48 protein-coding genes and 1 other RNA gene (2 of these 49 running past the window's edge) are annotated in these 57,671 nt (G+C 53.9%); 39 read left to right on the top strand and 10 right to left on the bottom strand.

All coding sequences use genetic code 11. The annotated features are described in order from the left end of the window. The 7 genes from AACY82_RS13230 to AACY82_RS13200 all read left to right on the top strand — a co-directional run. Window positions 1-1,226, top strand: partial view of an MFS transporter gene (locus tag AACY82_RS13230; RefSeq protein WP_339617306.1) — the 3' portion only. Its footprint begins 85 nt before the window's first position; 1,226 of the gene's 1,311 nt are visible here — the last part of the coding sequence; its start codon lies beyond the left edge, outside the window; it ends in the stop codon at window positions 1,224-1,226. Window positions 1,227-1,258: 32 nt separating this feature from the next. Next, window positions 1,259-1,954, top strand: coding sequence for an ABC transporter ATP-binding protein (locus AACY82_RS13225; RefSeq protein ID WP_339617305.1), 696 nt, complete (start codon window positions 1,259-1,261; stop codon window positions 1,952-1,954). Next, window positions 1,948-4,422: an FtsX-like permease family protein gene (locus tag AACY82_RS13220; RefSeq protein ID WP_339617304.1), complete on the top strand. Its 2,475-nt coding sequence runs from the start codon at window positions 1,948-1,950 to the stop codon at window positions 4,420-4,422. The genes AACY82_RS13225 and AACY82_RS13220 overlap by 7 nt, the downstream gene beginning before the upstream one ends. A gap of 405 nt (window positions 4,423-4,827) precedes the next feature. After that, complete coding sequence (locus AACY82_RS13215) at window positions 4,828-6,627, top strand: hypothetical protein (protein WP_339617303.1); 1,800 nt, start codon at window positions 4,828-4,830, stop codon at window positions 6,625-6,627. 1,006 nt (window positions 6,628-7,633) lie between these two features. After that, entirely contained in the window at window positions 7,634-8,215 is a 582-nt protein-coding gene (locus AACY82_RS13210) for a tail fiber protein (protein ID WP_339617302.1), read from the top strand. 228 nt (window positions 8,216-8,443) lie between these two features. After that, window positions 8,444-15,004, top strand: a complete 6,561-nt coding sequence (locus tag AACY82_RS13205; RefSeq protein WP_339617301.1) for a tandem-95 repeat protein — start codon at window positions 8,444-8,446, stop codon at window positions 15,002-15,004. A 59-nt stretch (window positions 15,005-15,063) separates the two neighbouring features. Then, a complete protein-coding gene (locus AACY82_RS13200; RefSeq protein WP_339617300.1) occupies window positions 15,064-16,443 on the top strand; it encodes a rhomboid family intramembrane serine protease in 1,380 nt (459 codons plus the stop codon). A gap of 20 nt (window positions 16,444-16,463) precedes the next feature. Here AACY82_RS13200 and AACY82_RS13195 read toward each other — a convergent pair whose 3' ends face one another. The 3 genes from AACY82_RS13195 to AACY82_RS13185 form a co-directional block, all read right to left on the bottom strand. Beyond that, complete coding sequence (locus AACY82_RS13195; protein ID WP_339617298.1) at window positions 16,464-17,888, bottom strand: DUF4013 domain-containing protein; 1,425 nt, start codon at window positions 17,886-17,888, stop codon at window positions 16,464-16,466. 140 nt (window positions 17,889-18,028) lie between these two features. Then, the gene (locus tag AACY82_RS13190) at window positions 18,029-18,994 is read right to left on the bottom strand and encodes a glycosyltransferase family 2 protein (RefSeq protein ID WP_339617297.1); all 966 of its coding nucleotides are present in this window, start codon (window positions 18,992-18,994) and stop codon (window positions 18,029-18,031) included. 4 nt (window positions 18,995-18,998) lie between these two features. After that, entirely contained in the window at window positions 18,999-19,415 is a 417-nt protein-coding gene (locus tag AACY82_RS13185; protein ID WP_339617295.1) for a GtrA family protein, read from the bottom strand. 208 nt (window positions 19,416-19,623) lie between these two features. On the opposite strand from AACY82_RS13185, the gene AACY82_RS13180 reads away from it, so the two are divergent. After that, on the top strand, window positions 19,624-19,890 hold the full coding sequence (locus AACY82_RS13180; protein WP_339617293.1) for a DUF4404 family protein: 267 nt from the start codon (window positions 19,624-19,626) through the stop codon (window positions 19,888-19,890). Between the two features lie 46 nt (window positions 19,891-19,936). Here the strand turns inward: AACY82_RS13180 and AACY82_RS13175 are convergent, their stop codons facing one another. Then, window positions 19,937-20,188 carry a 4-diphosphocytidyl-2C-methyl-D-erythritol kinase gene (locus tag AACY82_RS13175; RefSeq protein ID WP_339617292.1) on the bottom strand — a complete coding sequence of 84 codons (252 nt, stop codon included), beginning with the start codon at window positions 20,186-20,188 and terminating at the stop codon, window positions 19,937-19,939. A gap of 258 nt (window positions 20,189-20,446) precedes the next feature. Between AACY82_RS13175 and cueR the strand changes: the two genes are divergently transcribed. From cueR to AACY82_RS13140, 7 genes are all read left to right on the top strand, one after another. Then, a complete protein-coding gene (cueR, locus tag AACY82_RS13170) occupies window positions 20,447-20,875 on the top strand; it encodes a Cu(I)-responsive transcriptional regulator (RefSeq protein ID WP_339617290.1) in 429 nt (142 codons plus the stop codon). After that, window positions 20,868-21,959, top strand: coding sequence for a permease (locus tag AACY82_RS13165; RefSeq protein ID WP_339617289.1), 1,092 nt, complete (start codon window positions 20,868-20,870; stop codon window positions 21,957-21,959). Before cueR ends, AACY82_RS13165 begins: the two co-directional genes overlap by 8 nt. 82 nt (window positions 21,960-22,041) lie before the next feature. Beyond that, window positions 22,042-23,137, top strand: a protein-coding gene (gene prfB / locus AACY82_RS13160; protein WP_339617288.1) for a peptide chain release factor 2 whose coding sequence is annotated in 2 segments (ribosomal slippage) — window positions 22,042-22,113 and window positions 22,115-23,137 — 1,095 coding nt in all. Because the reading frame shifts where the segments join, the coding sequence is not laid out codon by codon here. 31 nt (window positions 23,138-23,168) lie between these two features. Further along, window positions 23,169-24,659, top strand: coding sequence for a lysine--tRNA ligase (lysS, locus tag AACY82_RS13155; RefSeq protein ID WP_339617287.1), 1,491 nt, complete (start codon window positions 23,169-23,171; stop codon window positions 24,657-24,659). Between the two features lie 3 nt (window positions 24,660-24,662). Further along, window positions 24,663-25,199 carry a YaeQ family protein gene (locus AACY82_RS13150; RefSeq protein WP_339617285.1) on the top strand — a complete coding sequence of 179 codons (537 nt, stop codon included), beginning with the start codon at window positions 24,663-24,665 and terminating at the stop codon, window positions 25,197-25,199. 28 nt (window positions 25,200-25,227) lie between these two features. After that, window positions 25,228-26,076, top strand: coding sequence for a thioredoxin (trxA, locus tag AACY82_RS13145; protein WP_339617284.1), 849 nt, complete (start codon window positions 25,228-25,230; stop codon window positions 26,074-26,076). Window positions 26,077-26,404: 328 nt separating this feature from the next. After that, window positions 26,405-27,361: a DUF4380 domain-containing protein gene (locus AACY82_RS13140; protein WP_339617282.1), complete on the top strand. Its 957-nt coding sequence runs from the start codon at window positions 26,405-26,407 to the stop codon at window positions 27,359-27,361. Window positions 27,362-27,449: 88 nt separating this feature from the next. On the opposite strand, the gene fucP is transcribed toward AACY82_RS13140, so the two are convergent. Next, on the bottom strand, window positions 27,450-28,766 hold the full coding sequence (fucP, locus tag AACY82_RS13135; protein WP_339617281.1) for an L-fucose:H+ symporter permease: 1,317 nt from the start codon (window positions 28,764-28,766) through the stop codon (window positions 27,450-27,452). 286 nt (window positions 28,767-29,052) lie between these two features. On the opposite strand from fucP, the gene AACY82_RS13130 reads away from it, so the two are divergent. Beyond that, window positions 29,053-30,069: a LacI family DNA-binding transcriptional regulator gene (locus tag AACY82_RS13130; RefSeq protein WP_339617280.1), complete on the top strand. Its 1,017-nt coding sequence runs from the start codon at window positions 29,053-29,055 to the stop codon at window positions 30,067-30,069. A gap of 305 nt (window positions 30,070-30,374) precedes the next feature. Here the strand turns inward: AACY82_RS13130 and AACY82_RS13125 are convergent, their stop codons facing one another. Then, the gene (locus AACY82_RS13125) at window positions 30,375-30,785 is read right to left on the bottom strand and encodes an MAPEG family protein (protein ID WP_339617279.1); all 411 of its coding nucleotides are present in this window, start codon (window positions 30,783-30,785) and stop codon (window positions 30,375-30,377) included. 164 nt (window positions 30,786-30,949) lie between these two features. On the opposite strand from AACY82_RS13125, the gene fabV reads away from it, so the two are divergent. The 3 genes from fabV to lpxL are packed head-to-tail and all read left to right on the top strand — an operon-like array spanning window position 30,950 to window position 33,975. Next, window positions 30,950-32,134 (top strand): enoyl-ACP reductase FabV, encoded by a 1,185-nt coding sequence (fabV, locus tag AACY82_RS13120; RefSeq protein ID WP_339617278.1) that lies wholly within the window; start codon window positions 30,950-30,952, stop codon window positions 32,132-32,134. An 11-nt stretch (window positions 32,135-32,145) separates the two neighbouring features. Then, window positions 32,146-33,048, top strand: a complete 903-nt coding sequence (locus AACY82_RS13115; RefSeq protein ID WP_339617277.1) for an acyltransferase — start codon at window positions 32,146-32,148, stop codon at window positions 33,046-33,048. A 6-nt stretch (window positions 33,049-33,054) separates the two neighbouring features. Further along, window positions 33,055-33,975: an LpxL/LpxP family Kdo(2)-lipid IV(A) lauroyl/palmitoleoyl acyltransferase gene (gene lpxL, locus AACY82_RS13110; RefSeq protein WP_339617276.1), complete on the top strand. Its 921-nt coding sequence runs from the start codon at window positions 33,055-33,057 to the stop codon at window positions 33,973-33,975. An 8-nt stretch (window positions 33,976-33,983) separates the two neighbouring features. On the opposite strand, the gene AACY82_RS13105 is transcribed toward lpxL, so the two are convergent. The 4 genes from AACY82_RS13105 to tpx form a co-directional block, all read right to left on the bottom strand. Beyond that, window positions 33,984-35,240 carry a serine hydrolase domain-containing protein gene (locus AACY82_RS13105; RefSeq protein ID WP_339617275.1) on the bottom strand — a complete coding sequence of 419 codons (1,257 nt, stop codon included), beginning with the start codon at window positions 35,238-35,240 and terminating at the stop codon, window positions 33,984-33,986. Window positions 35,241-35,311: 71 nt separating this feature from the next. Beyond that, window positions 35,312-36,355 (bottom strand): helix-turn-helix transcriptional regulator, encoded by a 1,044-nt coding sequence (locus AACY82_RS13100; RefSeq protein ID WP_339617274.1) that lies wholly within the window; start codon window positions 36,353-36,355, stop codon window positions 35,312-35,314. Between the two features lie 161 nt (window positions 36,356-36,516). Next, complete coding sequence (locus AACY82_RS13095; RefSeq protein WP_339617273.1) at window positions 36,517-37,371, bottom strand: 6-carboxytetrahydropterin synthase; 855 nt, start codon at window positions 37,369-37,371, stop codon at window positions 36,517-36,519. A gap of 90 nt (window positions 37,372-37,461) precedes the next feature. After that, on the bottom strand, window positions 37,462-37,956 hold the full coding sequence (gene tpx / locus AACY82_RS13090; protein ID WP_339617272.1) for a thiol peroxidase: 495 nt from the start codon (window positions 37,954-37,956) through the stop codon (window positions 37,462-37,464). Window positions 37,957-38,110: 154 nt separating this feature from the next. Between tpx and AACY82_RS13085 the strand changes: the two genes are divergently transcribed. The 20 genes from AACY82_RS13085 to AACY82_RS12990 form a co-directional block, all read left to right on the top strand. Further along, window positions 38,111-39,604, top strand: coding sequence for an AbgT family transporter (locus AACY82_RS13085; protein WP_339617271.1), 1,494 nt, complete (start codon window positions 38,111-38,113; stop codon window positions 39,602-39,604). A gap of 99 nt (window positions 39,605-39,703) precedes the next feature. Beyond that, window positions 39,704-39,800: signal recognition particle sRNA small type (gene ffs, locus AACY82_RS13080), an RNA gene on the top strand. Between the two features lie 119 nt (window positions 39,801-39,919). Beyond that, complete coding sequence (gene dnaX / locus AACY82_RS13075) at window positions 39,920-41,968, top strand: DNA polymerase III subunit gamma/tau (protein ID WP_339617270.1); 2,049 nt, start codon at window positions 39,920-39,922, stop codon at window positions 41,966-41,968. Window positions 41,969-41,989: 21 nt separating this feature from the next. After that, the gene (locus tag AACY82_RS13070; protein ID WP_339617269.1) at window positions 41,990-42,310 is read left to right on the top strand and encodes a YbaB/EbfC family nucleoid-associated protein; all 321 of its coding nucleotides are present in this window, start codon (window positions 41,990-41,992) and stop codon (window positions 42,308-42,310) included. Between the two features lie 17 nt (window positions 42,311-42,327). Next, window positions 42,328-42,921, top strand: a complete 594-nt coding sequence (recR, locus tag AACY82_RS13065; RefSeq protein WP_339617268.1) for a recombination mediator RecR — start codon at window positions 42,328-42,330, stop codon at window positions 42,919-42,921. Between the two features lie 47 nt (window positions 42,922-42,968). Beyond that, on the top strand, window positions 42,969-44,114 hold the full coding sequence (gene rnd, locus AACY82_RS13060) for a ribonuclease D (RefSeq protein WP_339617267.1): 1,146 nt from the start codon (window positions 42,969-42,971) through the stop codon (window positions 44,112-44,114). Continuing rightward, window positions 44,111-44,401, top strand: coding sequence for a YcgL domain-containing protein (locus AACY82_RS13055; protein ID WP_339617266.1), 291 nt, complete (start codon window positions 44,111-44,113; stop codon window positions 44,399-44,401). Before rnd ends, AACY82_RS13055 begins: the two co-directional genes overlap by 4 nt. Beyond that, the gene (locus tag AACY82_RS13050; protein ID WP_339617265.1) at window positions 44,401-44,844 is read left to right on the top strand and encodes a YcgN family cysteine cluster protein; all 444 of its coding nucleotides are present in this window, start codon (window positions 44,401-44,403) and stop codon (window positions 44,842-44,844) included. The genes AACY82_RS13055 and AACY82_RS13050 overlap by 1 nt, the downstream gene beginning before the upstream one ends. A gap of 38 nt (window positions 44,845-44,882) precedes the next feature. Beyond that, window positions 44,883-45,248: a hypothetical protein gene (locus tag AACY82_RS13045; RefSeq protein WP_339617264.1), complete on the top strand. Its 366-nt coding sequence runs from the start codon at window positions 44,883-44,885 to the stop codon at window positions 45,246-45,248. Window positions 45,249-45,296: 48 nt separating this feature from the next. Further along, window positions 45,297-47,510, top strand: coding sequence for a vWA domain-containing protein (locus AACY82_RS13040; RefSeq protein WP_339617263.1), 2,214 nt, complete (start codon window positions 45,297-45,299; stop codon window positions 47,508-47,510). Beyond that, window positions 47,510-47,974, top strand: coding sequence for a GNAT family N-acetyltransferase (locus tag AACY82_RS13035; RefSeq protein ID WP_339617262.1), 465 nt, complete (start codon window positions 47,510-47,512; stop codon window positions 47,972-47,974). Before AACY82_RS13040 ends, AACY82_RS13035 begins: the two co-directional genes overlap by 1 nt. A gap of 12 nt (window positions 47,975-47,986) precedes the next feature. Next, window positions 47,987-48,802, top strand: a complete 816-nt coding sequence (locus AACY82_RS13030) for a class II glutamine amidotransferase (RefSeq protein ID WP_339617261.1) — start codon at window positions 47,987-47,989, stop codon at window positions 48,800-48,802. Between the two features lie 136 nt (window positions 48,803-48,938). Continuing rightward, window positions 48,939-49,409 (top strand): Dps family protein, encoded by a 471-nt coding sequence (locus tag AACY82_RS13025; RefSeq protein WP_339617260.1) that lies wholly within the window; start codon window positions 48,939-48,941, stop codon window positions 49,407-49,409. Window positions 49,410-49,521: 112 nt separating this feature from the next. Further along, on the top strand, window positions 49,522-53,433 hold the full coding sequence (gene hrpA, locus AACY82_RS13020) for an ATP-dependent RNA helicase HrpA (protein WP_339617259.1): 3,912 nt from the start codon (window positions 49,522-49,524) through the stop codon (window positions 53,431-53,433). 209 nt (window positions 53,434-53,642) lie between these two features. Beyond that, window positions 53,643-54,038, top strand: coding sequence for a hypothetical protein (locus tag AACY82_RS13015; protein ID WP_339617258.1), 396 nt, complete (start codon window positions 53,643-53,645; stop codon window positions 54,036-54,038). Continuing rightward, entirely contained in the window at window positions 54,038-54,904 is an 867-nt protein-coding gene (locus AACY82_RS13010; protein WP_339617257.1) for a DUF692 domain-containing protein, read from the top strand. The genes AACY82_RS13015 and AACY82_RS13010 overlap by 1 nt, the downstream gene beginning before the upstream one ends. Beyond that, window positions 54,901-55,674 carry a putative DNA-binding domain-containing protein gene (locus AACY82_RS13005; RefSeq protein WP_339617256.1) on the top strand — a complete coding sequence of 258 codons (774 nt, stop codon included), beginning with the start codon at window positions 54,901-54,903 and terminating at the stop codon, window positions 55,672-55,674. The genes AACY82_RS13010 and AACY82_RS13005 overlap by 4 nt, the downstream gene beginning before the upstream one ends. A gap of 157 nt (window positions 55,675-55,831) precedes the next feature. Further along, window positions 55,832-56,740, top strand: a complete 909-nt coding sequence (locus tag AACY82_RS13000; protein WP_339617255.1) for a porin — start codon at window positions 55,832-55,834, stop codon at window positions 56,738-56,740. Between the two features lie 82 nt (window positions 56,741-56,822). Beyond that, window positions 56,823-57,188 (top strand): hypothetical protein, encoded by a 366-nt coding sequence (locus AACY82_RS12995; protein WP_339617254.1) that lies wholly within the window; start codon window positions 56,823-56,825, stop codon window positions 57,186-57,188. A gap of 132 nt (window positions 57,189-57,320) precedes the next feature. Next, window positions 57,321-57,671, top strand: partial view of a VacJ family lipoprotein gene (locus AACY82_RS12990; RefSeq protein ID WP_339617253.1) — the 5' portion only. 375 nt of this gene lie beyond the right edge of the window; only the first 351 of its 726 coding nucleotides appear in the window; it begins with the start codon at window positions 57,321-57,323; its stop codon lies off the right edge, out of view.

Below are 57,671 nucleotides of genomic sequence, written 5' to 3'. Positions count from 1 at the left end.
AGGCCTGCCAACAAGTGCCGGGTAACTTCTTTCGCCTTATTGTCAGCCACTTTTTGTCAAAGCTGGGCGACGCCTGCGCCAACCCCAAAATTGTATTGCCCTGGGTGCTTGAGTCGCTAAGTGCACCGGCCTATTTGTTGGGTTTTTTGGTGCCGATCCGCGAGTCGGGCTCTTTACTGCCACAGTTGGTTTTGGCCAGTTACATTAGGCGTTTGCCGATTCGTAAATACGCTTGGTCGTTAGGCGCGCTAGTGCAAGGCTTATGTGTGCTGGGCATGGCCGCAGTGGCCATGCTGTTAAGCGGCGCCTTGGCCGGTTTTAGTATTGTTGGGCTGCTGGTGCTGTTTTCTTTGGCGCGGGGGTTATCGTCTGTCGCAGCTAAAGATGTACTGGGTAAAACCATCCCCAAAACCCGTCGCGGCAGGGTGACCGGTTGGTCGGCCAGCGCGGCGGGCTCGGTTACTGTGGCGCTGGCTACCGGCGTTATTGTGTATCAGCCAGCCGATAACGTATTGGGCGCGGCTACGGTATTACTGTTGCTGGCCGGTGTGTTTTGGCCGCTAGCGGCGCTGTGTTTTATGGGGATTAAAGAGTACCCGGGTGAAGTCAGCGGTGGTGCTAACGCCTTAACCGAGGCCTGGCAGCGGCTGTCGATTTTAACCCGTGATGCGCCGTTTCGGCGCTTTGTCATCACTCGCGCATTGCTGTTGTGTTCGGCCTTAACGGCGCCTTATTACGTCGCGCTCGCCCAGCAGTACCTCGGGGCCCAAAGCAGTTTGTTGGGGTTTTTTATGCTGGCCAGCGGTTTGGCAAGTTTGTTGTCGGCGCCTTTTTGGGGGCGTTTTGCCGATGTGTCGAGCCGCCGGGTTATGATGTTTGCCGCTAGTATGAGTGCGGCGCTGGGGCTGGTGGTGTTTGCGTTAGACTATAGCAACATCGGGTTATCGCAGTTGTTTACTCTGCCGCTGCTTTACTTCTTACTGACTATCTCCCATCAAGGCGTTCGTGTGGGGCGTAAAACCTATGTGGTTGATCTGGCCGAGGGCAACCGCCGTACCGACTACGTGGCCGTGAGTAACAGCGTGATTGGCTTAGTGCTGTTGTTAATGGGCGCCAGTGGCGCATTGGCCAGTGCGTTTGGCTATGGTGTGGCTATTTTAGGGCTATCGTTGGCGGGAGTAGCCGGTGCTTTTATGGCTTTTCGTTTGCCAGAGGCCGGACAATAAACGTCGACTCATTCTTACCAAGAGAACAATCTATGCAAGACATTATCAGCGCCCAAGGGTTAAGCAAAACCGTGACTACGGCGGCCGGCGAGTTGACGATTTTACAGGATATTTCCCTCGCGGTAGCCCCCGGCGAGTCGCTGGCCATTACCGGTGCCTCGGGCTCGGGCAAGTCTACTTTGCTGGGGTTGTTGGCCGGCTTAGATGTGCCGAGTGCCGGCGTGGTGACCTTAGCGGGTAATAATTTGCCGGCGCTGGATGAAGAGGGCCGCGCCGCCGTGCGCGCGCGCCATGTGGGTTTTGTGTTTCAGTCGTTTCAGCTATTGCCGGGGCTAACCGCGCTTGAAAACGTCATGTTGCCATTAGAGTTGCGCGGCCAAAAGGGCGCCGAGGCGTCGGCTCGTGAATACCTTAAGCGGGTTGGTTTGGCGGAGCGCTTGGGGCATTACCCACCGCAACTGTCGGGCGGCGAGCAGCAGCGGGTAGCGATCGCGCGGGCCTTTGCCTGCGAGCCTGAGATTTTATTTGCCGATGAACCAACCGGCAACCTCGACAGTGCCACCGGCCAAACCATCAACGATTTACTGTTTGGTTTAAACGCCGATGCGGGCACCACCTTGGTGTTAATTACCCATGAGCAACGCCTGGCCGAGCGCTGCCAACGCCATATACAAATGGCCGGTGGCAAGCTGGTGAATGCCGCCGATACAGAGGTGGCATCGTGTTAGCTCTGCGGTTGTTGTGGCGCAATTGGCGCGCCGGTGAAATTAAATTATTGGCAACGGCTATTATGTTATCGGTGGCGGTGGTCAGTACCATCGCCATTTTTACCGATCGTTTGGAGTCGACTTTATTAGAGCAAAGCAATTCACTGCTGGGGGCCGATAAAATTGTCGCCAGTAACCAGTTGCCGCAACCTGCATGGCAGGCACAGGCAACAGCGGATGATATACAGCAAACCCGCGTCGCACATTTTGCCTCCATGGTGTTTGCTGGTGATGAAATGCATTTGGCCTCGATTAAAGCGGTTGAGCCGAACTACCCCCTGCGCGGTTACATCGACGTCAGCGGTACCGCCTTTGCTCTTGCCAGCCGCAATATTGAGCGCGCCACTGGTGTGCCCGCCGCCGGTGAGGTTTGGGTCGATTCGCGTTTGCTACCCCTGCTGGGCATTGAGCTAGGCGATACGTTGCAAGTGGGCGAGCGCTCGCTGCAAGCCACCCGCGTGATTATTGATGAGCCCGACGGCAGTGGGCCGTTTAGCTTGATGGGCGCGCGGGTCATGATGAACTGGGCCGATCTTGCCAGTACACAGGTGATTCAGCCCGGCAGCCGGGTCGAGTACCAATGGTTATTGGCTGCCGCCCCGGCGCAGCTGAGCGGTTTTATGGATTGGCTTGAGCCCGAACTGTCCGAGCACGAAGAGGTGATGGACATCGAAAATGCTCAACGCCGCCTGCAGGGGACGCTGCAAACCGGGCGGCGCTTTTTGGTGTTGGCGGCTATTATGGGGGTGTTGTTAGCGGGCGTCGCTATTGCGTTAGCGGCGCGGCAGTTTGCCGAGCGGCACATCGCACCGGTCGCGTTGCTAAAAAGCTTAGGCTCGTCAAGCGGACAGATACGTTATTTGTATATAGCTCAACTAGTGGTGCTGTCTCTTGTGGCCTCGTTAATCGGGTTGTTGTTGGGCGGTGTTTTGCAAGCGCTGGTTGCCGAGGCGGTAGTGCGCCTGTACCAAGTGGCGATGGCTCCGGCCGGTATTGCTAGTTATTTACTGAGCTTTGCCAGCGGTCCGTTAGCGCTGTTGGGCTTTGCCTTGCCGGCTTTGTGGTTTTTGCCCACGGTGCCGCCGGTAAAAGTATTGCGCTCGGAGTTAGTGGTAAAAACCAGCGCGGTTGTCTGGCAAGTGTTGGCCGCCAGTGCTGTGTTGGTTGTTTTAATTGCGGTGTTTAGTCGCAACCTTATTTTGGCGTTAACGGTGATTGCCGCACTCGCGGTGGTGGCCTTGTTGGCCGTGGCGCTGGCTTACGGATTGCTGATCGGAGGGCGTAAATTAGGTTCTCAGGCCGGTAGTTATTGGCGTTTGGCGTGGGCCAGCATTCAGCGCCGGCGTGCCGCTAGTGTGTTGCAAGTGGTAGTGTTTGCCACCGCCATGATGCTGCTTTTAACTTTAACGGTAGTGCGCACCTCACTCATTGATGAGTGGCAAGTAAAAGTGCCCGACAATGCGCCCAATCATTTTTTACTGAATATCGCTCCGTCCGAGGTGGATGTGTTTAAGCAGTTGCTTACCGATAATCAACTGGCGGTCGAGCAGCTCTACCCTATGGTACGGGGGCGGCTGAGCGAGATTGACGGCGAGCCCAAGTCGCAAGATGCGCTTAACCGCGAGGCTCAGCTCACTTGGAGCGCCAACATGGCCGAGAACAACGAGCTGGTGGCAGGGCAGTGGTGGGACACCTGGCAGCGCTCGTCAGCGGATTTGCCCGGCGTCTCGGTCGAGGTGGAGGTGGCCGAGCGTTTAGGTATCGAACTGGGCGACCGATTAACCTTTTCTATTGGCGGGCTCGTAGCTGAGGCGCAAGTGGCAAGCTTGCGTTCGTTGCAGTGGGAGTCACTCCAGCCCAACTTTTATTTTATCTTTGAGCCGGGCGCACTGGACGATTACTCGCCCATGTATATGACCAGCGTGTATTTATCGCCCGATAAAAAACGCTTTATTAATACCTTACTCACAAATTACCCGACAGTGGTGGTGATTGAGTTAGACCGTATTATTAATCAGATTAAAACCATCATCGCCCAAGTGAGTGACGGCGTACAAATGGTGTTGATTATGGTTTTACTGGGGGGTTGTTTGGTGCTAATGGCCGCCGTAAGCGGCAGCCTTGAGGCGCGCAAACAAGAGGTGGGCTTGCTGCGCACCTTGGGCGCCAGCCGCCGCTTAATGCTGGGTGGGGTACTCGTGGAGTTTGGTTTGCTTGGCTTGGCCGCTGGCACCATCGCCGTGCTCGCCTCCGAGGTATTGTTGCTGGGGCTACAAGTGTTTGTGTTTGAGGTGCCCGTGCAGCCGCATTACGGGTATTGGTTAATCTCGCCGTTAGCCGGTGCCGCCTTGGTCGGCGCGCTGGGCGCTTTTAGTTGCCGACGGGCGCTGGTCACACCGCCGGCGATTATTTTGCGCGAAGCTCAGTAAGACTCCTTTATGTTTTGTCGCTGATTTTTGTGGCGATACCGGTTTATCGAGACTACCCTCTGTTTAGAGGGTGGTTTTAGGCCAAGGCTGTAGATTAAGCTCCATTCGGTTTATTTAACGTTATAACAATAATTCTTTAAGTTGGTTTTGTTCTTTCTGGCTTTGTTTCAACTGCCTAATTATTGGCTGAACAGTATTTTCCGATTTTTTGTGTTTATTCGGTTAAATTTAAAGGGCACGTGAACTTCATCGGTCTTATTTAAATCGTCTCTCTCCTTTGTAATGGCGTGTAATTCATTTGTTTTTTGCTTTCGGGTACTGTTAGCCAATTGCTTTACGTGCGGGTCTGAGTGAGCCTAAGTCGTCGAGGCAAGGAATCTACTCTTAAACAAGGAAAAGATCTTCATGACTATAGTAAAAGCCAGTCAACGCTTTATTGGTATCTCTGCGACTTTTTTACTTACAGCGGGAAGCTCCTCTTTATTACAAGCCCAAACCTACTTTCCCAGTGATGTCGATACGTCGCTATGCAGCCTCACTTCAAGTGAATTTAGCAACTGGGTTACCCTAACCCTTCCGCCATTCGCGCCTAACTCGGCTATCGGCCCTGTGTTCGATAAAGATAGCGGCATGCCCTATATCTTTCCGCCTGCCGGGCCATATTTTCCAAAGGATCGTCCCGATGCCAGCCACGCGCAGCCTACTGATTGTGATTTCTACAAATGGGGCTCGCAGATGTTCTTGTGGTTAACCTCTACGATTAATGATGGCACAAAACCGAGCGGGGCTCCTAACTATAGCGCTGAGCTTCCCTTTGTTTTTAATAGTGAGTTTTTCTATCGCCTCTCAGGGGACCAAACGGCGCTTTTACCACAGGGCTCAGAAGCAAGTTCCAAAAGCGATACCCTAAAAGTCAAACTCAGAACCGCGAAGGGAGATGAGTCCATCGGCCAAGCCGGGGGGAACGGTGTGTTGCTCTCACAAGACAAATCGCTGACTTACTACGGTATTCACGTTAACAGACTTTATGGCTACTTTTACAGTGATTATCGTGAGGAAAAAGCCGACGGGAAGAAACCTGCCAAGCAATTTCCAACAACAGCTACAGACGCCTGTAGAAACATAAATTATGCGATGCACAATGGTTACGCGGACGACGGCCTCGTCCCCAAAACGCTTTATGATCTTTATTGTAGTGGTGCTGATTTAGCTCAATCGCCAGAAGAAAGCGCAGATGCAGGCCCCTCTAACGTTGCCGCTACTAGCGCGCTCACGATTCCTCAGCTGGAGCCCGCTGTTGATTTTCTTTCTATGGCCGTAGAGGTAAAAACCTCTTGGGTAGATGCGAGCACAGTTTGCCACGATGAGAACGCAGCTTGCTCTAAAGAGGACTATATCCGTCAGAATCTAAATGTACCGGTTTACGATCGGTCGGACGATACCCGTTGGGCGCAGACTACCTCAGAAGTTAAAGAGTTGGCGCTGGTAGGGATGCATATCGTGGGCACAGTCAAAGGCCATCCCGAAAGTATATGGGCGACTATCGAGCACAAACATAATGCGCCTAACGGAACGTATTATTATTACACAAATAAGAAGGATTCTGAGAGTCAAAAACCTGTTGTCAAGAAAGTGTCAAGCCCGCAGCCTAACGCTAAATGGACTTTTTCAGACGGTTCATTGGTTACAGACGTTAAAGAGCAAGCTGTAGGTTGCACGAATACACCAATGCCAAAGGGTTGCCAAAAACCGAGCGATATTGTCAGTAGTGAAAGTACTTCGAAAATTAAGCCGACCAATGTCACTCGTATACATCCGTGGGGTAATAAACAGAGCGAAAGCGATGATTTTGCTATCTCTCAAAATACCCAGCTTATCGCGCTGAATCGCGACGTTAATAAACAGGTGGGAAAATGGCTGTCGAGCGACCCACGACAAAACTACTTTATTAGCGGCGCCGTATGGACGAACAACGGAGGCATACCAACCGGCGATGACTACGCCCACAATACTGGCTCAAAAACCCTTGCCAACACGACAATGGAAACATTTCAACAAGCTAAAGGGTGCTTTGGTTGCCATAACAGTCCAGATGCGTCAAATGGACTGAATGTGAGCCACGTCTTTTTAGGGCTTACGGCCCCATTACCAAGAGCAACCGTGGACGTAATAAAGCAAAAAGCGAACCCAACCAAAGAGCAGTAATTCACTTTTGAGTCTGGCGTGCAGCATACAAATAGTATTTTTACATGCTGCGCGCTATTTATACGGCCTATTAATAGCAGTATAAGTGCAGTACTGAATGCATATGGCGATGGAGGTTATGGCGCCTAAGAAAAGAGCGCGTAAGTGGTTTTATGAGAATGGTTAATATGCGGCACTTTGCGCTAGCGCATTGGTAATGCAAGGCATCAAGTCAGCTATATGAATATTGTAAAAATCCGGTCGAGCGTGGTCGTCGGGCCTAGGGTGTAGCTCTGCATGCTTGTAAGGCACGAAATCCTTTTGTGTCTTAGTGAATGCAGCGCCTATTTATTGTTGGCAATGGATTTTTATTGGGTTATTCTTTAATTAGAAAATCATAACCTTTAGAGCTGGGTGCTACGCTCTTTGAGGGCAATTAAAGTTTTAAGATGATCAGGCTTTTTTCATCTTATGTTAGTGCCTTTAAATTGGTTTAAAGTGAATTTCAGCTGAAACCCGCCAATAAGTATTATAATTAATGCGATTAGCTTGCTGGGCAGGTTAGGTTTTTTATAGTCAAAGATGACAGGGCATGTCATGGGTAAATAACGGTTTATCTTCCGCTCCCCCTTTTCCCTACTGGCTGGCTGCGTAATCGTCTGTAATTCCGTTGTTTTTCAATTTAGGGCACAGTGCAAGCTGTGTTGGATTACGGTAACGAGGCCGCAATATACTATATTGCCTACTCATTGCTCTTGGCCAGCGCTGTTTTTAGGGGCTGTTTTGTTGAGGCTGGGCCGGTGGTGAACTCATCGCCGCCAAATAGGTGCATATGTGGAGCATGGGTTAGCGTTTATTTGTTTGTGCTATAACAAGCTAAAGTAATGTCCGTTGTGGCCGATGCCACGGTTATAGTTTAAACAATGACTCTATGCTCGCGCGTGGAAAATCAGCAAGGCTGACTTAAAAAACAATAATATCTTTCCGTTAAACCGATATCTAAACAACGTGAGTTAGGGAGAACAATATGAGTGAACCATTTTTAGGTGAGATCCGCATGGTAGGTTTTGATTACGCGCCGCGTGGTTGGGCGTTTTGTGATGGTACATTACTACCTGTTTCCTCTAATACTGCACTATTTTCATTGCTCGGCACCACATACGGCGGCGATGGTCGCACCACGTTTGGCCTTCCCGATTACCAGAGCCGCAGCCCGGTGGGTAAAGGGCGCGGCCCGGGCTTGTCGGCGATCAGGCAAGGTGAAGCTGGAGGTGTCGAGCAGGTAACGATTACCTCAGTGCATATGGCGACGCATACACATACCGCATCGCAGCTTAAGGCCGCGGTTGCCATTCCGGGTGTAACCTCGAGCACCAATGTTTCGGATGCGCCTACTGTTAGCAGTATTTTAGGCCCTGTTACCGCGAACAATCGTGCCGGCGCTATTTACAGTACCGATGCGGCGGATGTCACGTTAAGACCGTTTGATGCGCATGTTACAGGCCAAACTGATAACGCAGGGGGCGGCCAACCTTTACCGATTCGTAATCCTTTTTTGGGCAGCAATTTTATTATCGCCCTAGAAGGGATATTTCCGTCGAGAAGTTGATGCTTTACTTGCCTTTAGGTTAGAAAAAAGCGAGGCCTGAATCCGGATTTTCCGGATTCAGGCGCGCGGGTTTATGCTCTGCGCAATTTATTTAAATTAACTCAAAATTACGCGTAACGGTTACGGGGAAAAATCATGTTGCCAATCGAAGTTATAAAAACCAACTCTTCCAAAAATCTAGTAACTTATATCTGGAGGCTGTTCGGGAAATTACTCTTTTTGGCGATAATGACCCTGTCAACCCAGAACACTTGGGCTGCTGCCTTTAACGACAGCTTTGATACAGATTCTGGCCTCACTACAAGTTTTTCCCGCTCATTGGCTGGTGTCTCGTTTACGTATACCTTTACCGCTCAAGGTGATGGCGGGGATATGGTATGGCAAAATCAATACGGGGAGGGTAATAGCGCCTCAATTAATTTGCAGTCGGGAAGTGCTAACTTAGGTACTACGGAGCTGTTTACGATCGCTCGTACCGATGCGGCCGACTTCACCTTTACCAGTCTCTTTATAAATAATACAGCTGCAGAGCTTATGACCGTTGGCGGTTATCTCGACAATGCTTTGGTCGGTAGTGCTCAAACGGTAGCTACTGGCACTCAAGCAACTCTTAGCTTTGGTGGTATCGTCGTTGATGAAGTTCGTGTCTCATCGACCGACATGGTCAGCATCAATCTTGACTCGTTCGTTGGAGACACGGCAGCGGCTAATAGCGATGGTACGTTAACGGCGGCGGCAGGGGTAACTGAGCCAGTAGGTCTAAATTCTACCGTGGACACCGTTGGCGAAGCGGTTGATGTATTTGACTTTACCTTAACCGATGGCAATGGCGGTGATGGCTTAGCCATGACCGTGAGTGAAATTAGAGTGAATGTTAGTGGCACCTCAACCGATGCCGAGCGCGCTAAGGTAACCTGGCGCTTAAACGGTAACGACGCCACCGATGTGACCGGTACTTATAATCCCGGTAGCGATACGATTACCTTCGCGGGCTTGCCAATATCGGTTGCTCATGGCGCCAGTGAAACCTACACCATTAACGCCTACTACAACGACAACACAGGTTTGGTTGAAGACCGCACGTTTGTGCTTAGCGTCGATGGCGATACCGACGTAACCGTTGGCAGCGCCGGTACACAAATGGGAACTACCACCCCTGTGACTAACGGCGCCGGTGGTACGTGGGATGTGGATGCCACTAAGCTCAGTATACAGACACCACCTTCAAGCCCTATTTCGGGGATTCCCCTTACCACCCAGCCGGTTATTTATGCAGAAGACGCCTTTGGCAATATTGATGTGGACTACAACGAGGTTGTCACCGCCGTTTATACCGGCATTAACCCGGGGCCGGTTTACAGTGACGCGGGTGTTACCGCTTCGGCCGGCGTAGCCACCTATACTAACTTAACGGCCACAACACCTAATGACGGCCAAGGTATTATTTTTGAATTTACCGATGCGGCTGGAGGCCTCAGTTTATCCCAAGTAAATTCTAACTTCCTTTTCATTGATGTTGTGGCCACGCGGTTAGTTTTTTCTGAGGAGCCTGCCCCTTTGACTATACCAGCTGGCAGTGCGACTAACTTTACCACGGTGCCTGTGGTGCGTGCGGTGGACGCCAATGGAGACTTGGATACCGGTTACAGTACAGGCATTACTCTGGCAGAGACAAATGGGGCTGGTAATATTACCCTTATAGGAACTGGCGATACAGATGGCAACGCCTCTACAGTGACATTAACGCCGACTTCAGGGGCGGCTACGTTTAGCAGCCTGCAAATCAATTACACCTTAAGTGGGGTAGGCCCCGAGACGTTTAATCTGCAGGCAACGTCTGGTGCGTTAACCGCAACTAATAGCGCACAATTAACCGCCGTGGATAATGTCCCCCCGAGTGTCAGCAGTATTACGCCGAGTGGTTCGCCAGCGACGAATGCCAGCTCGGTTAGTTACAGCGTGAGCTTTGATAAGGTGGCCAGTAATATTAGCACGGATGACTTCACGCTTATTGCTACTGGCACCGCGAGCGGCAACATTGCCAGCGTATCGGCCGCGAGTGGCAGCTCGGTGACGGTTACCGTAAATACCATCAGTGGCGAAGGCAGCCTGCGGTTAGACCTTAAAAGTGGCACCAATATTGTAGACGCCAGTGGTAACGGCAATGGCAATAATGGTTATGTTGCCGCCTTTACCAGTGGCAGTGCCCATACCGTCGATACGCTCGCTCCCACGGTGTCGAGCGTCACCGCCACTAGCGCCGATGGCTCTTATAAAGTCGGCAATGTCATCACCTTGTCGGTAAACTTTACTGAAGCGGTCACCGTTACCGGCATACCGACCATTACCCTAGAAACTGGTGCTACCGATCGTGTGGTGAATTACGTTAGTGGCTCGGGCGGCAACACCCTGTTGTTTAATTACACCGTGCAGGCAGGCGATGCCGCGACGGATTTGGATTACGTTAGCACCTCAGCGTTTGCCTTAAACGGCGGTACCGTTAATGACGCCGCCGGCAACGCCGCCACTTTAACCTTGGCCGCGCCTGGGGCCGCGGGCTCGTTAGGTGCTAATAAAAATATCGTGATTGATACGGCTGCCCCGTCTTTAACTTCCAGCCAACCGGCCGATGACTCCACAAACTTCGGTCACGATGACGACTTGGTGTTTACTTTCTCGGAAGCCATTGTGGCCGGCACCAGTGGCGCCAACGCTATTACGGTGTTCGACGCCTCTGACGATTCCACCGTCGCCAGTCTCGCCGCTAATAACGCTGCCGTAAGTGTGGCAAGCACTACCGCGACGGTTGAGCTACCCAGCAATTTAGCCCCCACCAAAAGCTACTATGTACAAATAGGCGCGGCTGCCTTTACTGATGCCGGTGGCAACCCCTATGCCGGCATCAGCGATAAAACCACGCTGAACTTTACCGTTGCCAATAGCGCACCGGTGGCCGGCAACGATACTACCTCGACCAATGAGGATACTGATGTTGCGATCTCGGTATTGAGTAACGATACTGACAGCGACAGTGGCCTTAACCTTGCCAGTGTCATGATCGGAACCGCACCGGCCAACGGTAGTACCAGTATTAATACCGGCACCGGGGTGATTACTTATACCCCTAATGCTGACTTTGAAGGCTCAGACAGTTTCACCTACACCGTTGAAGACGTGTGGGGGGAGGCGTCTAACCTTGCCACGGTAACCATTACGGTTAACCCGATTAACGATGCCCCGGTTGCGGCGAATGATGTGATTGCCACCAATGAAGACACGTTGGTTAGCATCAATGTGGCGGCCAACGATACTGATGTGGACGCGGGCGATAGCCCTGACACTACCACCTTGGCTCTTGGGACCGCACCTACTAACGGTACGGCGGTGGTCAATAATGGTTTGATCGATTACACCCCGGATGCTGATTACGCGGGCTCGGATAGCTTTACCTATACCATCGAAGACAGCAGCGGCGCGGTGTCTAACGCGGCGACGGTAACGGTTAGCGTTATTGGTGTGAACGACGTGCCCGTTGCCGTCGCCGACCCCGCTAGTGTCGATGAAGACGACTCTGTCGAGGTTGATGTGCTGGCAAACGACAGCGATATTGATGGCACTCTCGATGTCACCACAGTGGCGATTGTAAACAATGGTGCTAACGGCACAGCGGTTGTTAACAGTACCACCGGGGCCATCACCTACACCCCCGACGCCGATTTTAACGGCTCCGATAGTTTTACTTATCAAGTGGATGACAATCTTGGCGGTACCTCTAACGAGGCGACTGTCAGCGTCACCGTTAATAGCATCAATGACGCGCCTGTGGCCGCCAACGATACCGTTACCGCGTTACTGGAAGACACCCCGCATAATATTAATGTGTTGGGTAACGACAGTGACATTGATGGCGCCCTGAATGTGGCCAGCGTCGAGGTGGTGAGCGCACCGACGAACGGTGCCACCAGCGTCAATACCGGCACCGGAATGGTGACCTACACCCCGAGCGAGAACTACTTTGGCAGCGACAGCTTTAGCTACCGAGTGATGGATGATTTAGGTGAGTGGTCCAATACCGCCACGGTGACCTTAACCATCGATAGCGTCAACGACCTACCTGCGGCGGGCGATGACAGCGCCGTAACCGATGAAGACAGTTCCGTGTTGATCTCGCTGCTGGATAACGACAGCGACATTGATGGTACGGTTGACCTTACCACCGTCGTGATTGCCAGCGCCGCCAGTAACGGCAGCGTGGATAACCACGGCGACGGTACTGTCACCTACACGCCCAGTGCCGACTTTAACGGTACCGACACTTTTGGTTACACCGTGATGGACGACGCAGGGGACGCCTCAGGTATGGCTACCGTTAGCATCACCGTCAACCCGGTCAACGACGCACCGAGCATCAGTGGTAGCGCGGCGGCTTCGGCTCAGCTGGGAAGCAACTACAGTTTTGTCCCGACTGTCAATGATGTCGATGGCGATACCTTAAGCTTCTCGATCACGGGTAAACCCTCTTGGCTCAACCTCAATACCAGCACCGGGCGTTTGAGCGGAACCCCCACTCAAGTGGGTACTTTCAGCGGTATTAATCTGTCGGTCAGCGATGGCAGCAGCAGCGCCTCGCTGCCTGCGTTTAGCATTGAGGTGATCGACCCCAATGCCAACGAAGTACCCACCATTAGTGGCACCCCAGTGGCTACCATTACTGTGGGCCAGCTGTATCGCTTTGCTCCCACTGTGGCCGACAGCGATGGCGACCCCCTGAGCTTTAGCACCTCGGGCGCGCCAGACTGGTTAGTGCTGGACGCCAACACCGGTGTGCTTAGTGGTATTGCCGGTGACGCCCAAGTGGGTCGCTACGAGGATATCGTCATCACCGTCAGTGACGGCCGCGAGAGTGTTGCCTTGGCACCGTTCTCGGTTGAGGTCACCCGTGCGGTGGACAGTGATGGCGACGGTGTCAGCGATTACCAAGAGGGCGTCGATGATACCGACGCCAGCGACATCAATGATTATCTTGACTTAATGCCGCCGATGCTAACGCCGCCCACAGCCGTTAGCGTTAGCGCCAGTGCTTTGTATACGCCGATTAGCCTGCGGCAGTTGTTAGGCCTAGCCGAGAACGCCAGCGACGCGGAACTGGACAGCGCCCTGAAAGCGTTGGCCCACGACCGCATCGACGCTGAGTGTTGCAGTATCTCGGTGCAAGACATGGAGAACGGCACGCTCTACCTCGCGCCGGGACGTCACACCGTTGAGTGGTGGGCCGAAGACCGCGCGGGCAACACCGTACGCGAGTCGCAACAAGTCGACATTGCGCCACTGGTGTCTATGAGCCGTGATCAAACCGTCGCTGAGGGCAGTGTGGCGAGCTTCCGGGTGCTGTTAAATGGCCCTGCCCCAGAGTACCCGCTGAGCGTACCTTATGTGATCGACAGCGACAGTACCGCTAGCAGCGATGACTACAGCTTGACCGGTAACCAAGTGACGTTTAACGAGGGTGAACTTGAAGCCCCGGTTGAGCTAATGATTGCCCCCGATGCTGACACCGAATCGGACGAGACACTGATTATCCGGCTCGACCATCGTATGGGTGAGCCGGCCGACAGCCTGTACGCCTTTAACCCCGGTGTTAAAGCCGAGCATCAGCTTACTATTACCGAGAGCAATGTTCCGGCTATGGTGAGTTTGCAGCTCAGCCAAGCTGACGAGCCCCGCTCGCTGTTGGCGCGCGATGGCGGCGAGGTGCAACTCACCGCCATGATCCATGATCCGGAAGGTGAGGCGTATCAGCTCAGCTGGTCGGGTATTGCCGAGCTTGACGACGCATTCGCTGGCGCCGGCGAAACTCTCAGCTTTAGCGCTGATTTGCTACCCGCTGGGCTCTACCGAGTGGCGCTGAGTGTTACCGATGGCTCGGGCGCGGTTACCGACAAAAGCCTACCCTTTGTTGTGGTTAACTCGTTGCCCACACTTGCTGCCGATACGGATCAAGACGGTGATGGCGTGAGTGATGCACAAGAAGGCTATGCCGATACCGATGGTGACGGCTTGCCCGACTATGTCGACGCTCATCGCGCCAGCAACATTATGATTACCAGCTTAGCGCACAATAACCGTTACTTGGTCGAGTGTGAGCCGGGTGTGCGTTGTTTGCTTGGTGGTGAAGCCGTGCTTGCCGGGGCCGATGGCGCGCGCTTAGGCGAAGACGAGCTTCCCGCCGATGATGAGTACGTTAACGTGGGCGGCTACGTTGACTTTGAGGCGGTCGAGTTGCTGCAAAACGGTACTCGGGCCCAAGTGGTGGTACCGCTGACTGAGGCGATCCCTGCCGAGGCGGTGTATCGCAAATGGCAAGCGGGCGAGTGGATGAGCTTTATCGAGGATGCCAACAACGCGCTTTACTCCAGCGCTGGCGCAGAGGGTTACTGCCCGCCACCGGGCAGCACCGAGTGGCAAAGCGGGTTAACCGAAGGCCATTGGTGTGTTCAGCTCACTCTGGAAGATGGTGGCCCGAATGACGCCGACGGCGTTGCCAATGGCGCGATTCTCGATCCGGGCGGTGTGGCTAAACCGGTATCCGACACGGGTAACGGCGATGGCAACGGAGAGGGTGATGGCGACGGTGAAACGCCTAACCCGCCGCCGTCACCAGACAACGGTGGTAGCCATGGCGGCGGTGGTGGCGGTGCAACCGGCCCTTGGGGTATTCTGCTACTGTTGGCCGCGGCGCTGACCTCACGTCGGCGACTGCAGCGCTTAACGCGCCGCGAGGAGCCTTAATGTAATAGCCTAATACACTTGCCGGTCAGGATGGCCGGCAAGCTGACAGGGACGTTGGTATGTTAATTATTCCGATTCAGGACAAGCCCGATTGGTCGCGTCCACCGCTTATTACCTTGGTGTTAATCGCGCTCAATGTGTTTGTTTTTTTGTTTTATCAAGGTAATGACGACGCCAAGTTAGCGTTGGCCGCCGACACGTACCACAGCCACCAGCTCGATGATATCGAGCGCCCTTATTACCGCGATTACCTGCAAGCTTATCACCCCGAGGACGTAGCTCACTGGGATGCCCAGCATCGCAATGGCTCGCCTTTAACTCACGCCATGTTTGATTTGCAATTTGACCACTACCTACGCGAGGTGTGGGTCGACCAAAGCTCGCGTATTCCAAACCTTAATCAGTGGCGCGATGGGCGCCGCACCTTTGAGCAGCAGCGCGACCGCATCAGCAGCCTACAGGCGGGTTTGATTCCCGCTCAAGCACGACCATTCACGTTTATTTTCAGTATGTTTTTGCATGGTGGCTGGGGGCACTTGCTGGGCAATATGGTGTTTTTATTTTTGTTTGGCTTTACCCTGGAGCGTGCTCTTGGGACCGTTCGCTACCTGGCGGGATACCTGCTTAGCGGGATTGCCGCCGATGCTTTGTTTATTGCGATTAGCCCTGACTCACTGGTGCCGTTGGTCGGTGCGTCGGGGGCGATATCGGGTTTAATGGGCATGTATTTGGCGCTGTATCGGCTGCGTAAAATTCGTTTTTTTTACAGTGCGCTGTTTTATTTTGGCGAGTTTGTCGCGCCGGCACTGTGGGTGTTTCCGGTGTGGATTGCCAAAGAGCTATACGGCCACTTTTTTGTCGACTCTAACACTGCCTACTGGGCTCACATTGGTGGCCTACTGGCGGGTTTTGCCGTGATGTTGGCGCTGCCGGTGAGTCGGCGCGAGTTTGCCAAAAAAGAGCAGCAGGCGGATCAGGGGGCACGTTTGGAGCAGCAGCTTTTGCAAGTGCAGGCCCTGGCGGCCAATCTTGATTTTAACCGAGCGCGCTCGCGGGTGCGGGTGTTGTGCGAGCACTATGGTAATGATCCACGGCCCTGGCACTTGCAGTTTAACCTCTACAAAAATCAACCCTCGGAGCGGGTATTTCACGAGGTGACGTTCGCCGCACTTAAACAGTTTGTGCAATTGCCCCGTGTCGATATGAGCTGGGCAACAACGGTTGATGAGATGGTAACGCAGTACCGCATCTTAGCGCCTAAAGCGCCAGCATTGACCGGCAAACTTTGCCTGGCATTGGCGCAACGGTTTTTGCAGCTCAATCAGAAAAAGCAGGCCACTACCTACGCTGCGTGGGCACAACAAAAAGAAGTGCGGCTAACCGAACCCTTGATTGAGCTTGTTAATAGTGCTCAGACTAAAACGCAGACGCTAGCTTGAATACATGACGCGGCAGGCCATTAAACACTTATGTTAAGTAGTTTCTCTAGCGCGATATGCTCTTTGCAGTTGGGGTGCTTTTTTAGCGTGTAGCGAGCGATATTGCGGCCGGTTTTGTCATCGCCCAAGTGCTCTATCAATGTTGTAGCGGCCAATAGATATGCGGCGGGTAAATGCCGATCGTTGGGGTACTGGGCGTGAAAATTGTGCAGCAACCGAATCCCATTGCGGTAGTAACCTTGCTCTACCATTAATTGCGCCAGGGCCAGAGCGGTACTGCTTTTGCCAAGCTTAAAACTCGCAAGCCGGGTCTGCACGTCCAACACGACGCCGACTGCCCGCGCGGTTTGGTGCTGAGCCATATGTAACTCCACTAAATAGTCGGCGTGATTGGCCAAGGCTGTGTTATCGTCGAGCAACATAAGCAGTTTGTGGTAGCGATTGTGTAACTCAAGGTCATCGTGCACTGCGTCGAGGGCGCGGCGTAAGCTTTGGCGCGCATCATTATATTTTTGATCGCTGATGAGTACCGCTACCTCGCCCAAGGCGCGGGCTTTGATAAAATCCGTTTCGCTTAGCGCTTGGTCATCTTCTATATCTGTGCGGTAGCCCAGTTCGTGTTGGTATTCAAACAATACATAGCCGAGCATGGTGTAAAGCATGATGCTGAAATAAGATATTAAAAAATTAATGAACATTAAGGTGGGCATGCCCGGCGGCGCACGGTCGGCGTTATTGCCTACAATAAAGTCGGCCAGAATATATGGTCCAATGGTAATAGCTTGCGAGCAGAGCCAAAGCAGTAAATAGGGCCAGCCGATGGTCAGCATTAATGAGATCAACGCCATTGGATTGAGTGCGCGACGTACCGACTTTTCGACTGCCAGAACCATAATGCTGGCCGGCATGGCGAGTGTTAAAAACCCCATCACGAGTAAACCAAAGCTTGGGGCAATGCCGCTGGCAAAGGTTATCGCAGCACCCATGGCAATGATTAAAACCATTTGTCGCAAAAATAAATGCTCAGAATCGCCGGTAAGAACTTGGCCAAGCGTGGGGGCTGTGCACTTACCTTGGCCGCGCTCATTGATGATGGCGAAACCATATTTTATCAAAACCGCTAGACTGAATAAGCCGGCGACTAAACCGATTAAACCGTCATTGATAAAAGTGTTGAGCAGCGTCAACAGCCCAAGCACCAGCAGGGTTTGCGATTGTAGCGGGTAGGCAAAAAAGTGGGGCAGTTGTTGCCAAAATGGTTTGGCATCGGTGGCGTTGCCTAAGTAAGTCAGAGAGTGGGTGCAGCGGATGCACGCCGGATCATGGCGACCCCAGTGTGTGCTGTGACCGGCTGGAATGCAGCGTTCCCCGTATAGTGTGCTGCACCGGGGGCAGCGCCATAGGGCAGGGGTTTCGGGAAAGAACTGACATTCCAGTTTTGCCATTACTAACACTCCATGTGGGCGCAACGGGGGCGCTGATAGGTGCGTGGCCACCGCGTTGGCTGTTACTAACTATATCTGTTACGTTGCGCTGCATCGTTATGGCCGAAAGGCTGCCATAATGACGTTGTTACTGCTGCTGTTTAGTGCTCGTCCGCCTGGTTCGATAGTCGCTCACTGATATGGTAGCGCGGGCGTTTTTTTATTTCGGTATAAAGTTTTGCCAAGTACTCGCCAATGACCCCAAGGCTCAGTAGTTGTACGCTGCCGATAAACAACAGTGGCAAAAGAATAGACGTCCAGCCAGGGATGGCGTTATCGGTTAGTAAGCGGGTGGCGAGCACCCAGAGCAACGTCATCAACGACAGCGCGCTGGCGGTAATGCCGAGTAAAGTAATAGCCCGCAGCGGTGCGGTAGAAAAGCTTGAAATACCGTGCCAAGCCAGCGATAACATTTTGCGCAGCGGGTATTTGCTTTCGCCGGCGGCGCGGCTTTGCCGGTCGTACTCAACCACAGAGGATGCAAACCCCACTTCGCGTACCATGCCCCGCAAAAATAGCTGGCTCTCGGGGTATTCCAGCAATGCGTTTAGTGCGCGGCGGCTCATTAAGCGAAAGTCGGCGTGGTTAAACACTAAGTCGACGCCGAGCTTTTTCATGACGTGGTAATAACCTTCGGCGGTCAGACGTTTAAATTTTGTGTCTGTGTCCCGTGCGGCGCGCACGCCGTAAACAACTTCGCTGCCGTTGTGATAGGCATCGACCATTTTTTCGATGTTAACCGGGTCGTCTTGCAAGTCGGCGTCGATACTGACCACCATATCCTCAGAGGTGCTGGCAAGCCCAGCCAATAGCGCATTTTGATGGCCTTTGTTGCGAGACAGACGGATCGCCACAATTCGCCCTGGGTGGGCTTTGCTGGCATCAGCCAATTGTTGCCAGGTATTGTCGCGGCTGCCGTCATCGACAAAGTACAGTCGCGAGGCTGGGCTGACTTTGTCGGCGTTAATAAGTGTATCCAGCGTTTGCAGCAGCACGGGAATACTGGTGGGCAGCATTTCTTGCTCGTTATAACAAGGCGCGACTATGGCAAGGGTTTTGTCAGACATAAGGCTATTTATAAATCCAGTATTTGTGCAGCAAAAAGTTGCTTATTAACGTAATGACTGTCGCCACGCATTGCGACAGCAAATAGTGCGGCATAACCAGTTCGGCGCAATAAAACACCAAGGTATTAATGCACAAACCGATGATTGCGGTAACTGTAAACCGACTTAATGTTTCAAGGTGGCACTTGTCGGATTGAAACGTTAGGTAATAATTGGCCAGATAGTTAAAAAGTGCCGATATCGTAAACGCCAGTGCTGAGCAGGCAACGGTGTTAAGCGGGGTCAACTCAGCTAGCAGGATCAGTAACAGGTACTGGAATCCGGTAGCCGCTGCACCAACCATCGCAAAGCGCCCAAACTGTGAGTTTAGCAACTGTCGTATTCTGCGGGGCGTGGTTTGTATGTTTATAGGTGTTTCCACCTAAACGTCTCCTAAACTGTGCAGGCAAGGCTTGGGTTTATGGTCAGACTCATTGTGCCATCAGTACGTTTTTGTATTATTGCGTCTTATTCTGGTAAAGCGTTTCTGGACGCGCTCTGTCTGTGGCAGTTATATTAGGGGTCAGTTTATACCATACCCTGCTGTTAGACGCAGGTGTGGTGTACTATTTTTTGCTAAGAGGTGATGTATGGCGCAACCAGAACCGGGCCAGCAGCTCGACCAGCTTATTGGCCGATTGCATGAATTATTTGCCGACGATCGTGAAAGTGATGCGCAAAAGCGCTTGATGAGTGAGCTGGATCGGCACACTCACGCGCGCGGTAGCGATGATGTGGCAGATCCTCGCCCGATAGAGACATTAGAGGCTATGTTGGGTGAGTATGAAGAAGAGCATCCGCAAGTTTCGGCGGTACTGGGGCAAATTGTAAATGCTCTGAAAAATATGGGGGTTTAAGGCTAATAGCGGGGCGGTGCTAAGCGGCACCGCTCGCAAAGTAGGTTTACGCCCAGCCGACGGCCGCCCGGGGGCGCTCAATATAGAAATATTCGGCACTGTTAGTCGCCGGGTGGTTGGCGTGACGCAAGTGGTGGTGGTCGGCACTAGAGCCCATGTATTCCCAGCAGTCGCTGCCGTTGATACACAGGTGGTCGCCGTCGTTCATGGGGTAGTACGCCAGCTCGTCCCACATTCTCGCCCACTCTGGGTGTGATGTATCCAAATATTCCATCGATTCTTCCCAGCTCTCAATCATTATCTCACCGTTCATTGTCAATGTTTCACGTTTGTTGTCAAGAGTGTTTCTTAACATGCTGAAAATAAATGATTTTATTGTTGTGGGTTAAGTTAAGTTCTTGTCTGCCTTGACGTTAAGTTGGGCAGTCTATACACATTTTTTAGACAATTCTGACGAGTCAATCGCAAATTGATAAGGAAAATTCTGGTTGACCTTAACCTTGGGGTAAGGTTTAAGGTGTGGTTAATCGCTTAATGGCATGCGCGGAGGTGTTACATGAATATTGGGCAAGCCGCTGAGGCTACCGGGCTTTCGACTAAATCGATTCGTTATTACGAATCCCAGGGGCTGTTGCAAGCGCAGCGCCAGGCGAATGGTTACCGCCATTATGACCGCGCCTGTATTCGGCGTCTGACACTGTTGTCGCGCGCCCGCAGTGTTGGCTTTTCACTGCAAGAGTGCGCCGAGTTGTTAGCGTTGTTTGACGACCAGAAGCGCCACAGTAAAGATGTAAAGCGCGCGGTACAGCACAAAATTGCTCAGCTGGATAAGCAACTCGATAATCTCACCCGGATGCGCAACACCCTAGAGGAGTTGGCCCACCGCTGTACCGGTGATGAAAAACCGCAATGCGCGATTTTAAGTGATTTGAGCGAGAGCGAGCGCCCGATGACTTTCACCCTGCTGGAGGATTCCCATGAGTAGCTGCTGCGGACCAGAAACACCGAAAAACGATGAGCAAAACACGGGCGATCATTGCGCCGGCGCATCCAAGCGCAAAATCGATTACTTACTGTGGGGGTCGCTGGTGTTGTGCGTGCTGTTTTATGGCGCCTATGCCCTGGGCTTTGCCGGCCCACAGTGGTTTGAGCACTTTAGCCACGGTGTCTTTGAGCTGTTAAATACCATGTGGTGGGGGGTGTTGTTTGGTATTTTATTTGTCGGGTTGCTGCACTATGTGCCGCAGCAGCTGGTTGTCTCGCTGTTGGGGCGCGGTGGTACCGTCACCGGTATTGTACGGGCTACGGCAGCGGGCGTACTGCTCGATTTATGCAGTCACGGTATCTTGATGGTGGGCATGAAGCTCTACCAAAAAGGCGCGAGTCTTGGGCAGGTGATGGCCTTTTTAATCGCCAGCCCCTGGAACTCGCTATCGCTCACTATCATTATGTTTGCTTTGATCGGCCCCAGTTGGACATTGCTGTTTATTGCCGTATCCATGGTGATTGGCGTAATTGCCGGGCTGGTGTTTGACGCTTTAGTAAAACGCCGGCGCTTAGATGAAAACCCGGCAGAGCAAGCTCAGGGCAACGAGCCTAGCGCGCCGCTTAAGTCACAGTTACGCGACTTAGGACGCAGTATTAACTGGCACCCCAGCGCTTGGGGCAGGGTACTGCTTGAGGGCGTAAAAGGCTCGCGTATGGTGGTGCGCTGGTTGCTGTTTGGTGTGCTTTTGGCCGCGGCCATAAGGGCGTTTGTCTCGGTGGATATGTTTCAGCAGTGGTTTGGCCCATCTATTGTTGGTCTGCTGCTAACCATGGTAGCGGCCACGATTATTGAGGTGTGCTCTGAGGGCTCAACCCCCATCGCCGCCGATCTAATGAACCGCGCTCGCGCACCGGGCAACAGTTTTATGTTTTTGATGGCCGGGGTGGCTACCGATTACACCGAAATTATGGTGATCAAAGACACCATGAAATCGTGGAAAACCGCGTTGTTTTTACCCCTGGTGGTACTGCCGCAAGTGTTGCTGGTGGCGGTGATTATGAACCTCTGGGGCGGAGCCTAGATTCGTCCCGGCGATAGTGCGCGCGGGGTTTTTAGGGTAGAATGCGCGCCTTTTAGACAGCAATATTAGGCAGTATTTATCCATGGAAATTAATCCGCATCTCACCGCATTAAAAGACCTTAAAGCGCGTACCGACGTGCTTAGGGGGTATCTTTGACTACGACACCAAAAAAGAGCGCTTAACCGAAGTCGAGCTAGAGCTTGGCGAGCCAGACGTTTGGAACGAGCCCGAACGGGCCCAAGCGCTGGGTAAAGAGCGCTCATCCCTTGAGGCCGTGGTAAAAACCATCGACGACTTGGATGCGGGTGTCGCCGACGGTGAAGAGCTGTTGAGCATGGCCAAGGAAGAGGACGACGAGGACAGCCTGAACGAGGTGATCGAGGAGATCGAGGCGCTCGATCAGCAGCTGCAAAAGCTTGAGTTTCGCCGTATGTTCTCGGGTGAGATGGACGAAAACAGCGCGTACTTGGATATTCAGTCTGGCTCGGGCGGCACTGAGGCGCAAGATTGGGCCGAGATGGTGCTGCGCATGTACCTGCGCTGGGGCGAGGCCAAGGGCTTTAAAGTGACCTTAGAAGAGGCCTCGGCCGGCGATGTGGCGGGCATTAAAAGCGCCACCATCCGCTTTGAGGGAGAATACGCTTTTGGCTGGTTACGCACCGAGACAGGTGTACACCGTCTCGTGCGCAAATCCCCGTTCGACTCTGGCAACCGTCGCCACACGTCGTTCTGTTCGGTGTTTGTCTCGCCCGAGATCGACGACGATATCGAAATCGATATTAACCCCTCCGATGTTCGCACCGACACCTACCGCGCTTCGGGCGCCGGTGGTCAGCACATTAACAAGACCGACTCGGCGGTGCGTTTAACCCACGAGCCAACTAATGTGGTCGTGCAGTGCCAAAGCGAGCGCTCGCAACACGCCAACCGCGATAAAGCCTGGAAGATGCTGCGTGCTAAGTTGTACGAGCTAGAGATGCAAAAACGCAACGCCGATAAACAAGCGCTGGAAGACACCAAATCGGATATCGGTTGGGGCAGTCAAATTCGCTCTTATGTGTTGGATGATCAGCGCATTAAAGACTTGCGCACCAGCGTGCAAACCAGCAACTGTCAAAGTGTGTTGGACGGATCGCTGGATCAATTTATTGAGGCGAGCCTTAAGGCCGGACTTTAATCGAATTTACACCTTTATTGATGGTGCCCCTATGAGCAACGAAAACACCCAAGCAAACAGTCAGGACGAAAACAAGCTGATTACCGAGCGCCGCGCTAAACTCGCCGCCATTCGCGAGCGCGGCAATCCGTTTCCTAATAAGTTTCGCCGTACCGACAACAGTGTCGATTTACAGGCAGCATTTGGCGACAAGGGCAAAGAAGAGCTAGAAGAGCTGGACCATCAGGTCACCGTTGCCGGCCGTATTATGGCTAAGCGCGGCCCCTTTATGTTGATTCAAGACGCCGTGGGTTCGATTCAGTTTTACGCCCATAAAGACGTACAAAAAGCTATTAAAGCCAGCGATGGCCAGTGGGATGTTGGCGATATTGTCGGCGGCACCGGCCCGATACATAAATCGGGTAAAGGTGATTTGTACGTGAATTTAACCGAGTGGACGCTACTGACGAAATCATTGCGCCCGTTGCCGGAAAAATACCACGGCTTGGCTGACCAAGAGACGCGCTATCGCCAGCGTTACGTGGATTTAATTATGAATCCCGAGGTGCGCGACACCTTCCGTTTGCGCTCTAAGTGTATTAGCTTTATTCGCAACTACTTAGACGGCAAAGACTTTATGGAAGTCGAAACGCCGATGCTGCAAGTGATCCCCGGTGGGGCCACCGCACGACCGTTTGTTACTCATCACAATGCGCTGGATATTGATATGTATCTGCGCATCGCCCCCGAGCTGTACCTTAAGCGTTTGGTGGTGGGCGGCTTTGAGCGGGTTTACGAGATCAACCGCAACTTCCGCAACGAAGGTGTCTCGACCCGGCACAACCCCGAATTCACCATGCTGGAGTTTTATCAGGCCTACGCCGATTACCATGATCTGATGAACTTGACGGAAGATATGCTGCGTAAGCTGTGCCAAACCTTAATGGGCAGCACCACCGTTGTATACCAAGACAGCGAGTACGATTTTGCCAAGCCTTTTGCGCGTATGAGCGTGTTTGACTCGATCTTGAAGTACAACCCAGATTTAACCGCTGCCGATATCAGCGACTTGGAGTCGGCTCGCGCCGTGGCTAAACAGCTCAAGGTGCCACTCAAAGACAGCTATGGTTTGGGCAAAGTGCAAATCGAAATCTTTGAAGCAACCGTCGAGCATCTGCTGGATCAGCCAACGTTTATCACTGAGTACCCCACCGAGGTATCGCCCCTGGCGCGGCGCTTGGACGATGACGAGTTTGTCACCGAACGGTTTGAATTTTTTATTGGTGGCCGCGAAGTTGCCAATGGCTTTAGCGAGCTAAACGACGCCGAAGACCAAGCGGAGCGCTTCAAGGCGCAAGTGGCTGAAAAAGACGCTGGCGACATAGAGGCCATGCACTATGATGCTGATTATATTCGCGCCTTGGAATATGGCTTGCCGCCTACCGCAGGGCAGGGTATTGGTATCGATCGCCTTGTGATGTTGTTTGCTAACGCCTCCACTATTCGCGATGTGTTGTTGTTCCCGCACATGCGTCCGGAGTAGGTTATGGCACTAGGCGCCAGTGTGTATAAAGTCAATTTAAATCTGTCGGATACCGACCGACATGTTTACCTTGATACTAAATTGACTCTGGCGCGCCATCCGTCCGAGACTGAAGAGCGCATGATGATCCGCTTGTTGGCCTACTGTTTTAACGCTTCGGACGATTTAACGTTTGGCAAAGGCCTCTCGACTGACGACGAACCCGATTTGTGGGAAGTTGACCCCGCCGGGGTGATTCACCAGTGGATCGAGGTGGGTCAGCCGAGCCTCGATCGCGTTAAAAAAGGCCGCTCGCGCTCGGGCGCGCAGCAAATATTCACCAGTGGCCGTGGTCGCGATCAGTGGTGGCAAGCCAATGCCGCCGAGTTTGCTAAGTTTCAGCACTTAACGGTACGACACTTAACCGAGAGCGAAATCACCGAGTTGGTAGCTCTCGCGGCCAAAAATATGACACTGTCGGTGTGTATTTCTGAGGGCAGTGCTTTTATCAGCAGCGACCAACACTCGGTTAATGTGACGCCGCTTAGCGAGTTGTCTTAATTATTTAAACGTAAGTAAAAAACCGACTATGAATATCGTAAACGTTACCGCAGAAAACGCTCAGCAACAGGTGATTGATGCCTCGTTTAACACACTGGTTATGGTCGATTTTTGGGCCGAGTGGAGCGAGCCCTGTAAAACACTGGTGCCACTACTGGAAAAACTTGCCAGCGAGTACCCAGGCGACCTAGTGCTGGCCAAAATCAATGCCGACAATCAGCAGATGCTCGCCTCGCAGTTTGGTGTGCGCAGCGTGCCTACGGTTATGTTGATTAAAGATGGGCAACCGGTCGATGGTTTTGCTGGCGCGCAATCCGAAAGCCAGATACGCGAGATGTTGGATAAGTATTTGCCTAAAGCTTGGGAGGCCACCCTGGGCCAAGCGCGCGCTTACCTCGATGAGGCAAGCTACAAAGAAGCGCTACCACTGTTGCGTCAAGCGTTAGAGGAGTCAAACCAGTTGCCGCAAATCGCCTCGCTGACGGCGCTATGTTACGCCGAGCTAAATCGTTTAGAAGAGGCCGAGGCTTTATTAGCAAATGTTAAGCTCGCCGAGCAGGACGATATCTATCAGCAAGCGACGGCCATGCTTGAGCTGAAAAAACAATCGGCTGGCTCGCCCGAGCTGGAAAAATTAGCTGAGCAACACGAACAAAACCCCGACGATCTAAACACCGCCTATGCCTACGCCGTGCAACTTAACGCTGAGGGCCAACACCGCCAAGCGTTAGAGTTATTGCTCGATATTTTTAAACGCGATCGCAGCTTTAACGATGGCGCCGCGCGCAAAGCTATCACCGATATTCTTGCCACTTTAGGCAAAGGCGACCCGCTGGCGGTGGAGTATCAGCGTAAGCTGTTTACCTTGTTGTATTAAAGGCATTTTATCGGGATAAAATTTTACTGCCAAAATGCGGTGGTCAAACGATTTACAGTTGTGCGGTTGTTTGTTTGCCTTCAGCCGCCGGGCGAGCGCGGCCCATTTTGTAATGCGACGAAAAACGCACCTAGACGCCTCGCCCTGACGATACTTGCGCAAATGTCCTATTTGCTAACCCCTTAAAATAAACCTGCACTTGGCCGGGCGCAGGGGGGCTACTGCGTAGATGGCTGGGCATGAAGTGTATCGTGTTTATTGGCCAGTATCTTCATGCCATGTTAAAAACTGATTTAACGTCTGAGAACTTAACGATAAAGGAAGCACCATGCGCCTGTGTCCGCTTATCATCGTCGTAATTATGATTGTCGGTTGTGGTCCGGCGCCGAGTTCGGCTACATCGCCCTCCGCGGGGCAGGCCGTTACACCCCCCGATTACGTAACGCTTAGCCCTAACAGCATTAAGTTTCGCCGGGGCGACCTGACGCTCAATATTAACCCGGCCGCTGGTGGGCGTATTAGCTCATTGCGTTTTGCCGGAAAAGAGCGGCTTATTACCCAGCGCGAGGCAAAAGGCAATAATTGGGGCAGCGTGCTTTGGCCCAGTCCACAGCAATCGTGGGGCTGGCCACCGCCTGCGACGCTCGACTCTAAACCCTATCAGGTGTCGGTGACCGAGACCGGTGTGCGTTTAAGCAGTGAGATAGATCCCGAGCTTAGGGTTTCTTTTACCAAACACTACCGCTTAGGGGATATTGCCAATACCTTGGTGGCCACTTACCGCATTACCAATCACGCCGATCAAGCGGTTACTTTGGCGCCTTGGGAGATTACTCGTTTGCCGGCCGCTGGCGCGGTGTTTTTTCCCACCGGTGAGACGGAACCGGTAAAGGGGCAGTTTGCATCTTTACCGTTAACCGCCGTAGACAACATTAGTTGGTTTGATTACCCGGCAAACGGCATTGGGCCCGATAACCACAAATTGATGACCGATGGTGAAGAGGGGTGGTTGGCGTATCACAATAGCGACTGGTTGCTGGTTAAAGTGTTTGATGATGTGCCGTCACAGTTAATGGCGCCGGGCGAGGGGGAGATTGAAGTCTACGCCAACGGTGAAAACACTTATATCGAGCTGGAACAGCAAGGCTTTTTAACCACCTTAATGCCGGGGCAAGCGTTGGCCTGGCACGTGGTGTGGGTGTGCGATCGCGCCGCCCCCAATACTGACCGAACCACCTTAATTAAGCGCGCTCGCACCTTGGCCGGCCGGGCCCGGACGTTATAAGTTTATTGATCGATACCTATAAAAAAAGCCCGGTGAATATCGCCGGGCTTTTTTATAGCTGAGTACGGTAAGGTACTGGCTGTTTTGCTTACATGTCCTTGTAGAGGTTGGCGTATTTAAAACCAAAAAACATAATGTAGACATAGCACAACGCTGGCAGTAAAAACGACAGTTGAATACCGATAGTGTCGGCCAGTACACCCTGCAACAGCGGGATAATCGCCCCGCCAACAATCGCCACACACAGCAGGCCAGAGCCTTGACTGGTAAATTTACCCAGGCGGTACAACGCCATACTAAAAATGGTGGGGAACATAATGGAGTTACACAGGCCCACCGCCAAGATCGACCACATGGCAATCTTGCCCTCAAAGAATACGGCAATCAACACCAAGGTAATGGCGGCGATGCAGTTAAAGGCGAGCACTTTGCCTGGCTGCACATGGCGCATTACCACAAAACCGATAAACCGCCCAATCATCGCGCCACCCCAATAAAAGCTCACGTAGGTGGCGGCTTGGTGCTCTTTTAAGCCTGCAATATTGCTCTCGCCTAAAAAGTTGACCAAAAAACTACCGATGGCAACTTCGCCACCCACATACATAAATAGACCAACAACACCGAGCATTAGATGAGTTTTGCTAAAAATAGACTCTTTTGCGGCGGGGTGTTCCAGCGCTTGCTCGGCGTCAGCAACCTCAGGCGTTTCGTCGTCGTGGGTAATCTTGGGCAGCTTTGCGAGCTTAAAAAAGATGGCCAACGCGATTAGCGAGCCGGCTAATACTAAGTAAGGCATTTGCACGGCAGCCGCTTCTTTGGCTTTGGCGGCCGCAGACTCCATCTCGGACATGGCCGAAGGGTCCAGTGCTTCACCGGCGGCGGCTAAAATCAACAGGCCGCCCAGCGCTGGGGCAATGGTAGTGCCCAGAGAGTTAAATGCCTGGGTAAGGTTAAGGCGGCTCGATGCGGTGCGCGCCGGCCCAAGTACGGTAACGTAGGGGTTGGCGGCCACTTGCAGCACGGTAATACCGGCGGCGAGAATAAAAAACGCGATCAAAAACACCGTGTAGGTGCTCATAGAGGCTGGGTAAAACAAAAAGCAGCCAAAGCCTGCTATTACAAGACCGGTAACCGCGCCGTTTTGATAGCCAATTTTACGAATCAGTGAGCCGGCTGGGAGCGATACCACCGCATAGGCAAAAAAGAAGCAAAATTGCACCATCATCGCCTGGGTGTAACTTAGGGTATAAACATTTTTTAAGTGTGGGATTAGCACGTCGTTCATCGCTGTGAGCAAGCCCCACATAAAGAACAAAATGGTGATGATAACCAGTGGGCCGGTATAGCTCTGGTTAGTATTGCCGTTCACCGTCTTGGCGCCGACACTCTGGGGGGCAGTTGCCATAAATACACCTCAAGGAAGATTGTTATTAAGTTTGCGTACGCAGTTACCGTTATTAGGGGGAGCAGGCCCTAATTATGTGCGTCAGGTGTGCCTTTATTGTCGCTATATTTTAGTTGCGGTACTCGATTTTTAGAGCTGTTACCGTTATTAGGCGAGCCTACTATAAAACAAACTGACAGCGCTGTCAGCCGGTTTGATAACAGAGCGCGACATTGGCGCTGAAAGGGCCCCATAGGGCAGAATGGGGCGATAGGGTAGAATGCAGCTTTTACTGTGGGAGTGACTTTTGGCCAAAGCAACCATTGACGATGTCGCCGCGCTTGCCGGCGTCTCCATGAAGACTGTCTCGCGGGTGGTGAATAAAGAGCCTAACGTGCGCGGCAGCACGCGCGACAAGGTTCAGGCGGCTATTGACGAGCTGGATTATCGTCCGAGTCAGTCGGCCCGCTCGTTGGCCGCCAACCGCTCTTACGTGTTGGGGCTCTTGTACGACAACCCTAGCGCCAGTTACGTGATTGATGTTCAAGATGGTGCGTTAACCACCTGTCGCCGCTCTGGTTACGATTTACTGATTCACCCTTGTAAACGCGATGCCGCTGAGCTTTTAGCCGAGGTCCTTGGGCTGGTGCGCCAGGGGCGGGTGGATGGGTTAATACTCACGCCGCCACTGTCGGATATGGCCGAGCTGGTGCAAGCACTGGTAAACGCCGATATACCTTTTGTGCGTCTATCGCCTACTGAGCACAAAGAAGCCTGCCCCTATGTACAGACCAACGATCAAGAGGCCGCGTACGATATGACCTGCCGGCTGATCGAGCTGGGCCATCAGCACATTGGTTTTATTATCGGCCACCCCGACCACCGCGCCGTTACCCAGCGCTACGCCGGTTATGTGGCAGCGCTTAAAGAAAATGATTTAACGCTGGATAAAAGCTTGGTCGTGCAGGGCTATAACTCGTTTGATTCGGGCCGGGACTGCGCCCGGCAGCTGTTGTCATTATCCGAACGCCCCAGTGCTATTTTTGCCAGTAATGATGATATGGCCGCCGGGGTGATCATCGAGGCGCACCACCGGGGTATTGTCATGCCTGCCGAGCTGTCGGTAGCCGGTTTTGATGATACTCCTGTGGCCCACCAAATTTACCCGTCCCTTACCACAGTGCGCCAACCTATCGCCGAGATGGCGGCAAAGGCGGTAGAGCTATTGCTAAAACAGCTTAAGGGCAAGTCGGTGCAGATGCCGGCGGCGATTATGAGCTGCCGAATATTGGAGCGAGAATCGACGGGAAAGGTGAAGCCGTGATGGTTTAAGGTGGGCCGAGGGGGTAACGGGCAGCTACACGCTGCTGGTGTTTTAATGAACGCTAATCTTTACAGAGACTTTTAACGCCTGTCTCCAGGCATTAAAGGCTGCGATCAATCAGCCCGCCTTCAATACCGGTATAACATCAGCCTCGGTTGTTCGCCGTAAATCCTCTGCGCCAATACAATAATTGGCGCAGTTCAGCATTGGCAAGCTCGCGTCTTGTTATCGCTTAATCACGTGAGCGACGCCTTTCTGGGTGTGTTGCCTTTCAGCCCCCAAATAAAGCCCGGTGGGTAAAAGTGCTAACGCGCCAGTGCCGCGCCTACCAATACCCCCCACATCGCCAATAGGCAAACCACACTGGCAAAAAACGAGCGCATACGCCAGCGCACTTTGCCGCGCAGGTGTAGCGTTGCTTGGGCAATGCGGCAAGCAACGTACAGCCACGCTAGTACCAGCATTAATGTGCCGGTTAGTTGAGTCACCATGGCGGTTAAGCAAGCCGCGTAAAACAAAATCGGCATTTCCAACAGGTTGTTGTAACAGCGCTGGGTGTAGACCATCATTGCTGGCAGTTGGTCGGTGGGGGTAGCGTAAGTTCTAAAGTGTTCTATGGGTACCTGGCCGCTTTTGATGGCCGATACCCGTGCTTTAAACATACGCAGGGCGACGTAAAATGTTAGTAGTACCATGGCCGCCATTGGGTAGATCATACAACCTCCTATCGGGTTTAGGCGCCTACATCACCTGGCAGGAATCGCTGGGCTCTGTTAATCGGCGCTAAGAGCACTATAATACCCCCTTTTCAGTTGGCGCAACCAGCGGGTTGCGCAGCGGCAGGCGGCCGCTCGATACTTATACAACAGGATGCAAGTCTATGATTATCAAGCCAAAAGTTCGTGGTTTTATTTGTATTAATGCCCACCCAGAAGGCTGCGCTGCCCACGTGCAAGAGCAAATTGACTACACTCGAGCTCAAGGTGAGGTGGTAGGTGGCCCCAAAAATGTACTGGTGATCGGCTGTTCGACCGGCTACGGTTTGGCGTCGCGCATTACGGCCGCTTACGGCAGTGGCGCCAAAACCTTAGGTTTGTGCTTCGAAAAACCGCCCACCGAGCGCAAAACGGCGTCTGCGGGTTATTACAATACCGCCGCGTTTCATGCTGCCGCCGAAAAGGACGGCCTGTACGCCCGCACCATCAATGGCGATGCCTTTAGCAATGAGATCAAAGCCGAGGCCATTGCCGCCATTAAAGAAGATTTAGGAAAGGTGGATTTGGTGGTTTACTCGCTGGCATCGCCGCGCCGTACCGACCCCAACACCGGCGAGACCTACAATTCAGTGTTAAAGCCCATCGGCGAAGGCTATACCGCTAAAAACCTTAATACCGATACCATGAAGATCGGCGATGTAACCGTTGAGCCCGCAAGCGATGAAGAAATTGCCAACACGGTTAAAGTGATGGGCGGCGAAGACTGGGAAATGTGGATGGACGCCTTAGCCGAGGCCGGCGTTTTGGCCGATGGCGCCAAAACGGTTGCTTATACTTATTTGGGCGACAAACTGACGTGGCCCATCTACGGCCGTGCCACCATTGGTAAAGCTAAAGAGGATCTGGATCGCGCAGCGGCGGCGATTGCCGAGCGTTTGACGGACAAAAGTGTAAGCGCGAATGTGGCGGTGCTAAAAGCGCTGGTGACTCAGGCGGCGGCGGCAATTCCCGTTATGCCTTTGTATATGTCTATCTTGTTTAAGGTGATGAAAGAGCAGGGCACCCATGAGGGCTGTATCGAACAGTTGCAGCGCTTGTTTACCGAATGTTTATACGCCGATAGTCCTCGTTTAGATGATGGCGGCCGCTTCCGGGTCGATAACAAAGAATTGGACCCCGCCACTCAGGCCGAGGTAGAGGCCATTTGGCCCCAGGTGACCGAAGAGAACCTAATGGAGCTTACCGATTACAAAACCTATCACGAAAACTTTTTGAAGTTATTCGGTTTTGGTTTTGACGGCGTAGATTACGATGCCGAGACTTCGCCTTTGGTATCACATAATTTCTAAGTGATCGTTTGATGTCGTTTATCTCTGCGGCGCGGGGCATTTTTTCACTGTTACTGTTTGTCTTGGTGACTTTGGCCATTAGTGCCCCGCTGATTAGTTTATCGTTGCTTAAGTTGGCGGCCTACCGTAGTCGTTATCGACCGCTGCTGACGCGCTGGCTGGATAAAATAGCCAGCGCTTGGATTACGGCTAACAATCTTCATCAGCGTTGGCTGTTGCCTACCCGTATTGTCTATCAAGGCCCAGAGCACTTGACCCGGCGGCAGTGGTTTATGTTGGTGGTTAACCACCAAAGCTGGGTTGATATTTTGGTGTTACTGCGGCTGTTTAACCGCGAGGTGCCTTACTTTAAATTCTTTTTAAAGACGTCACTGATGTGGATTCCAGTGCTAGGGTTGGCTTTCTGGGCGCTGGACTTTCCGTTTATGCGTCGTCACACCAAAGCGCAAATTGCTCGCGATCCAAGCTTAGCGGGCAAAGATTTAGCCACCACGCAAAAGCAGTGTGAGCGCTATAGCAATAAACCTGTGACAATTATTAGCTACTTAGAAGGAACACGCTTTACCCCAGCGAAACACCGCGCCCAAGGGTCGCCTTACCGGCACTTGCTTATTCCTAAAGCTGGTGGCTTAGCCTTTACTTTAACCGCCATGAATGGCCGTATTAAAACGTTACTCGATGTCACCATCCACTACCCCGGCGGTAGGCCCAGTTTTGTCGAGTATATTTGTGGCCGGGTAGGGCGCATAAATGTCCACGCTCGCGAACTGGCGGTGGGTAAAGATTTACTGGGTAATTACACTGAAGATGCCGAGTTTCGCACGCACTTTCAATATTGGATCAATCAAGTGTGGCAAGAGAAAGATGAGCGCTTAGAGGCGTTAACGCAGCGCGAGTTATCACATGAGAAGTAATGGTTTATGAGTCGTACCCGTTTTAGCGCTGCATTACTTAAGCCGCGTCATTGGCTGTCTTGGTTGGGGGCAGGCTTATGGATAGTGCTGGCTCAGTTACCCTATAAATGGCAGTTGTGGGTGGCGCGTCAGCTGGCCCCTTTGTTGTATTTAAATAAAAAGCGTATTAACTATGCGCGAGTGAACCTCGAGCGCTGTTTTCCCGAAAAATCAGACGCTGAGCGTGAAGAGCTGCTAAAGAAAAATACCGAATCTATGATGACCGCTGCCTTCGAAACCGGCATAGGGTGGTTTTGGAGTGCCCGGCGTTTACGTAAATTGCACACTATTGAGGGTGTCGAGCATATCCACGAGGCGCAACGCCAAGGCAGCGGTATACTGTTGTTAACCACACATTTTAGCACGTTGGATATTGGCAGTGCGTTTCTCGGGTGTAATGTTGAGTTTGACGGCCTTTATCGCCCGCACGGCAACAAAGTGTACGATTATATCCAGCGCAAAGGCCGAGAGTCCTATTGTAAAACCGGCGAGGCAATTCCGCGCGATAACATTCGCGGTATGATTGCCAAGTTACGCCAAGGGCGGGCGGTGTGGTACGCACCCGATCGCGATTTGGGGGCTAAAAACAGCGTGTTTGTGGATTTTTTTGGCGTGCCAGCCGCGACCATCACCGCCACCAGCAAAATCGTTAAGCTCGGCAGAGCAAAAGTAATTCCGTTTACACAGGTGCGCATGGACGATGGCTCGGGTTACAAGTTAACCATCCACCCGGCGTTTGAAAACTTCCCCAGCGGGGACGATATTGCCGATACTCAGCGAGTGTCGGATTTTATGGCCGAGCAAATCGCCAAATGCCCCGAGCAGTACTTTTGGGCTCAGCCGCGCTTTAAAACCCGTCCGCCGGGTGAGTCGGATTTTTACGAGTAGCCTGATCGCTACTCGTTCACAGGGTCCGTCTCTTTTGCCGCATCTATAAAGTGGCGGGCGATAAAAATCGCCAATTCGCCAAACTCCCAGAACTCACCGACTTTGCTGTTCATGCTGATCGCGATCGACATCTGATACTCTGGGATGACCATTAGCCAGCACTGGGCGCCGCGCGAGACACCGCCGTGATTGAGGTTGGTGGCCATGTAATCGTCGCCTTTATGCAGGCGCCAGCCGAGGGCGTAGTTTTGCGGGTTGAGTTCGCCGCTGCCGAGGCGCTGGGGCTGCCAGAAGCGCTCGCGAACATCAGTGGGAATAAACCCCGTATCCAGCCAAGCCGAACCGAGCTTTACCAAATCCGAGGGCGTTGAGACAAAGCCGCCGCCGGCGAGGCGGTGGCTCAGGTCCACCTGACGCCAGAGCTTGGCCCGATCACCCCGCTTCCAGTAAAAGCGGGCCATGGGCTCGCGGTGCTCGCCCGGGTCGGCGCCGGTGGCGTTCATCTGCAAAGGTGTCATTACCCGCTCTTGCATCAACTGCTGATAAGGTTTGCCGGCGGCGCTTTGCATCACCGCGCTGAGCAGCACTGTGCCGTAGCTTGTGTACTGAAAATCACTGCCCGGTTCAAACGCCAGCGGCGTGTCATCAAAGATGGCCAGTGAGTTTTCAACGTCCTCGTAGTGGGTTTGCAGCGCCATGATGCGGTAGAGGCCGGCCCACTCAGCGGTGTGCTTATACTCCACCAGCCCGGCGGTATGGGAGGCCAGTTGCCGCGCCGTGATGTTGTGCCACTGACGGTTGGGTAGCTCGGGCAGGTAGCGGGTAATCGGCGCGTCCAGCTCAACGGTGCCATCGGCCACAAGCTGGGCCAGCGCCGTTATGGTCAATGGCTTGGATACGCTGCCAATGCGAAAGCGTGTTTGCGGTGTCACGGCCACTTTGTTTTTGATGTCCGCCCAGCCGACAGCGCCAGCCCAAACCCGTTTGCCCTGAATGGCCACGGCGGCGGATAGCGCAGGCGCTTGTATCGCCTGACGATGACGGCTTATTTCCTTCAGTGACCGGGCGGCGGCTTGGCGATAAGTGTCGTCATCCAATGTGCTTGAGCTGGGTCCTTCGGTGGGTATGGTGACATAACCCCAGGCTGGCATAGGGGCATCGCCCTTGTAGGCGAAAAACTGATAGACGGGCCAGGCAAACCACAGGCAGGCGCCCAGTGGTAAAAGTACGGCAAGGGTAATGGTAATAAGGCGTTTGTGTGGCATAGAGTCCTCCTGTGTGGGAGGACGATTGTGGTTGGCGCGCACGGCGCCTGGCTCGCCGATTTTAAAAAAATCTATGGCCGATTTTGAAATTGGCGGCGGTAGTCGCTGGGTGTGCAGCCAAAATGTGCTTTAAAGGCGCGGTTGAAGGGGCCGATTGAGCCGTAGCCCAAATCCAGCGCGATTGTGGTTATGGGTGAACGGTGGCTGCTTAACTGTTCGGCGGCTGCAGGTAAGCGATGGCGATTGAGAAAGTCGGAAAAATTGCGGTAGCCGAGCTCGCGATTGATCAGTTGGCGCAGCTGATACTCCTGACAACCGAGCTGATGTGCCAGCGAGGCAATGGTGAGGTTGGTTTGGGTATAGCCGCGCTGCGCAAGAAACGCGTCCAGTTTAACCTGCAGCGGATTGGGTTGCCTGGCTGCTTCTCGGCCCGATGGATGAGCTGCGTTTGACAGCTCGTCAGCGTTTGATTGGGCCGGACGCAGGAGTAGAGCAACCGATAAAGTACTCACCCCGAATAGCACTAAGGCGGCATTTGAAAGGCTGAACAGCCAGTGATGGCGGATGAACTCCGGCCCCAGCTCTACACAGGCGAGGTATAGAAAAAAGACGCTGGCAATCAGCGTGGCCTGGACTCTCAGGCTGCGTCTGGCGTCGATCAGATCGTCATTCATGCCATTAAGCAGGTGGATAATAATGTGTGCAACCAGTGCGATAGACAGTAGGTGATTGGCATCGTGCAGCCAGCCTATGCCCTGTAAAACGCCAAAAAAGTAGATAAACCCGAGGCCGTAGAGCGCTAGCACGCCCTTTAATGCTAGCGGCCAACGCCGCGGGGAGAAGTCGTCGCGAAAGTGCAGCATGACGGCCAGCCAGAGGGCGTAGGCAATACTGTCGGTGAGAACTAATAACAGGCCCCGCAGAGGGCCATAATGGGCATCGGCAATAGGGGCTGTGAGCGACAGATAGCCGGCGGTGCACACGGCCAGCCAGCCAAGGGTCAGGTGGGCGAGTCGCCAGGGACGACGCAAAAAGAGCAGGCACAGCAGGGCGATTTGTCCCATGGCCGCTACGCGCAGGCAGATGTCCAGCAGCTCGACCGATGGGTTAAGCATCGGGCCGGCTCCATAAATAGGCCACTACGCACACAAAGATCATCGCGCACGCCGCCAGCGCATTTTAGTGGGCCACATGATAATTAAGATGTCCGGCCACTGATGCAGCCTGAGCAGGCGCAGCAACAGGGAAATTTGTGGTTGGTTCGGTGGGGCTTGGTTCATTGGCCGCGGTAGGCTTCGGCGCCTTTATTGATGCCTTCAAACGCCCGAATACGCAGCTCGACGCTGGGGTTGTCGGCGGCGGTCGTGGCGGCAATGTGTTCGGCTAAACACTCGACGGTGGTGTCGGTATCGATGATGTAGCAGCAGCGCTTAGGCAGCTGTAAGGTAAAGGCGCCTTGCTCGGAGGTGTAAGCAAAGTCGAAATAGTCAGTGTCGTTAATGGTCGGCTCGGCGCTGATGTCCTCGCGGCTGCCGATATAAATATCGCGCCAGCGCTCGGCCCACAGAGACTCCAAGCTCGTCGATTTAACCCCGTCGGCCCAGATATCAATACGCGAGCGGTGGCCGTGGGCGATGCGTTGGCAGTTGCCGCCGTGCTTTTTCAGCCCGTGGGAATAATGATAAAAAGCGCCCTCTATTTGCTCGGTGCTAAAGCTGAGTTCGAGTTTTTCGATTTCATCGCGGAACGCACTTTTTAGCTGTTGTTCGCACCAGCGGGCAATGGTTTCGGGGGTGAGGGTTGCGGCCTCGACTAACGCAATCGCCTGACGCGGGCTGGTAGTGTGGATATGCTCGCCGTTGTCGAGGGTCCAGCGGATGTCCAGTTGATCGCCGTTACTGGTGATCTCAATATTGGGCGCTTGGGTGGGGACGGCCAAGCGGTGGTCTAACTCGGTATCGAGCCAGTCGCGGACAATTTTTTTCACCACGCCAAAGTCGCACACCATGCTTTGATCGTCCAGGTCGCCGTGCAGGCGAATATTGGCCAGCCAAGTCTCTCCCAGTAGCCCACGAGAGGCGTCGAGGTAGCTAAAATCCACATTGGTGAGGTTGTCGACAAACAGCAGCATAAGAGATGGGTCCGAGGTCGTGAATGCCTCGCATAATAGCAGATCCCGGCAGCGATCGCCGGGATAGCTTACGTCGGTAATATGTGTCGCTTACAGAGCTTTTAACGCCGCGTCGTAATTTGGCTCGTCGGCCACTTCACTGACCAGCTCCGAATAGGCCACTTTGCCATCGGCATTAATGACCACAACCGCGCGGGCGGTTAGGCCAGTCAGCGGGCCGTCGACAAATTTTACACCGTAATCTTCGGCAAAGCTTGAACGGAAGGCCGAGCCGTTTTCCACGTCATCCAGACCTTCGGCGCCGCAAAAACGTGCCTGAGCGAAGGGCAGATCTTGTGATACACAGACAACCGTGGTGTTATCCAGTTTGCTGGCTTGCTCGTTAAACGTGCGTACGGATTGGGCGCAGGTTGGGGTGTCAACGCTTGGAAAGATGTTTAATACAACATTTTTGCCCTTTAAGTCTGCCAGGCTCAGCTCAGACAAGTCAGATTTAACCAATGTAAAATCCGGTGCTGCGCTGCCGTTGGCCGGCAGGGCGCCGTTGGTGTTAATGGAATTGCCTTTTAAAGTAACTGTAGCCATATAAAACTCCGTGCGGTAATCGCGTGTAGGTGAAAGGGGCGAGAGGCTCTGTGCATCGCTCCTGTTACTGTGGTGGCAAAGCTGTAAAATTCAATGGGCGAGCCTGCAATCGACGGTTGCGTATCGCCACTAACCCCGTAAAACTGACATCGATATGACACTAACTACTGAAACTTCGCGCGCGCACCGCTGGTTAACTAGGGTTGAGCGAATCGGCAATCGCCTGCCTAACCCGGCGCTGTTATTTGTCTGGCTGGCGGCGTTTATCGCCGCCACATCATGGTTGGCAAGCCTTTTAGGTTGGCAGGCAAATTTGCCCGGTGGTGGGCCGGTGGCAGCGCGCAACCTGTTAAGCGCCGAAGGCGTGCGTTGGTTGCTTGGCTCGATGGTAGACAACTTTGTTGGTTTTGCGCCCGTGGGCGCGGTGTTGGTCACTATGCTAGGGCTCGGTGTTGCCGAGCATTCAGGGCTGTTGCGCTGTGTGCTTTTGCGCTTGGTGCGCCACGCTCGCGGAGCGATGCTAAGTGTGATGGTGGTGCTGACCGGTATTTTGTCGAACCTAGCGTTTGATGTGGGGTATGTGTTGCTGATTCCGCTCGCCGGTGTCTTGTTTCAAATGGCCGGACGGCCCCCGTTGGCGGGTATCGCGGCGGCGTTTGCCGGCGTCTCGGCCGGCTACAGCGCCAATTTGTTGCTGGGGCCCGCCGATGTGATATTGGCCGGAATCACCCAAGAGGCCGTGGCAGGTGTGGCTCCCGATTACCGCGTAAGCGTGGCTTCCAACTATTACTTTACGGTGGCTTCGACCTTTGTCTTGGCATTGGTCGGCGCTTGGGTCACCGAGCGCTGGGTCGCGCCATTCTTGGCGGACTCCGATGAGCATGAGAATGCGGGGTTAGACCGCCCGCAACAATCGCCTAACGATGCCAAAGCTCTGTGGGGCGTGGGTGTATGGACGCTGTTTTTTGCGGCGCTGGTGTTGTGGGCAAGCGTGGCAAATGGCGCACCACTGCGAGATGACGCTGGGGAGATTGAGCTAACCATACTGGTGCCGCTGATCGCGATTTACGCCGCGATGGCTGGGTTGATTTTTGGCCGTTTGAGTGGCCGCTACCAAAAGACGGGCGATATGGTCGCGGGCATGGAAGAGGCCATGATGACGCTTGCCAGTTATTTGGTGATTATGTTTTTTGCCGCCCAGTGCGTGGCGTGGTTTAACTGGACGGGCTTGGGGGCGCTAATCGCCGCCACTGGCGCCAGTTGGCTAAGCGCGCTTGAAGGGCAGGCGGTGTTATTGCTGCTGGCGTTTATCCTTGTTAGCGCACTTATTAACTTGTTTGTCGGCAGCGCTTCGGCCAAGTGGGCGCTGCTCGCTCCGGTGTTTGTGCCCATGCTGTATTTGTTGGGGGTGACGCCCGAGCAAGCACAAATGGCCTACCGCATCGGCGATAGCAGCACCAATATTATTACCCCGCTGATGCCGTATTTTGCCGTGGTGGTAGCGTTTGCGGCGCGCTATCGTAAAGACTGCGGCATGGGCACCCTGGCGGCGATGATGCTGCCTTACTCTCTGAGTTTTTTACTGGTGTGGTCGCTTATGTTCGCGCTTTGGTTGCTGATTGGGCTGCCGCTTGGGCCTCAGGCATAAAGGTTTAATGAGCATTAAAAAGCGCCCTTGCATTCGGGGTTAAAACTCAGGATAATGCGCGGCCTCGACAGACTCGCTCTGTCGCTGCAATGGTGGCCCTGTCGGTCCCCTCGCAATGGTCAACCGTGAACTCCGCCAGGCCCGGAAGGGAGCAACGGTAGCGGTGATACCATGTGCCGGGGTGTGGCTGGCGGGGTCGCCTCCATCTTCTTGCTTGCCTCTTCCTCGTCGTGCTTTGCATTGCTCTAGCCCGTATTTATTTAATTCCGGGACAGCTATAATCCCGAAGATTACGACTAACGAACCGAGGAAGGCATGAGTTATCAGGTCCTGGCCCGAAAGTGGCGCCCCCGTACATTTCGCGATTTGGTGGGGCAAGAGCATGTGCTTAAAGCGCTGGTTAATGCGCTCGACCACGATCGGCTGCACCACGCCTATTTGTTTACCGGTACTCGCGGTGTGGGTAAAACCACCATTGCCCGGATCCTCGCCAAGTGCTTAAACTGCGAAACGGGCGTTAGCTCCGAGCCCTGTGGCCAGTGCGCTGCGTGCGTCGAGATTGCCGAGAACCGCTTTGTCGACTTGATTGAGGTGGATGCCGCCAGCCGTACCAAAGTCGAAGATACCCGCGAGCTTCTCGAGAACGTGCAATACGCGCCGACCCGTGGCCGCTACAAAGTGTACCTGATCGATGAGGTGCACATGCTCTCGACGCATTCGTTTAACGCGTTGCTAAAAACCTTGGAAGAGCCGCCACCGCACGTTAAGTTTTTGCTGGCGACCACCGATCCGCAGCGCTTGCCCGTGACGATTTTGTCGCGCTGTCTGCAGTTTAACCTCAAAAACATGACCCCCGAGCTGGTCACCGGTCACCTGCAGCACGTGCTCGAAACCGAGATGGTGCCCTTTGAAGAGAGCGCCCTGTGGCAGCTGGGCCGCGCCGCCGACGGCAGTATGCGCGATGCCTTGAGCTTGACTGATCAGGCTATTGCGTTTGGTTCGGGTAAAGTGGTCGAGGCCGATGTTCGCGCTATGCTCGGCACCATCGACCGCAGCGCCGTTTACGATATGGTGGTGGCACTCACCGCCGGCGACGGTAAGCAAGTGCTCGATGCCGTGGCGCAAATGGCCGAGCACGCGCCAGATTTTGCCAGCGCACTGGCCGATATTTTGTCTATTTTGCACCGGGTGGCTATTGCCCAGGCACTGCCTGAGGCGGTGGATAATAGCCACGGTGATCGCGAGCAAATCCTGCAGTTAGCGCAGCAGTTACCCGCCGAAGACGTACAGCTGTTTTATCAAACCGGCCTGATTGGGCGGCGCGACTTACCCTTGGCGCCGGACCCGCGCGCCGGGCTCGAGATGGTGCTGTTGCGCATGCTGGCGTTCCGCCCTCAGGGCGTGGCTGATGTGCCTACCCGGCCTCTGGCTGCCGGCTCGCCTAACGCAGCGCATGGCGCCGGTACCCAACAACCAGTTAGTACCGCAACACCCGAGCCTACTGCAACAAGCCAGGCGCAAGCGCCTGCCACCGAGCCACCACCGGCGGCCGAGAGCACGCCCGCCCCGGTGCCAGAGCCGCCCGCTGCAGAGCCTAATCCCGCACCGGTTGATGAGTCGGCGCCGGCCGCTCAAGACGCTTCGGCTCATGCGGGTAATTCTGCTAATGAGTACAGCCCCGATTATTCTTCTGACGATGAGGGCCCTCAAGCCGCTGCAGAGTACGAGCAGATGGCCGGTCAAGCGTCCACCTACGATCAGTCGCCACCAGAGCCCGCTGCTGAACCGGCGGCAGCATCGCCGGTTGAGGTTCCGTGGCAGACCGACGAGCCCGCGCCGTCACCGCAAAGCCCGCCGCCGCCCGAGCCCGCCCCGCCAGAGGCTGCCGCACCCGTTGCGCAAGAGCCCGCTGCGGCTTCGGCGCCCGAGCTTACCTCCGCTCCCGAGCCGATTGTTATGGTCAGCCTGAGTGATACCACGCCAATGCGTTGGCCTGAGATCTACCTGGGCCTTAATGTCGGGGGGGTTATGCGCAATACGGCAGGCAATTGCGAGTTGGTGGGGCGTCAAGAAAATCAGCTGCATTTTATTTTGGATGAACACAACAGCAGCCTTTACGATGAAAGCCATCAGCAGCGCTTGGCCGATATTCTTAATGAATACTACGGCGAGCCGGTTAGTGTGGTGATTCAGCCGGGACAAATACAAACCGAAACCCCGGCGCAAATTGCCGCGCGTAAGCTGAGCGAGCGCTATGAGCAGGCGGTTGAATCGGTTAAGTCAGACCCCATTGTGCAGCAGTTGGTGGAGCACTTTGCCGCAACCCTAGACGAGGGCACCGTTGAGCCCGTCGACCCGAATTAAGTAAAACCAAGAGGTAATACCATGAAAGGCATGGGAGACATGATGCAGCAAGCTCAGCAAATGCAAGAGCGCATGCAAAAAATGCAAGAAGAGTTGGCCAACTCTGAGGTGACTGGTCAATCTGGTGCCGGTCTGGTGTCGGTTACCATGACGGGACGCCACGATGTTAAAAACGTCAATGTTGACGCCAGTTTGTTGCAAGAAGACAAAGAGATGCTAGAAGACCTATTGGCCGCTGCCGTTAACGATGCCGTGCGTCGGGTCGAAGCAAACAGTCGCGATAAAATGTCAGAAATGACCGCCGGTATGGGCATGCCCCCCGGTTTTAAAATGCCGTTTTAGGTTGGGGTTCCCCTTGCATGTTTAGTCCGCTCATTGATGAATTAATGCACGCGTTAAAAGTGCTGCCCGGCGTTGGCCCCAAAAGCGCGCAGCGCATGGCGTTACAACTGTTAGAGCACAACCGTGAAGGCGCCTCGCGCTTAGCCGATAGCTTGCAGCGTGCGGTTGCGGGCGTCGCCCGCTGTGGCCGTTGCCGCACCTTGACGGAGCAACCTCTGTGCGGCGTGTGCGCCAGCGAGCGGCGGGATAACACCTTACTTTGCGTGGTCGAAACGCCCGCCGATGTGCTCGCCATTGAGCAGGCGGGCAGTTATCAAGGAAAATATTTTGTCCTGCTGGGGCACTTGTCGCCCATCGACGGCGTCGGCCCAGAAGACATCGGTATCGACCAGTTGTTAGCCTTGTTGCAGACAGAGCCTGTGAGCGAAATTATTTTGGCTACTAATCCCACTGTTGAGGGTGAGGCCACCGCTTTTTATATTAGCGAACGCGCAAAAAAAGCAGGTATCAATGTCACTCGCATCGCTCACGGCGTGCCGCTGGGAGGCGAGCTGGAATACATTGATGGCGGTACATTGGCGCATGCATTTAGCAGCCGTCGCTCACTTTAAATTTAGCGCGCTTGCGATAGCGGTGCGTACATTTTAGTTAGGTTGTTATGGCAATTCCTACAGACCCTATTTGGGTCGACACACTCGAGGCATTAACCGAGCTCTGCCAGCGCTGGCGCACTCAGGCGGCGATCGCGGTGGATACCGAGTTTATGCGCAGCGATACGTTTTACCCCATAGCGGGGCTTATTCAAATCGGCGATGGCCACGGTTGTTATCTGATCGACCCGTTAGCGTTTGATGAGTTAACGCCACTGACTGAGCTGATGCTGGACGAGCAGGTCACTAAAGTGTTGCACGCGTGCTCGGAGGATCTAGAGGTTTTTAATACCTTGCTGGGCGCGGTGCCCGGCCCCATTTTTGATACGCAAATTGGCGCCGCCTTTGCTGGCTGCGGATTCTCATTAGGTTACGCCGCACTCGCCCGCGATTTGCTGGGGGTGGATATCCCCAAAGGTGAGACGCGCTCGGATTGGTTACAGCGCCCTTTAAGTGTGGCGCAGTTAAAATACGCCGCACTGGATGTTGCGCACTTACTTATTGTGTACGGCAAGTTACTGCAGCGCTTAAAAACCGATGATCGTTTAGCGTGGGTTAAAGCCGATTGCGCCGATCTGGTGGAGGCCGCGCGGCAGCCGGTCGATTTAGACGGGTATTACACCCGTGTGGGCTTGGGCTGGAAGTTACAGCCCAGAGGCTTGGCGGTGTTGCGGGCGTTAAGTTATTGGCGCGAAACAGAGGCCCGAGCACGCAATATTCCCCGCAATCGTTTAATGAAAGAGCCGCAGCTGTATGAGCTGGCGCGGCAAATGCCCGATAACATTAACCAGATTAAACGCATTGAGGGTATGCCCCGGCGCACGATTGCTGAGGACGGTGAGACGCTACTGGATATTATTGCCAAGGCTTTAACGCAAACGCCCGATCAGTGGCCGGAAAAATTCGATCCGCCGCTCGGCCGTGAATACGGCTCGTGGATGAAAGCGCTAAAGGCTTATGTGGCGAGCCAGGCCGAGGTGCACGAGTTGCCGCCCGAGGTGTTAATCCGTAAAAAAGAATACGAAGCCATTGTGCGCAGCGCCATTGAGGGCGAGCCACAATTGTCGGGGCGTTTAAACGGTTGGCGCTTTGATGTAATTGGCGCCGGTTTACTGCAAACCGTACAACAAGTGCGCGCCGGAGAAAATGCATGAAGATTATCTGTCAGGTGTATCGCAGTAAGCGCGAAGAGGGTATGTATTTATACTGCCGCAAAGACGAAGGTTTAGACAAAGTCCCCGAGCCTTTGCGCAAGCGGTTTGGCATTGCTGAACCCGCCATGGTGTTGGTGCTTGACGGCACTCGCAAGCTTGCCCGTGTCGATGTGAATAAAGTGATGGCCAGTTTGGATGACCCGGGGTATTACCTACAGTTGCCGCCGCGCCCCGACTTGGATGCTCAGGTAAGCACTATTCAGCAGCACAATAGCAAGTTGTCCTAATGGCGGCGCGAGTTTTCTGGCAAGAAAAAACCTTAGCCGAGATGACGCCATCCGAGTGGGAATCGATCTGCGACGGTTGCGGTAAATGTTGTCTGCATAAGCTTGAGGATGAAGACGACGGCGAAGTGTATTACACGGCGGTGGCGTGTCAGCTGCTGGATACCGATAGCTGTCGCTGCCGTGATTATCCCAATCGTAAGGCGCGGGTGCCCGATTGCTTAACTCTGACGCTGGCCGATTTGGACGAGTACGAGTGGTTGCCCAGTAGCTGTGCTTATCGGCTGCTGGCCGAGGGCGAATCGCTCCCGCCTTGGCACCCTTTGGTTAGCGGTGACCCGGATGCAATACATCGTGCCGGTATGTCGGTGTCGGGCAAAGTGGTGCCAGAGCAGCAAGTAGCACCAGACGATTTGGAAGAGTATATAATTCATTGGGTTGGATGATTTAGCCTAACCTAATCTGTCATAACGAGGAGTCGCGTTTGAGTGAGTCGATGATCGCTTGGAGTATTTACTTAGTGGGAGCGTTGTTGCTCGTGCTGTTTGGTTGGCGTATTGCCAAACCGTTAAGTCGCTACGCTCAATGGTTATTTACGGTGTCCATCGCTGTCTTGTTGTTTACCCCTTTTAGCTTAAACCTAGAAAATCATCCGGCGGCCTACGCCCCGGCATTGTTTGTGGCGGTGTTAAACAGTGTGTTTTTAGGCATAGAGGCCGGCTTAGATGCGGCCGTTACCCTCGCATTGATCTGGCTGGTAGCATTGGTGCTAACCTTAGTGTTATTGCTGCTCACCCGTAAACGTCAGCGCGGTACGCCCGCCCAGGCGGCGCGCGAACCTAGCGTGTAAAAATAAAAACATTCATCCGGCGGCTGCGCCGCCAGCGAGTGCCGTATTATGGCAAAAGCTCACTCTACAGCTCGGTTTCAGACCACTTTATGCGCGGCGCTCGTCTGTGCATGGTGGGTGCTATTAACGCTATCAGCCTCAGCGCGCGCGCAAGACCAAAGTGGAGGAGCGTCTTCGGCCGATATTCGGTTGCTGGTGGATGTCTCGGGCAGCATGAATCAATCCGATCCGCAGAATTTGCGCGCCGAGGGATTGGCGCTTTTGAGCAAAATGCTGCCCGCCGATACCCACGCCGGTTTATGGCGTTTTGCCGGTCAAGTCAGCGAGGTGGTCCCCGCCGCTGCGGTAACCAAAAGTTGGCGCCAACGCACTGCCGACTCGCTACAAACGCTGCGCTCTGATGGCCAGCTAACCGACATCGGTGCCGCTTTGGCTCGCGCGGCGCGTGCCCCAGTGCAAGCCGAGCGCGCTCATTTGTTATTACTCACCGACGGCAAAGTCGATATTGGCGACGACCCAGAACGCAACCGGCGCGAGCGCGCCAGTATTCTTACCGAGTTACTTCCCCGCTTAATTGCCCGTGGTTTTGTGATTCATACCATCGCTTTATCAAACGACGCCGATGCAGAGCTGTTGCAGTCGCTCGCGAGCGAAAGCGCCGGCGAACACCGGGTCGTCACTAACCGCGATGAGTTGGTATCGATATTTGTCGATATTCTCGATCAGGCGGTACCACCGCAGCGCTTACCGGTGAGTGGGGATGGCTTTGTGGTCGACAGCACCGTCGATGAGTTAACGGTGCTCATTTATCACCTCGATACCCAGGCGCAACGGCCGCATCTACTGGACCCGGACTTACTTCCCGTAAGCGAGGCGCGCCATGACGATGCGGTGCGTTGGCTGTCTCGCCCGCGCTACGATCTGGTGACTATCCCCAGCCCCAAAAATGGTCGCTGGCAATTGGTGGGCGGCGGCCGCGATGCACGGGTCACGGTGCTAACGGACTTGACGCTGCATGTACAACCCTTGGCGCAAACGGTATTGCCGGGCGAGCCGATGAACATTCGCTTTGTTTTGCGTGAGCGCGAGCAAGTACTGACTGACCATGAGCTGCTGGAGCATGTGAGTGCTCATGTAAGCGTCGGCGCTTTTAATGCTGACGGCGTGCTCGGTGAGCCGACCGATCAAGACATAACCTTGCGCTCGGCCGATACTGACGGGTACTTTTTACTGCGTACCAGCGCGCCGGAAACCCCCGGAGATTATCAGTTAAACCTCCGCATTGATGGCGCTACTTTTGCTCGCGAATATCAGCGCCGGTTTGAGGTTGATTCGACCTTTGCTGTGCTGCTGCAAAAACAGCCCCCCGAGCCTGCGCAGGGCCAGGCAGTTGCCTACCGGGTTGCGGTTACTGCGGCTTCGGTAATGGACGTCGAGCACACAGAGATAGTGGCCCATATAAAAAACTCTGCGGGCACTAACTCGCTGCAGGCGCTCAAGCTTATGCCCGATGGCGTATGGGAGCTAACGGTAACGCCAACGCAGCGAGCCCGTTATGTGATTGAGCTACAGGCAAAAGGCGTCGATCAATCCGGACGGCGTTTTTCACAAACGCTCGAGCCGCAGTATTTTACGTACCCGGCCGAAGGCGATCCTCAGCCGCCGCCCGCTGATGAAACGCTGAGCGCGCTTGAGCAAGCACTGGCCGACGAGCGCGCGGCACTAGCCCGCGAGTTAAACACCGCTGCCCCCGGACCACCTGCCGTTGAGCCCGAGCCAGCGGCCAGCAGTTCGTCTTCATCTGTTGCCGATGTGCCCCCCAGTACGCCCAAAAATGAAGGCACGCGCTGGTGGTTGGTGGCGCTAGTGCTGTTGTTTAACGTCGCTTTATTAGCGCTCATTTACTGGTTGTATCGTCGCTTTAGCGGCAAGTCGATGGAGTCTGAGTTAGATGAGCTGGAGCAGCAGCTAACTGATAACGACGAGGCGGATACCGGCGAGCAAGAGCCACCGGAAGGCGCTTTTGATGACGTGTTTGCGGATATGGGCGAACTGACGTCGGCCTCGGCTAGCGCGGATGTGTCCAGTTCCGCCGAGCCAGATGTAGAGGCCGATGCGATTCAGCTAGATGACGACGACCCGATGGCGGCGCTGGATGAGTTGACCGATGTGGTACCCGAGCCCCCTGATATTGAGAGCGATGAAGATCCGCCTGCCAGTGCAGAAAGCGACTCTGACAACCAAGATAAAGACCGCCCGTGATGGACTTAGCATTAACATCTGAACGAACACTGTGGATTCCGTCGGTGGCCGATTACCCGGATGTTAGCCGGCAGTTTCGGCAATGGGGGCAAAAAGTTAAATGCGGCAAAAAAGATCGGGTTTACTTGTTGCGCGATACCCAGCAACTGCTCGCGGCAGCGCGGGTACTAGAGCCGGCCGAGGGGCAGTTTTTATTGCGTAGCTTAACGGTGGCGCCAGAGTTGCGCCGCCAAGGGTTAGCGCGGGAGTTAATGCAGCATATTTTGCATGAGCCGCGGCAGTGGCGTGAGCCGGCGCTTTATTGTTATGCGCTGGGGTATTTGCGCGAGTTTTATCTCGGCCTCAATTTTTGCGAGTATCGTACCGAGCAAGTGCCAATGGCCATTGCCGAGCCTTACCGGCGCTACCGCGAGCGCGGTAAAACCTTTGTGTTGATGGGGTATGTGCAAAACGATCTAAGGTGAGGAGCTTTTAAGGTGTGTGAACTACTGGGCATGTCGGCCAACGTGCCGACAGATTTATGCTTTAGCTTTACCGGCTTGTTGCAGCGCGGCGGTGGTACCGGGCCCCATCGCGATGGCTGGGGCGTGGTGCTGTACGAGGGGCAGGGCATTCGCGCGTTTCGCGACTGGGCGCCCAGTGTTAGCTCCGAGATCGCCCAGCTGGTAAGCCGCTTACCCATGAAAAGCTGTATCGCCATTAGCCATATTCGCGAGGCCAACGTGGGGGCGGTGAACTTAGAGAATACCCACCCGTTTGTGCGTGAACTGTTTGGCCGCAACTGGACGTTTGCCCACAACGGTCAGTTGGCCGATACCCACGAGCTCGCGCTGGGCGATTTTACCCCGGTGGGCAGCACCGATAGTGAGTGGGCCTTTTGCTGGCTGCTGGCGCGGATTCGCGAGCGTTTTGCTTGCGGGGATTCACTCAATTGCGATGAGCCCGCTTATTGGCAGCAGTTGCATCAATGGTGTAATGCGCTAAGCCCGCGAGGCGTGGCCAACTTTTTGTTTAGCGATGGCCGGTACCTATTTGCTTACTGCGCCACTAAGCTCAGCTGGATTACGCGGCGTGCGCCCTTTGGTGAGGCGCGCTTGTCAGACTCTGATTTGGCAGTGGATTTTGGCGAACACACCACCGCTAACGATATCGTCACTGTGATTGCCACCAACCCGCTGACCACCAACGAGACGTGGCACGCGATGAGCGCGGGCGAGTTTATAGTGTTTGATCGGGGCGAGATAGCCTACCGCGCAGGCGATACTCAGCGCAATAATAGCCAGACGCAATAGTGGCTATTGTGCAACTTGATTATCCGCGAGCTTGAATTAGCCCCATAATGAACCCATGTTATTAGTAGCATAACGCAATTTAGCTTACCGCCCGTGCAAGCGTGTACGGGCTTTAGCAATCACTAAGGAGCACAGCATGGATATCGATATTGGTATTGATCAGGACGACCGTCGTCAACTGGCCGAAGGTTTGTCACGGGTATTGGCCGACACTTACACCCTGTACCTTAAGACCCATAATTTTCACTGGAATGTGAAAGGCCCAATGTTTCAAACGCTACACTTAATGTTTGAAACCCAGTACACCGAGCTGGCGGTGGCGGTAGACGATATTGCCGAGCGTATTCGCTCGCTGGGTTATCCGGCGCCGGGTACTTACAAACAGTACGCTGAGTTGTCGTCCATTAAAGAGCAAGAGGGCATCCCCACCGCTAAGGAGATGATCGCGCTGTTGGTAGAGGGGCAGGAGGCTGTGGTTAAAACCGCCCGCTCGCTGTACCCGTTGGTTGATAAAGCCAATGATGAAGCTACCGGCGATTTGCTCACCCAGCGTATTCAGTTGCATGAAAAAACTGCCTGGATGCTGCGCTCGCTACTCGAAGAGTAGCGCCCCCTGTGACCGGCGCCTTAGCCTTCTGGTGCTAAGGCGCTACCTCTGCCTGATACCCCCGTTCAGAAACTGGTAGAATGCGCTCCATTAAATTTTCGTTGGAGCCCTTATGACCGGTTTGCCCGCCGATATCGAAAGCGCCCTTGAGGGTGCCCTGGTAAAAGACGCCAATCGTTTGCGCCGCAAGGCGGCGGACATCGCCGCGCGTTTGGCTCAGGGTAAACCATCCGATCAAGCGCTAAGCAAATGGCATGCGGAGCTTGAGCGTTCAAGCGTGCAGTGCCAGACGCGCCGCGAGCAGGTGCCGGACAACATTGAGTTTCCCGAGCAACTCCCCGTCAGTGGCAAGCGCGATGAAATTGCCGCGCTGATTCGCGACAATCAGGTGGTGGTGCTCGCCGGTGAGACGGGCTCGGGTAAAACCACTCAGCTACCCAAAATTTGCCTAGAGTTAGGTCGCGGTGTGCGCGGCTTAATTGGCCATACACAGCCGCGGCGTATTGCCGCCAATACTGTTGCTACTCGGGTCGCCGAGGAGTTGGGCTCACCTCTGGGCGAGACGGTGGGTTATCAGGTGCGCTTTACCGAGCAAGCCTCTGACAACACCCTGATTAAAGTCATGACCGACGGTATTTTGTTGGCCGAAATCCAACAAGATCCCACCCTTGGGCGCTACGACACGCTTATTATCGATGAGGCCCACGAGCGCAGCTTAAACATCGATTTTTTGTTGGGTTACCTTAAACAGCTGCTGAAAAAACGCCCCGACCTTAAACTGATTATCACCTCGGCCACCATCGATGTAGAGCGTTTTTCCCGTCACTTTGACAATGCCCCGGTGATCGAGGTGTCGGGCCGCACCTATCCGGTGGATGTTTGGTATCGGCCACCGTTTGAGACGGCCGATAGCGACGATGGCGATCACTACCAGCCAATTTTAGACGCGGTTGATGAAATTGATCGTCACGAGCGGGCAGCGGGCAAATGCGGTGGTGATATTCTTATCTTTTTAAGTGGCGAGCGAGAAATCCGCGAGACGGCCAAGCGTTTGCGTCAGGCGGATTTACGTCACTTTGAGGTGCTCCCTTTTTACGCGCGGTTAAGTCTGGCCGAGCAAAACTTAGTCTTTTCTAACCATCGTGGTCGCCGCATTGTGCTGGCCACCAATGTTGCCGAGACCTCCATTACCGTGCCCGGTATCCGTTATGTGATTGATACGGGTGTGGCCCGCATTAGCCGTTACAGCGTGCGCACCAAAGTGCAACGTTTACCGATTGAGGCGATATCGCAAGCCAGCGCGAACCAGCGTAAAGGTCGCTGCGGTCGGGTGAGCAATGGTATCTGTATTCGTCTGTACAGCGAAGATGACTTTTTAAGCCGTCCCGAGTTTACCGACCCCGAGATTTTGCGTACCAACCTCGCGGCGGTTATTTTGCAAATGCTGCAGCTACGCATCGGCGATATTCATAAATTCCCTTTTGTAGACCCACCCGACTCGCGCCAGATTAACGACGGCTTTAAAATGCTGGAGGAGCTGCACGCGGTGGATGGCCGCAAGCGCTTGACGCAAGACGGTCGGCGCTTGGCGCAGCTGTCGGTCGATCCGCAGTTAGCCCGCATGTTGCTTGCCGCCGATAAACTCGGCTCGGTAGAAGAGGTCATGATCATCGTCAGTGCGCTATCGGTGCAAGATCCGCGCGAGCGCCCCGCCGAGAAAAAACAAGCGGCCGATCAGCAACACAAACGTTTTGCCGACGATCACTCAGACTTTGTCGCCTACGTTAATTTATGGCACTACTTTGAACAGCAGCGCCAAGCGCTTAGCCAAAACCAGTTGCGCAAGCTTTGTAAAAAAGAGTTTTTGGCGTTTATGCGGATGCGTGAATGGCGGGACATCCATCGTCAATTAAAGTTGGCTGCGAAAAAGCTAGGACTGACGTTTAATCGCGAGCCGGCCAATTACGAGGCGGTGCATCGCGCCTTGATCACCGGGCTGTTGGGCAACATTGGTTGTCACGACGAGGGGCGCGAATACCTGGGCGCGCGCAACCGTAAGTTTGCTATTTTTCCCGGCTCGTCACAGCAGAAAAAACGCCCTAAGTGGCTGGTAGCGGCGCAGTTGCTTGAGACCTCGCAGCTGTTTGCACACGATGTCGCCAAAGTGGAGCCCGAGTGGCTGCTTCAGGCGGCCGAGCATCTGGTAAAACGCAACTATTTTGAGCCCTACTACGACCCTAAAGCGGGGCAAGTAAAAGCCTACGAACGCGTGACTTTGTATGGCTTGGCGCTGGTCGAAAAAGGCCGTATTAACTACAGCAAAATTGACCCGGAGACCTGCCGCAACGTCTTTATTCGCGCCGCGTTGGTTGAGGGCCGCTATGCAAAACGCGGCCAAAAACCCGCCCCATTTTTTGCCCACAATAAGGCGCTGGTGGATGAGATTGAAGCGCTGGAGGCGAAATCCCGGCGGCGGGATATTTTGGTGGATGATGAGGCCATTTTTGCTTTTTACGACGAGCGTGTGCCCGCCGATGTGGTGAATCGCGCCGGCTTTGATGCTTGGCGCAAAAAGGCCGAGCAGGCGCAGCCCGATATTTTAAAAATCCCCCGCGAGCGTTTAGTGCTGCAGGGTGCCGGCAGTGTAAGCGAGGTGCAGTTTCCCGATACCCTTGAGTATAAAGGGGTGACCTATCCGCTCAGTTATCATTTTGCGCCTGGGCAAAAAGACGATGGTGTGAGCGTCCATGTGCCAGTGAGCTTGCTGCACGAGTTGCCCGAGTATCGGTTGCAGTGGCTGGTGCCGGGCCTGCTGCGCGATAAGTGTATTGAGTTGGTAAAAAGCCTGCCTAAAGCGCTGCGCAAACACTTTGTGCCGGTGCCCGATGTGGTGGACAAAGCGCTGGCGAGTATGGCGCCTGACAATCAGCCGTTAACCGAGGCACTCAGCTTGCAGCTAAAGCGGCAGACACTGATTGAGGTAAAGCCCGATGATTGGCAGAGCGAACGGCTCGAGGACTTTTATCGCTTTAACATTAAAGTGGTGGACGATCGTGGTAAAACCATAGCGGCCAGTCGCAATTTAACCGAATTAAAAGCCAACTACCGCGAGCGGGTGCAGGACAATATCCGCGATGCCTCCGACGACATGACCCGCGAGCACATTACCACGTGGGATTTAGAGTTACCTAAGCAAGTGGAGCTAAAGCGCCGCGGCCTGTCGATTCGGGCGTACCCGGCGCTGCTGGACAAACGCGACTCGGCCGCCATGCAGGTACTCGACAATCCGCAAGAGGCGCATCACGCATCGCTGGCCGGGGTGGCACGTTTGCTATTGCTGCAAAGCAAAGAGACCGTTAAATACTTACAAAAGCAGCTATTAAAAGGCAAAGAGTTGGGCCTAACAGTGGTGCAGATTGGCAATCGCGACCGGGTGGTTGACGATTTAATCATGGCGGCGGCGCGACATTTAGCGATGCCCGATGGTCAGTTGCCGCGCACAGAGTCAGAGTTTGCCGCGTGCCTTGCCAAGGTTAAGCCCGACTTAGTCACGCAGGCGCAAAGCTTAGAGAAAACGCTAGTCCGTTCGTTGAGCTTAGTAGTGGGCATTAAAAAACAGCTAAAACACTCTAAAAATGCGCTGGCGGTGGCCCTGGCGGCGGGGGATATTGCCCAGCAGTTGGATCGATTGTTTCAGCCTTCGCTGGTGTTTGAGACGCCGCCAGAGTGGTTTGCTGAGTATCCCCGTTACTTACAGGCAATCGAATTGCGCTTAGAGAAAGTGGTGCTAAACGCCCAGAAAGATCGTGTGCAAATGGCCGAGATAGAGCCTCACGAGGGCCGTTTGACGGATTATTTGGCCAAACATGGCGATTATCAACTGGCCGAAAACCCTGATTTGATGCGCTACCGTTGGGCTCTAGAGGAGTTTAGGGTGTCGCTGTTTGCCCAGACCCTAAAAACTAAGTTTCCGGTATCGGGTAAACGGCTCAATAAACTGTGGCAAGAGGCGACCGAGTCGTAAACGAGACTCGGAACAGGTTTTACGCGGTTTGATACAGTATGATGGTACTGAGCTTAAAAGACAGGCTCGGCAAATGGATCTGTAACAAATGCGGTGCTTGTGCATCCATAGATAACAGTTGATCTCATAGGAGTTTAGCTGCGTAACTGTTCAGGAGGCTGGGCGATGGGCGTAGCCACTGTTTTTACTAGCGAGTAATGGAGTTTACTATGAATAAGAAATTAGCATCCCCTCTGGCCGCCGCTGTAGGCGCCGCATTTATGGCTTCTGCTGTGGTAGCGCCGGTTGCCTCAGCCGCTGAAAATCCCTTTGCCGCCGAATCTTTGTCGTCGGGTTATAAACTTGCTAGCAAAGGCGCCGAAGGTAAATGCGGCGAGGGCAAGTGCGGTGAGAAGAAAGCCGAACGTGAAGGCACCTGTGGCGAGAAAAAAGCTGAGGGTGAAGGTAAATGCGGCGAAGGTAAGTGCGGTGAAGATAAAGCCCGCACAAAAGCCGAAGGTGAAGGCAAGTGCGGCGAAGGTAAGTGTGGCGAGAAAAAAGCCGAGCACGAGGGCTCTTGTGGCGCTGAGAAAAAGTCAGACGCTGAAGGCTCTTGCGGTCACTAATGACAGATCACCGTTTGAATATCGCCGGTGCGGGCCTCGGCCTGCGCCGTGCGTTGCTTAAACCCCTTGAGGGAGTGGCAACCACCGACATAAATTTTATGGAGGTGGCGCCCGAAAACTGGATAAACGTGGGCGGTAGGTTGGGGCGGCAGTTTCGAGCCTATACCGAGCGCTTTGCGTTTGTCTGTCATGGCCTGTCTTTGTCTATAGGTTCGCAAGCACCGCTCAATGTCGAGTTGCTTAAATCGGTTAGGACCTTTATGCGCGAGCACAATATTCGCGGCTACAGTGAGCACTTAAGCTACTGCAGTGACGACGGCCAATTGTACGATTTGCTGCCTATTCCGTTTACCGAGGCCGCGGTAACACACGTGGCTGAGCGAGTGCGCCAAGCGCAGGATATTTTGGGCGAGCGCATTGCGATCGAAAACGCCTCGTATTATTGCGCGCCAGGGCAAGAGATGACGGAACTCGATTTTATTAATGCCGTGGTTGAACAAGCCGATTGTAGCTTGCTATTAGATGTGAACAATCTGTACGTTAATAGCATTAATCACGGCTATGACCCGGACGCTTTCTTGGCAGGCTTGCCCTTAGAGCGAGTGGCTTACGCCCATGTGGCGGGGCACTATCACGAGGCGGAAGATTTACGCGTTGATACCCACGGCGCACCGGTAGAAGACCCGGTGTGGGCTTTGCTGGGTGAGTTCTACCAGCGGGCGGGGTCCGTGGCGACTTTGCTGGAGCGCGATTTTAATATCCCCCCGGTGCCCGAGCTGTTAACGGAGGTTGATAAAATTCGGCAACTACAAGCTGAGGCGTCGGCACCTAAACGCCGGGCGAGCCAAGCGGAGGCATCCGGGTGAGTGATACGCCGCTGGCGCAGCTGCAGCAGACGCTGACTCATCATTTGCGCAACCCCGATAAATACCCAGGCCCCGCCGGAATCGAAGATCGGCGCTTAGGGATCTATCGCAGCTTGATTTACAACAATATTGAAGGATTTATTGCCGGCGGGTTTCCGGTGTTGCGAGAAATTTTAAGTGACGCTCACTGGCACGCTTTAGTGCGGGATTTTGTCGAGCGCCACCAAAGCCAAAGCCCGTATTTTTTAGACATTAGCCAAGAGTTTTTACTTTACCTGCAAAACGAGCGGGCCACCGACACAGCTGATCCGCCGTTTATGCTTGAATTGGCGCACTACGAGTGGGTCGAGTTGGCGCTGGATGTTGCCGACGGTGAGCTGCCCCCTATGCCCACGGCGGAAAATGGCTTGCTCGATAGCTCTATCGAGGTGTCCGAGCTACTGTGGTGCCTTAATTACCAATACCCGGTGCACAGGTTGGGGCCGGATTACCAGCTCAGCGAGCCACCCTCCGAACCTACTTTTTTGTTGGTCTATCGCAACCGCGCCGACTCGGTAGAGTTTATCCATTCCAATGCCGTTACTGTGCGTTTACTGCAAAAACTGCAGGCGGCACCGACTAGCGGGCGGGCCGCTCTTACCCAGTTGGCCGAGGAGATCGCCTTTGCGGATCTGGATCGTTTTATCGCGCTGGGAGAGTCTATACTCCTAGAGTTATACGACAAGGATGTGCTCTGGCCTATCTTGCCCGCCGATACGAAAAGCGTATAAAGCTTACGGTGGGGGCCGCAGAACACTAAAAAAATTGCCCGCATGTAATATTACTGCAACAATTGCCCCGCATGATACGCGCGCTTGTCATATAACTGTCACTTAATGTTCATCCAGTGGACATCTAATTGTCATACTTAGGGATTGGGGAAATACCATGCGAATTCAATTATGGTTGGCCGCTGCTGCCGTTTTAGTGTCTGCTCAGGTGGCCGCTGACGTCACGGTTTACGGCAAGGCTAATGTGTCCTTGCAGCACGCGGATGAGGCGGGCAACCGCGAAATCGAGTTGCAGAGCAATTCGTCGCGAATTGGCCTTATGGGGCAGGAGTCTTTATCCGACAGTGTGTCGCTTTTGTATCGATTTGAATACGAAACCAGCGTGGATGACGGCGATAAAGACGGCCAGACGTTAACGCAGCGCAATATCTACCTTGGTGTGCAAACGCTCGCGGGTACTTTAATGGGCGGGGTGTTTGACACTCCCTTAAAAACCGCCGCGTCAGGCGTGGATTTGTTTAATGATCTAGAGGGTGACATTCGCAATATTTTTGCCGGTGAAAACCGCTCGAAAAACATCGTTCAGTATGTCACGCCCAAGTCTTTAGGGCCGGTAACGGCGAAGGTGGCTTACATCACCAAAGAGACTGATGGTATAGACGGCGTTTCGGCATCGGCCGCGTATCAACTGGATGCGCTGTATCTGGCCGTGGCGATGGACCAGGATGTGGAAGAAAATGTCGATAATACCGATACCTACCGGTTAGTGGCGGCGTATACCCTAGGGGCCGTACAGTTGGGCGGCGCCTATGAAAATTACCAACGCGATCTTGGGGATGGCAACGGTTACTTTGCCTCGGTTAAGTGGAAGGTGACGGATCAATGGGTGTTTAAAACCCAGTATGGTGAGTCGGATATTAAAATCGACGGGCGGCAAAGCTTTAGTATTGGTGGCGATTATATCTTCTCGAAAACCGCGAAAGCGTTTACTTACTATACACGCAACCAAGACGACGCTGGCCGCGATGATGATTATTTAGGTGTCGGTTTGGAAATGAAGTTTTAACGAACTATCTATGAGGTTAGCCGTGCCAAAGTTGTCCAGGATTATTGCTCTGTTGCTCGCTTCAACTTTGTGGAGTTCGGCCGTGCTCGCAGAGGACTGTGAACCCGCCGTCGATATGATGGAAAGCAATGATGCGGTCAACCGGATGGGGGATTGTGATTATAGTGATGAAGGGCTCAATGGTTGGTTAAGCGGACGCGCTGCAAATGAGAACCCGCCGGAGTCGGGCGCTGACGGCCCGGCGGACGCAAGCGCTTTAGCACCAGCTGGCGCCTTTACGCTTACTCAGGCGGGTATCAAAACGGCACTGGATTTACTGCAGGCGCGTTTCGACTTAGTGGCGCAAGCCGCTGAGCGCTGCGCAGAAGAGGCGGTGCTGAGTGAAGAGTCCTATATACTCGATAGCCCAGGTAGCAAAGGGCTTAATATGAAATTTTATTGTCGATAATCGCGAGTTCTATGGACTCGCGCATTGTTTCGCGTGTTGTAATTCGGTAAAATGTGAACGATCGTTCATTGGCAGGGTAGGCCAATTTTTAAGTCAGACGGAACTGGGGCATAGCCCTAACAGGAAATTACCGTGAATTCACTCGTACGCCTTTGTTTGGCCTTGATGTTATCAGGGCTCACCCCTTTGGTTAGCGCCGCCTCCGATGAGCAAGATCCGTGGGAGGAGTACAACCGAGCCATTTTTGCATTCAACGATGCGGCGGACACCTATGTTTTGCGCCCCGCTGCGCGTGGCTATCAAGCCATCACCCCGGGCCCGTTTCGCCAAGGGGTAAACAATGTTTTTGCCAATGTTCTAGAGGTTCCCAAGGTATTTAATGACCTGTTACAAGGTAAGTTTTCTCAGGCGGGAAAAGACAGCGGCCGCTTTTTGATTAACTCAACACTGGGAGTGGCGGGGGTATTTGATGTGGCGCGCCAT

Source organism: uncultured Gilvimarinus sp. (assembly GCF_963972205.1).
Taxonomy (GTDB): Bacteria; Pseudomonadota; Gammaproteobacteria; order Pseudomonadales; family Cellvibrionaceae; genus Gilvimarinus; species Gilvimarinus japonicus.
The sequence above is the reverse complement of the archived record's forward strand: the minus strand, read 5'-3'. Positions and strand labels throughout refer to the sequence as shown.

Excerpts from the sequence above, each read along its gene's own strand:
- AACY82_RS13165 (WP_339617289.1), top strand. The coding sequence starts at position 20,868 with ATGAGTAGCTGCTGCGGACCAGAAACACCGAAAAACGATGAGCAAAAC.
- AACY82_RS13180 (WP_339617293.1), top strand. The coding sequence starts at position 19,624 with ATGGCGCAACCAGAACCGGGCCAGCAGCTCGACCAGCTTATTGGCCGA.
- AACY82_RS13050 (WP_339617265.1), top strand. The coding sequence starts at position 44,401 with ATGGCGGCGCGAGTTTTCTGGCAAGAAAAAACCTTAGCCGAGATGACG.
- AACY82_RS13000 (WP_339617255.1), top strand. The coding sequence starts at position 55,832 with ATGCGAATTCAATTATGGTTGGCCGCTGCTGCCGTTTTAGTGTCTGCT.
- dnaX (WP_339617270.1), top strand. The coding sequence starts at position 39,920 with ATGAGTTATCAGGTCCTGGCCCGAAAGTGGCGCCCCCGTACATTTCGC.
- AACY82_RS13105 (WP_339617275.1), bottom strand. The coding sequence starts at position 35,240 with ATGCCACACAAACGCCTTATTACCATTACCCTTGCCGTACTTTTACCA.
- trxA (WP_339617284.1), top strand. The coding sequence starts at position 25,228 with ATGAATATCGTAAACGTTACCGCAGAAAACGCTCAGCAACAGGTGATT.
- AACY82_RS13175 (WP_339617292.1), bottom strand. The coding sequence starts at position 20,188 with ATGATTGAGAGCTGGGAAGAATCGATGGAATATTTGGATACATCACAC.
- AACY82_RS13190 (WP_339617297.1), bottom strand. The coding sequence starts at position 18,994 with ATGTCTGACAAAACCCTTGCCATAGTCGCGCCTTGTTATAACGAGCAA.
- AACY82_RS13225 (WP_339617305.1), top strand. The coding sequence starts at position 1,259 with ATGCAAGACATTATCAGCGCCCAAGGGTTAAGCAAAACCGTGACTACG.
- AACY82_RS13085 (WP_339617271.1), top strand. The coding sequence starts at position 38,111 with ATGACACTAACTACTGAAACTTCGCGCGCGCACCGCTGGTTAACTAGG.
- AACY82_RS13015 (WP_339617258.1), top strand. The coding sequence starts at position 53,643 with ATGAATAAGAAATTAGCATCCCCTCTGGCCGCCGCTGTAGGCGCCGCA.
- AACY82_RS13100 (WP_339617274.1), bottom strand. The coding sequence starts at position 36,355 with ATGCTTAACCCATCGGTCGAGCTGCTGGACATCTGCCTGCGCGTAGCG.
- recR (WP_339617268.1), top strand. The coding sequence starts at position 42,328 with ATGTTTAGTCCGCTCATTGATGAATTAATGCACGCGTTAAAAGTGCTG.
- AACY82_RS13215 (WP_339617303.1), top strand. The coding sequence starts at position 4,828 with ATGACTATAGTAAAAGCCAGTCAACGCTTTATTGGTATCTCTGCGACT.
- AACY82_RS13095 (WP_339617273.1), bottom strand. The coding sequence starts at position 37,371 with ATGCTGCTGTTTGTCGACAACCTCACCAATGTGGATTTTAGCTACCTC.
- AACY82_RS13140 (WP_339617282.1), top strand. The coding sequence starts at position 26,405 with ATGCGCCTGTGTCCGCTTATCATCGTCGTAATTATGATTGTCGGTTGT.
- fabV (WP_339617278.1), top strand. The coding sequence starts at position 30,950 with ATGATTATCAAGCCAAAAGTTCGTGGTTTTATTTGTATTAATGCCCAC.
- AACY82_RS13035 (WP_339617262.1), top strand. The coding sequence starts at position 47,510 with ATGGACTTAGCATTAACATCTGAACGAACACTGTGGATTCCGTCGGTG.
- AACY82_RS13025 (WP_339617260.1), top strand. The coding sequence starts at position 48,939 with ATGGATATCGATATTGGTATTGATCAGGACGACCGTCGTCAACTGGCC.
- AACY82_RS13205 (WP_339617301.1), top strand. The coding sequence starts at position 8,444 with ATGACCCTGTCAACCCAGAACACTTGGGCTGCTGCCTTTAACGACAGC.
- AACY82_RS13010 (WP_339617257.1), top strand. The coding sequence starts at position 54,038 with ATGACAGATCACCGTTTGAATATCGCCGGTGCGGGCCTCGGCCTGCGC.
- lysS (WP_339617287.1), top strand. The coding sequence starts at position 23,169 with ATGAGCAACGAAAACACCCAAGCAAACAGTCAGGACGAAAACAAGCTG.
- AACY82_RS13210 (WP_339617302.1), top strand. The coding sequence starts at position 7,634 with ATGAGTGAACCATTTTTAGGTGAGATCCGCATGGTAGGTTTTGATTAC.
- AACY82_RS13200 (WP_339617300.1), top strand. The coding sequence starts at position 15,064 with ATGTTAATTATTCCGATTCAGGACAAGCCCGATTGGTCGCGTCCACCG.
- fucP (WP_339617281.1), bottom strand. The coding sequence starts at position 28,766 with ATGGCAACTGCCCCCCAGAGTGTCGGCGCCAAGACGGTGAACGGCAAT.
- cueR (WP_339617290.1), top strand. The coding sequence starts at position 20,447 with ATGAATATTGGGCAAGCCGCTGAGGCTACCGGGCTTTCGACTAAATCG.
- AACY82_RS13070 (WP_339617269.1), top strand. The coding sequence starts at position 41,990 with ATGAAAGGCATGGGAGACATGATGCAGCAAGCTCAGCAAATGCAAGAG.
- AACY82_RS13115 (WP_339617277.1), top strand. The coding sequence starts at position 32,146 with ATGTCGTTTATCTCTGCGGCGCGGGGCATTTTTTCACTGTTACTGTTT.
- AACY82_RS13055 (WP_339617266.1), top strand. The coding sequence starts at position 44,111 with ATGAAGATTATCTGTCAGGTGTATCGCAGTAAGCGCGAAGAGGGTATG.
- rnd (WP_339617267.1), top strand. The coding sequence starts at position 42,969 with ATGGCAATTCCTACAGACCCTATTTGGGTCGACACACTCGAGGCATTA.
- AACY82_RS13125 (WP_339617279.1), bottom strand. The coding sequence starts at position 30,785 with ATGATCTACCCAATGGCGGCCATGGTACTACTAACATTTTACGTCGCC.
- hrpA (WP_339617259.1), top strand. The coding sequence starts at position 49,522 with ATGACCGGTTTGCCCGCCGATATCGAAAGCGCCCTTGAGGGTGCCCTG.
- AACY82_RS13040 (WP_339617263.1), top strand. The coding sequence starts at position 45,297 with ATGGCAAAAGCTCACTCTACAGCTCGGTTTCAGACCACTTTATGCGCG.
- tpx (WP_339617272.1), bottom strand. The coding sequence starts at position 37,956 with ATGGCTACAGTTACTTTAAAAGGCAATTCCATTAACACCAACGGCGCC.
- lpxL (WP_339617276.1), top strand. The coding sequence starts at position 33,055 with ATGAGTCGTACCCGTTTTAGCGCTGCATTACTTAAGCCGCGTCATTGG.
- AACY82_RS13150 (WP_339617285.1), top strand. The coding sequence starts at position 24,663 with ATGGCACTAGGCGCCAGTGTGTATAAAGTCAATTTAAATCTGTCGGAT.
- AACY82_RS13195 (WP_339617298.1), bottom strand. The coding sequence starts at position 17,888 with ATGGCAAAACTGGAATGTCAGTTCTTTCCCGAAACCCCTGCCCTATGG.